Raw genomic sequence first — 52,140 nt, forward strand, 5'->3', positions numbered from 1 at the left:
AATACCGTGTTTGAATATATATTTAGAGGAGACGTATTACGTATTTACAATAATCATAGCGGTTTATACGTTATTTTGTATACAGGCTCTTATTTAGTATTAATTTATGCAACTTCGTTTGCAATAGATCAGATAAGAAGGTTCTGTTGGAGACATATAGTAAACAAACAATAAATGATCTTTATTAAGAAATTTTTGCTGGTATACTATTACAAGCTAAAAGTATATAAGAATGATATGTGCAGGAAGTTCTTGCGTAACATCCGCATTAGGAATTCGTGGGATACTGTTGAATATATCGTAGAAGCAAAATGTTCTATTAGTAGATTTGGTGATGGAGAATTTTATGCAGTTGGCGGCGACGGAAACCCTTTCCAAAAATCGGATGCTAACCTAACGCGAGTATTAAGAGAAATACTCACGAGCCCCATCCCTAACCATATTATTGGATTACCTTATAGTTACGTGGATACGAAACCATACGTATTTAACTCAAAACTATTTACTTATGGCTGGCTTGCGGCAAATTTGGAAAAGTGCGTAATTCCCTATGTGAGTTTAGATACAACATATTATGATTCTCTCTTTACTCGATTTTATATGTCGAAAAAGAATAAAGATTGTGATGCGTACATAAAACATTTAAAAAAAATATGGGAAAAGAGAGAAGTCTGTATAGTTGAAGGTGTTTATACAAGGTTGGGAGTTGGAAATGATTTGTTCGACAATGCTGCGTCAATCATAAGGGTATTGTGTCCAAGTAAGAATGCATTTGATATGTATGATGAAATAGTGTCAGCAGTTTCCAAATATGGACATGGAAAACTTGTTTTGATAGCATTGGGTATGACTGCAACTGTTCTTGCTTATGATTTGGCCAAGAGAGGAGAGCAGGCAATAGATATTGGCCATATAGATATTGAATACGAATGGTACAAGATAGGGGCTAAAACAAAAGTATTGTTGAAAAATAAGAATACAGATGAGGTCCCGGGTGATACTTCACACGATTCTTTTCATGATGATATGTATGAGAGCCAGGTAGTATTTAAAGTTTTGTGAATATGTTTAAGAGGTTTATAAAAAAAATATATAGATGTGCAAAACCTATTGTTGTAAATGGTACTGATAACAAAGTGTCTGTCGGGTGTAAGTATAGCGGTTTTAGACTAACTATCTTGGGAAATCATAATAAGGTGTCGGTAGATAAAAACTGTATACTGAATGATACTATTATTAATATACTGGGAGATGATGCAATAATAGAGATTGATAAAAATGCAAGATTATTGGGGCCATGCAAGATAACTATAGTGAATGGAGGAAAGTTATATATAGGGCAAAATGCTGGAGTAAGAGGTGTTGAGTTTGAATTGGGAGACGGAGCTGATATTTCTGTTGGGGAGTATTGTATGTTTAGCTATAATATAAACCTGCGTAACTTCGATTCACATAAGATTTATCAACAAGGCAGTGATATTGTAACCAATCCCGCCCAAAATATTACTATAGGTAAACATGTTTGGATATGTAAGAACGTCTCATTTTTGAAAGGGTCTTCTGTGGATGATAACTCTGTTGTAGGCTATGGTAGTTTGGTAACAAAGAAGTTCCCTTCCAATTGTGTAATAGCTGGTGTTCCTGCGCAAATTGTTAAAAGAGAAATTAATTGGGGATATTAATATGTTGGCGTTTCTGTTTAAAATCAAAAATGTTCTGTTCGGTACCCAATGGAAGTATTGTTTAACAAACTCAGCAGTTCGTCTTCTTGGTAGTTCTAAATTAAGCGTTGGTAAAAAATGCAGGATACTTCATTCTAAGATTACTTTGAGTAATGGCGCAACACTTATTTTGCATGATAATGTTTTATTAGATCATGTTAATATTTTTGTTGATAGTGGCTTTGTAGAAATTAATGAATTTTCTATTCTATCTCGTGGAAACAATTACATGAATCCTTCTTTCATTGTCAATACGGGCACACTAAAATTGGGGCATCATTCAAGATTGTCACCATATAGAGTTTGGATACGATATGGGGGCAAACTCACCATTGGCGATTACACATGTGTAAATGAGAATTCGGAAATTCGTGTAGACGATCAGGTGTCCATAGGTTCTTACGTTGGGATTTCTTATTATACCTGTGTCTGGGATACTAACACACACATGATATATACCCCAGAAGTGAGAGAAGGCTTGCTAAGAAAATATTTTCCTTATTTTTGGAAAGAAAAAGAAAAACCATCAACAGCACCAGTCGTTATCTGTGATAACTGTTGGATAGGAGAGCACAGCTCTATTTTAAAGGGTACGACATTGGGTAGAAATGTGATAGTTGGTTTTAATACTATGGTTATTAATAAAGAAATCCCTGATAACTCGAAAGTTGTTCAGGATATTAATCTCCGCGTTTTATGAATAATGCCTGCGAAAGAGATGTTAGAAATTCCGAAAGAAATGTGTTAGTTTCTGTCATCATTCCTATATATAATGCCTCTTCACATATAAATAAAGGTATACAATACATATTAAATCAGACTTATCAAAATATCGAGATACTTTTAGTTGATGATGGTTCGACTGATAATAGTGGAGAAATTTGTGATGCTCTAACCAATTTTGACAACCGGATTCGTGTATTCCATCAAACTAATATGGGGTCTGGAGCAGCTCGAAATTTAGGGTTGGCTAAAGCGCAGGGAAAATATGTCTATTTCTTCGATATTGATGATTCAGCTTCTCCTGAACTAGTTTCCTACTGCGTAGAAGAAATGGAGAAAAGAGAAGTTGATTTTCTTCTTTTTGGATTCAAGGCTATAGATGTGACAAATAATAATCGAGAAGAAAATATAGCATATAAAGAACAGGAAATTTTCAGTAATCAGCAGCTAAAAGGAATATATTTGGATACTTTTGTATTTCCTAAACATGGAAATGGATTCCCTTGGAATAAATTTTACCGTTTGTCCTTTTTAAATCAGCATAAATTGAGATTTGAAAATCTCAGGATTCAGCAAGATGAAGTTTTTAATTTAAATATTTACCCCCATTTGGACAAATCCTTTATTTCTTCTCGTGTTCTTTATACTTATTATATACATAGTAACGGTAATTCAAGAAGCCAATTTATCCCTGATAGATTTAATATTTATATTTCTGTGCGAGAGCATTTCGAAGCATTAAAGGATTTTTGGCATATTTCAAACCCTATATTTGATGATTATTTGATTAGGCGTTTTTACAATGGATTAGATGCAAGCATACGCTTTAATCTGTTTCATCAAGATTGCAAGTATGATATTCAAAAGAAAAAGCGACTTATGAAAGAAATCCTTGTTCATCCATTATCAAAGGAGGCTATTAGCTATATGGAAAATGTTAAATTGAATATGGAGAATAAATGCTATCTTCGAGAATATGTGCGGTGCAGCTTTGTTGGTATTAGATTTTGGAATTATTTGTTTAAACTGTTAAGACGAATCAAAAGAGTGTTATGAAAAAACGCATTTTTATTGCTATGCATTATATGGAGATTGGCGGTGCAGAGATTAGTTTAATAGGATTATTGCAGTCTTTAGATTATAGTAGATATGATGTTGATTTGTTTTTGTACAGTCACCGTGGTGAATTGATGAGCTTTATCCCAAAAGAGGTTAATATCCTTGAAGAAGTATCTGAGTACACTCAAATTGAACGTCCTCTCAAGAATGTGTTCTTGGATGGGCATTTACGTATTTTTTTTGCTAGACTAAAAGCTAAATATCATTTTTGGCGTTATGCAAGAAAGAAACACCCTAAAGATGGTTCGGCTATCTTGCAATTTGTTGCCAATTCAATAGTACACGTATTGCCAAACCTTTACCAATTGGGAGAATATGATATGGCAATCAGTTTTCTAACACCTCATAACATAGTGTTTGATAAGGTTAAAGCCAAACATAAAGTATGTTGGATACATACTGATTATTCCCAAATAGATGTAAATGTAAACATGGAATTACCTGTATGGCAATGTTATGAACATATAATATCAATATCGGAATCTGTTACTAAGTCATTTGTAGATAAGTTTCCAATATTAGCTGATAAAATTGTTCTGATAAAAAACATTCTTTCTGCTGAGTTTGTAAGACGAAGGTCTATATTAATTTCTGAAGATGAAATTCGTGTGGAAATACCTCGAATGAAAGAGGGATTTAATCTTCTTTCTGTTGGTAGGTTTTGTGAGGCGAAAAACTATGATAACATTCCTGAGATATGCCAAATACTAAATAATTCGGGATACAGAATAAAGTGGTATATTTTGGGATATGGCAATGATAAAATTATTCGCAAAAAAATAAAAGAGTTTAAAATGGAGAATTCTGTCATTATTTTAGGTAAACGCGCTAATCCGTATCCTTATATCCGAGTTTGCGACATTTATGTGCAGCCTTCAAGGTACGAAGGAAATTCTGTAACGGTGCGGGAAGCTCAGATTTTAGGAAAATTAGTTGTTGTAACCAATTATCCAACCGCGAGAAATCAGATCTTAAACGGAGTTGATGGGATTATCGTACCAATGAGTAACCAGGAATGTGCCAAAGGAATTGCGAATTTCATAAATGATGTTCCATTACAAAATAGAATACGAGAATATCTTGTTAAACATGATTTTGGAAATCAAGAAGAAATCAATAAATTATATTCATTGGGATAATGAAAGAGAGATTATATTCGTTAGATATTATTAGAGGAGTTGCATGTATGATGGTTGTTTTAATGCATGCACCTTTACCAAGCAAAGATGCGACTAGTTTTGTTGTAGCGAGTACTACTTTCTTTTCTGAACCATGTATAGGATTATTCTTTATGCTTAGTGGTTATTTGGTCTTACCTGTTAGAAAAGATGTTTTTATTTTCCTGAGTGAAAGACTACATAGAATTCTATTTCCTACGTTGATTTGGACATTTATATATTTGATAGGTTTTGGTATTATCTTCCATGATGATATAGTAAAAGTTATACTTTCTATACCCTTTCAAAGACAAGGTAGTGGAATCTTGTGGTTTATGTATGTTTTAATGGGCTTATATATTTTGGCGCCTATTATTTCGCCATGGCTGGAAAAGGCAAGAAAGAGAGAAATTCTTTTTGTCCTATCGTTATGGTGTATAACCTTGTGTTTTCCTTTGCTTAGTCCTTTCTTATATTTACCAGAAGGAACCTGGGGCATGTTATATTATTATAGTGGCTATGCAGGCTATTTCCTATTGGGTTATTATATTAAGAAATATGAGCCTAAATTACATGTGTTTACAATTATTTTAATTTATATAGTGCCAGCATTAATTATCTTATTAGCACGAATATATAATGTTAGTTTTATAACACAGTCATATGGATATTTATCATTATTTACATTGATGATGGCCTTAGCTTGGTTTCTTTTGTTACAAAAAATACCCAATAAGGCTATTGTAAATTGTCGAACCAGGAGTATCATAGTAAATTTTTCTAATTATAGTTTTGGTATTTACCTTGCCCACCAACTTGTTAAAAGCCAATTGGTATGGCGTCTATCATTCATCCAAGAACATGGCTGTGTTTTCCAGATTTTAAGCACTTTCCTCCTAACTATAATAATAACATATTTAATAGTGTTGCTGTTGACTAAGATGCCATTTTCAAAATACATAATAGGTTATTCTAATAAACGATGATTCCAAAAATAATTCATTATTGTTGGTTTGGGGACAAGCCATTGCCCCTATCTGCTTTAGAATGTATAGATAGCTGGAAAAGGTATTTTCCAAATTATACAATAAAGGAGTGGAATGAAGAAAACTTCGATGTCTCTATAATCCCATATACACGAGATGCGTATCAAGATAAGAAATATGCGTTCGTTAGTGACTTTGCGCGTTTTTGGATTCTTTATCATAATGGAGGAATTTATTTCGATACTGATGTAGAAGTGATTAAGCCTTTTACAGAAGTGTTGAAAAAAGGACCTTTCATGGGACTTGAGTCCGATGCAACATTACATAAGTCAGTAGCTGTGGCGCCTGGCTTAGGAATTGCAGCAGAAGCTAAAATGGAGGTCTATAGAGAAATCTTAGATAGGTTCCAAGAGTTGAGTTATTTCTCAGAAAGTGGAAACAGGAACGGGTATACTATGATACCAATGATTACAGAGTTGTTCCTGAAGTCTGGTTTGAAAGGGAATTCAACAATAGAACATATACGTGGTATTAACATCTATCCTAAAGAATATTTCAATCCAATGGATTCATCTACAGGGATTATACAAATCACGGATAAAACATTGTCCATTCATAAATATGATAGTTCGTGGATAGATCATCATACATTAAGATTTCAGCTTCATCTCCTAAAAAATAAAATCAATAATCTTCTTGGTTACAAGATAGTATCTTCTCTACACCGTTTATTTCGTTAAAGTAATTATATGATTAGTTTTCCACCTTCAATATATCACCCGGTCTATCTGTTTGTTGTTGGTCTCTTTTCTATTGTCTATTTCTTGCAATCCAACAAGAATATTGGCAGAAGTAAAATGATTACTTTTGGACAGTCATATGATGTTGGAATGTTTCTTCTTGTTGTGTTTTTGGTTTTGTTTCTTGGCTTACGACCTGTGAGCGGCGTGTATTTTGGAGATACTGCTACATATTCTGGAATATTTGAGACTATGCAAGAAAATGATGTCATTCTCAGTACAAGTGATCATCTTTTCGACCTCTTTACATACTATTGTACCAAGATAATGAATGTTAATATATACTTTCTTGTCATGGAGAGCATATATATAGGATTGATATATATAGCATGCCGAAAGTTAACGGGTCGAAATTCTGCGGTTTTAGTATTACTATGCCTAACGTCTCTCTCCTTTTATGCTTATGGAGTTAATGGTCTTCGTAACGGTTTGGCGTGTAGTATTATCATTCTTGCACTGACATTTATAGAAGGCAAACTCGTCGAAAAGGTTTTCTGTGCTCTGTTGTGTGTGATGGCTGCCAACTTTCATCATTCAACTTTATTACCTATAATCTGCATGGTCTTTGCGTATATGTTCAGAAATCCCAAACTTATGTATATTATCTGGTTGTCTTCATTTATATTAAGCCTGGCAATTGGAAATTCCGCTGCAGAGGTTCTGACCGGTTTAGGTTTTGACGACAGGCTTACAACCTATATTAATGAAAATGACAAGGAAACTTTAAGTTATTTTTCCAAAGTTGGGTTCAGATGGGACTTTTTGCTATATAGTATTGTGCCTATTGCCATAGGCTGGTATGCCATTTTTAAGCGAGGCTTTTATGATAAAACCTTTTTGTTATTGTTGGGTACCTATATGTATGCAAATGCTTTTTGGATAATTGTTATCAGAGCCCCGTATTCAAATAGATTTGCTTATCTTTCATGGTTTTTATATCCAATTGTATTAGGCTATCCTCTGGTAAAGTGGCCTATTTGGAGAACTAACAATGTGAAGAAAACTGGTTATGTTATATTGCTGAACTTCCTGTTTACTTTTTTTATGTGGATTATTTCATAATCATCAATAAATCAAATGAAAACATTAACAGTATTCACTCCAGCATATAACAGGGCAAATACGATAGAGAAGACATATCAAAGTCTTTGCCGACAAACTTGCAAAGATTTTGAATGGCTGGTCGTAAATGATGGCTCTACAGATAACACGAAAGACCTAATAGCAGGATGGACTAAAGAAGGGAAGATAAATATCAGATACATTTATCAAGAAAACCAGGGGATGCACGGAGCCCATAATACCGCATACAAAAACATACATACGGAATTGAACATTTGTATAGACTCTGATGATTACATGCCTGACGATGCAGTAGAACAGATAATAACTTTTTGGAAACAGAATGGAAGCCGACAATATGCAGGTATCATAGGGCTTGACATTACCAAGGATGGCCATATCATTGGTAAAGACTTTCCCGAAGGGCTTAAATGTACCACGGTAAGAAACTATTATGAAAAGCTGGGAGGTAGGGGTGACAAGAAAATGGTATATCGTACAGATGTCATAAACAGTTATCCTGAATACCCTATGTTTGAGGGCGAACATTATATAGGCCTTTCTTATAAATATCATCTGATAGACGAAGACTATCAACTGCTTGTTATAAATACCCCTCTCGTTGTAGTTGAATACCAAGATGACGGGTCTAGCAGAGGAATGTGGAAACAATATTGGAATAATCCAAAAGGTTTTTCCTTTTTACGCAAATTCGATATGGTACAGACGACTTCATGGAAGCGCAAGCTGAAAGATAACATTCATTATGTCTCCCATTCCTTAAGAAGTCGTAATAAACAGTTTATTAGGGAATCTCCTATGAAATTTTTAACCATACTATCTATCATCCCTGGAATAAGTCTATATCTGGTTAATAAAAATAAAGTCAAGAAAGGAAAACTGTACAGATAATATGAAGATACTGGAAGTGATAACCTCTATGCGAACTGGAGGTGCTGAAAAGATGATTTTAGATTTTATTCCAAAATTGGTCGAACTTGGCAATCAAGTTGATGTTGCTGTGTTTGACGGAACGGATTGTCCTTTTCTGAGAATTCTGAAATCTCAATCTGATTGTAATCTATACATGTTGGGCTATTCGATGAGGAATCCGCTTCATATCTTGAAGTTAATAAGAATAATGAAGCATTATGATATCGTACAGACACATTTGACATATCCGCAATTTTATGTGGCCATTGCCAATTTGTTTGTACACACGCATATCATAACGACAGAGCACAGCACTAATAACAGAAGAAGGGGAAGTCGTATCTTTTCCCGGATAGATAAATGGATGTATAACCGGTATGAAAAGATAATAACCATATCTGAAAAAGCAGAAGAAAAACTTCGTGAATATTTACATGATAACTCGTCTGACGACATTATTACCATTGATAATGGCATTGATGTGGCATCTTTCTATGAAGCCAAGGAGTCCAGAGAGTTGCGCAAGGGATCTGACAGGTTTGTTATGGTCATGGTAGCAAGCATGCACTGGCAGAAAGACCAGGACACCATTATCCGGGCAATGCAATATCTGCCGCAAGACAGGTTTGAGTTCTGGATTGTAGGAGTAGGCAACAGGAAACCAATTCTGGAAAAACTGGCTAAAGATTTACATGTAGACAGCCAAGTGATGTTTTTGGGAGAACGTACGGATATTGCAACAATCCTGCATACTGCCGATGTTGCTATCATGTCCTCTCATTTTGAAGGACTGTCTCTTTCGAGTGTCGAAGGAATGTCAGTGGGTCATCCTTTTATTGCGAGTGATGTTGATGGCTTACATGATACGGTGGTAGACGCAGGAATCTTGTTTCCACATGAAGATGCAAAGGCTTTGGCTAAGATAGTCATGCGCTTGGATTCTGATAAAGAATTCTATCATGAAGTGGCAGGCAAATGTTTGGAGAGAGCAAAACAGTATGACCTGCAGAAAACTGTAACGGCATATTTCAATGTGTATAATAAGGTGTATGCAACGAGTGCAGCTAAGTCGTAAGTGCTTCAGTAAAATTGGCGAGCAGTTTTTTGCTGTAAGTATCTGCAGCATTCCAAATTTAAAAGCTAAGCTTCAAGCCTCTTGAGCGATAGCTTTAAGAGCCTCGGACGATAGCTTCAAGAGTGCCAAAGCATAACTCTGTTACGCTGTTTGTAAACAGAGGCAAAAGTTTGCAGATATTCAGACTGTTGCCAAAAGAATGACATGAGGACTTGAAAGTATGTGGTCAGACAACAAAAAACTCTCTGCAAAATTCCCCGGATAGCTGTAATCCGCAGGACTTACGGTATCATATGATGTTATAAGAGGTTTACTTCCTGAACAATGATTAGTGTTATCATCCCTGTATACAATATATGTAAAAAGAAGTGCCAATTTCTTTCCGCAGTTCGTTCTATACAACTGCAGAGCACACAAGATTGGGAACTTTTGTTGGTCAATGACGGTTCTACGGATAAGACAGCACAAATACTCCAATCTCTTCAAGAGAAAGATAGCAGAATAAGGATAATCAGCAAGTCAAACGGAGGAGTAGAGTCGGCTCGCCGTGAAGGTTTGCACCAAGCGCAAGGAGAGTATATCCTGCACATGGATCAGGATGATGTCTATAGAGTTGATGCTTTGCAGATAATGACTGAAAAGATGAGTCAATCGCAGGCAGACGTCCTTATAGGAAATTATGCCCGGTTTATTTTTGATTATAGACTTACTTTCGGTGAATATCATTCTGAATCAATGAGTACTGAAAAATTGATTATCCGCGAAGAGTTTATGAATCGCTACTATAAATCCTTTTTCGGAATCAATGATTTGCCTGTGAATATATGGAATAAGTTATATCGTCGATCGTTTATTGAAAGTGTTCCTGAACCTCCGTTAACTGGTCAGATAATAGAAGATTTATCTTATAATATGCACGTTCTGCCTTACGCACAAAAGATTTACATATTGCCAGAGGTTCTCTATTATTATAGGTGGGGAGGTTTTACAAGCAGATATGATACTACTTTGGTGGATACAGCTTTGGTGGGTTATCAATTTAAAATGAACGAAATTAAGAAATATAACCTGCCTGAGCTGATTCGTTCGGTCTCTATAGAGTTCCTTAATTACATAAACAGCTACTTCTTCTCCATCGTATTGTATGAGAATGTGCCGACTGAAACCTTCTGTAGCAGGGCTGAAGCAATAGCTTTGCTTCCAGAGATGAAAGAAGTAGAACTTTATATGAGGGAAAACGAAATCCAGGCTTTAAGATTTGCGCATATCAATTATATGCTATCGCATGATTGGGCAACCCTTTATTCCTACGAAAAGCAACAGATAAAGAACAACCGGTTGAGATATCTGTTGAAGAAAATATTACTGAGAATCTAAGATATGAGAGTGTTAATTGTAGGTTCCCATTCATATATAGCTCGGCATTTCATGAGCTATGTAGGTCAGTATCACCCATCAATAGAATTAGGAACGATTACTGTAAGGGATGCAAATTGGAATAAAACCCGATTTGAAGAGTATGATGTAGTTGTTTATTTCTCTGCAATCGTCCATCATCCCGATATAACAGATGAAGGACTCTATGATGAAGTGAATGCAGAAATTCCCAAGCAAATGGCATCGTTAGCCAGACTGCAGGGAGTGAAACATTTCATTTATCTTTCTACTGTAGGTGTCTGGGGACTGGGACCAAAGTTCAATTATACTATTACCATCAGCAAGGATACGCCTTTAAAGCCCAATTCGTTGTACGGAGTCTCAAAACTCAAGGGGGAACAACAACTGCTGGCTATGGCGACAAACAGTTTTATAGTTACTGTGATACGATTGCCAAATGTATATGGCGAAAATTGTCCTGGTACCTTTTACCAACGTTTGCGTTTTTTATCTCATTTATATGTATTGCCAGTCTGTAAAGAAAAGAGACCTTTTTCGATTATCAGTGTGGGCAATGTGGCAAGGGCTTTGTTGAATACAATAAGCAAGGAACTGTCAGGCATAATATGCCCACAAGACCCCGAGATAATCAGTATTGTAGACAGAATCAGGGAAATGGCTCAAAATTCAGGTCGCCGGCAAGTTCAGTTTCGTGTAAATTCACAACTTTTATCATGGTTCTATAAAATGAACCCAAATAAGTACATGGATAATTTATATGGTGGATATTATATTGATACCAATTCATTCCCCAATATTTTATGAACCGGAGAAATAAAATCTGTTTTGTTGTCTCGTCGCCAATGACAGCCCAGGCTTTTCTGCAAGGACACATCTGCAGCTTAGCTAAAGATTTTGATGTTTATTTAGTTGCTAATTTTAAAAGCCATGATGAAATCTCAGAGTTGTATATCAAAGATGCTTTCCAGTTGGATATCTACAGAGAGATATCTATTAAGCATGATATAGCAGCTGTTGCCAAATTGTACTCATATTTCCGTCGTGAGAGATTTGACGCAGTTCATTCAATTACTCCTAAAGCAGGTTTGATAACGGCTCTCGCGGCGTATTTATCAGGGATTAAACATCGTATTCATATATTTACAGGGCAAGTCTGGGCAACCAAACATGGCTTTGATCGCTTTTTGCTTAAGAGTATTGATAAACTCATAGTCTTGCTGGATACCGATATTCTGATAGACGGAAAGTCTCAACGCCAGTTCCTACTTTCAGAGGGTGTGCTTTCTGCCCGGAAATCTCAAGTCTTTGGGGAAGGCTCTATTAGCGGAGTTAATATAGATAAATTTACACCAGACGATACGATACGGAATAAGGTCCGGAAGGAAATCGGTATACCCAATGACGATATAGTGTATATGTTCTTAGGCCGTCTCAATCGGGATAAAGGTATCTATGAGCTCCTTTCTTCTTTTAATAAATTGGCTGCAAATTATAAGAATGTCTATTTGCTGATAGCAGGTAGTGATGAGGAGGGGTGTTTAAAGCATTTACCGGAGTACCCGTCTATATCTGATAAAGAAAATTTTCATTATTATGGCTTTACAAAGACGCCGGAAATATTACTAAATGCGGGTGATATATTCTGTCTTCCATCTTATCGTGAAGGGTTTGGTTCAAGTGTTATTGAAGCATCAAGTATGGAGTTGGCTGTCATCTGTTCAGATACTTATGGCGTAATGGATGCTATGGTAGACAATGAAACTGGGCTTAGGTGTAAAGTTGCCGATATAGGCTCCTTGTATGATTGCATGGCTGCCTTTGTCAAGAAGCCATCTCTAATAAGAACTTTTGGTATGAAGGGACGGCAGAGGGTAATTGAGAAGTTTAGTGGAGAATTGGTAACTAACCATTGGGTCGACTTTTATCACACTCTTTTAAACGATAAAGTATAATAATGTATCAACATTTTTTTAAGCGCATATTTGATTTTTGTATTGCATTAATTGCCATAGTCTGCTTGTCACCACTATTCATAATAGTCACTGCATGGCTGTATTTTGCGAATAAAGGGGCGGGGGCTTTCTTTTTGCAGCAACGGCCAGGACTTCACGGCAAAGTTTTCAAGGTGATAAAGTTTAAAACTATGACTGATGAAAAGGATGCAGAGGGTAACTTGTTGCCTGATGAGAAGCGGTTCACACCTGTGGGCAGATTAGTTCGTTCTACTTCCATCGACGAGTTACCCCAGTTTTTCAATGTGCTACGAGGTGACATGTCGCTGATAGGTCCTAGGCCTCTTTTAGTACAATACCTGCCACTATATTCCCCCGAGCAGGCTCGCCGTCATGATGTGAGACCCGGAATTTCGGGCTGGGCACAATGTCACGGGCGTAATGCTATATCATGGACACAGAAATTTGAATATGATGTATGGTATGTTGACCACTGCACGCTACTTACAGATCTGAAGATTGTAGCCTTGACAATCAAGTCTGTACTGAAACGGGAAGGAATTTCTGAAGAAGGATATGCAACAATGGAAACTTTTAATGGTCATAACTAATAATGATAAATAACATATTGATAACCTCAGTCGGCCAACGGGTAACACTTACTGAGATCTTTCAAAAGACAGCAAAGGATTTGGGTCTGGATGCCAAAGTTTACACTACCGATATGGATCCTACGATGGCACCGGCCGGATACATTTCAGACAAGTGCTTTCAGGTAAGTAAGTGTACGGATTCTGGATATGTTGATGATTTGATAACAATATGTAAGGATAATGACATCCATCTCATTATTCCTACTATTGATACTGAATTGGCGGTGTTGGCAGAGAATAAATCTCGGTTCACAGAGGATGGAATACATGTGATGGTATCTGATATCGATTTTATTCGTACATGCAGGGACAAACGCAGAATAGCAACATTCTTGGCCAAACTTGGAATTCAGACACCAAAGCCGGCAGATAAGTATCATCCTGTGTTTCCTATGTTTGCCAAGCCTTATGATGGGTCTCTGAGTACAAACTTGCATGTTATCAGGAATGCGGATGAGTTGACACCTGAGATTTTAAATGACCCCAAGTTGATATTCATGGAGTATATCGACAAAAATGAATTCAAGGAATTTACTGTCGATATGTATTATGGCAAGGATCACTATGTGAAGGGTATTGTTCCTCGTGAACGATTAAAAATCAGGGCGGGGGAAATAAATAAGGGAATAACGCGCAAGAATGGTATTGTTGGCTTCCTGAAGCAGCGGATGAGTTACCTTCCAGGGGTGATAGGATGTATTTGTATCCAGTTGTTTTACCGTGAGTCAGATGCTAAAATCTTTGGAATTGAGATAAACCCTCGTTTTGGTGGTGGCTATCCTCTATCGTATTATGCTAAGGCTAACTTTGCGGACTATATGCTCAGGGAGTACGTTCTGCATGAGTCTGTCGGTTACTCTGACGATTGGCTTGACAACACCTTGATGTTACGATATGACAAAGATGTGATTGTATATGACAAATAAGGTTGTTGTCTTTGATTTAGATGATACTTTATATCCGGAGATTGATTTCTTGAAGTCGGCCTACCGGGAGATTGCTCTGCTGGCGAACGATGCCGGAGCTTATTCGTACATGATGGAATGTTATGCAAAAGGACAGAATGTCTTCCGTTGCTTTATTGATAAATATCATATAGGTATGACAGTTGACGATTTGCTTGATATTTACAGAAACCATGTACCACACATTCAGATGTCAGAAGACACTAAGCAAGCGCTTAGAATATTGCATAGAATAGCAGTCCTTGGTATAATTACTGATGGAAGAATTGTAACCCAGACCAATAAGATAAAAGCGCTAGGGCTTGATGAGTTCATTCCTATGGACAATATTGTCATTTCAGAAGCATTTGGCTATGAGAAGCCGTTGTCGGAACCTTATCTGTTTTTTGAGACTCGGTTCCCTGGTTGCCGCTATACTTACATTGGTGATAATATTTCCAAGGATTTCGTTGCTCCTAACCATTTAGGATGGAACACCATTTGCCTATTGGATAAAGGATATAATATACACTCGCAACGTATTGATGTAGAGCAATCTTCCTGCCCTCAGTCTTGTGTAGAAAGCCTTTGCCGAGCAGTGCAGTTGATATAGTATTTTGTAATTAATATTAAAATAAAATGGATAGGAAAAGAATCTTGCTTTGTCTGGCCCACATGAGTGGGAACGAGATGAAGTACATACAAGAGGCTTTTGACACGAATTGGGTTGTACCATTAGGTCCCAACGTGAACGCATTTGAAGAAGAACTGAAACATTTCGCCATATCGAAGCCCGATATTAATGCCGGTCAGGTCAGTGAAACGGATGATTCCGACAGGCTGTGGCCGCAGTCTTGGCCCGAGCTTCAGGACAGAGAGGTGGTGGCTTTGTGCTCCGGAACGGCAGCCGTACATTTGGCGCTGGTCGGCTTGGGTGTCGGTCAAGGTGACGAAGTGCTTTGCCAGAGCTTTACATTTTGTGCCAGCAGCCATCCTGTGACCTATGTGGGAGCCGTTCCTGTTTTTGTTGACAGCGAGAAAGATACGTGGAACATGAATCCTTCACTGTTGGAGGAGGCCATCAAGGACCGTATCCGAAAAACCGGTCGGAAACCGAAAGCCATCATCATCGTATATTTGTACGGAATGCCCGGCAAGATAGCAGAGCTGTTGGCAGTGGCTGATAAGTACGGCATTCCTGTTATTGAGGACGCTGCCGAAGGTTTGGGTTCGCGCTATGACGGTAGGGTAGTGGGCACGTTCGGATGCTATGGGGTGATGAGCTTCAACGGTAACAAGATGATAACGACATCGGGCGGAGGTGCACTGGTTTGTCCCGACAGGGAGTCGAAGAACAGAATTATGTTCTACGCAACGCAGGCTCGCGAGGCTTTCCCGTATTACCAGCATGAGCAGGTGGGTTATAATTACAGATTGAGCAATATCTGTGCCGGCATAGGGCGCGGCCAGATGACGGTTCTCGATGCACACATTGCCCACCATCGTCATATAGCCTCCATGTATGCCGAGGCTTTCGACGGAAGCCGGGGCATCCTCTTCCACGGTAATCCCGACAGTCATTGCAATTCCAACTTCTGGCTGAACACTGTCACACTCTCTCCCGATTTGCGTGTGAAAGGGCAGGAGCGGGCTTACCATGCAGCCATTCAAGGAGCCGTGGGGGGAGCAGCCGGAGTGGTGCATGCCACTGGACAGGTTCACACAGATTGTGAGCCCGGCGCCAACGTAGAAGCCATGCGATTATATCTTGATGAAGCCAATATCGAGAGCAGGCCCTTGTGGAAACCCATGCACAAGCAACCAGTCTACAAAGATTGCCCGGCTTACGTGAATGGCGTGTCGGAAAAATTGTTCAAGTGTGGCCTTTGCCTGCCGAGCGGACCGATGGTAACCGACGATGATGTACGGTACATCATCTCGCAAATTTATTCAGCCTGCGACTGCTGATGGTCAGACTGGGGGAATGGGCATGTGCACATCCTTTTTTTATACACATTCAAGCTCGAATTACTGTTTCCTTTGTATCTGACAAGCATGTTTTTTTTGTCCATAATTTGCAGGATATGATATTTTGCCGTATCTTTGCAAAATAAAATTGGAGAGTTTGAGTTTATATGAAGTTTATTAGGAATTTAGTTGATAAACTGCTCACTTGGTACTTCACCAAAAATGCGTTGCCATATTGGTGTGTGTTGATTGCCGATTGTTTTATCTGCTATTTGGCTGGTTTGTTCACATTTTGGATTTCGTCCAGCGCTTCCGCGGTTTTAGCCAACTTCGTCTATGTCTCTAAGACCATCGTCATTTACATGGTCTTCAATTTGATTGGTTTCCGCGTTTTCCACACTTATGCCGGTATCATCAGGTATTCATCGTTTGTCGACCTGCTGCGCGTGGCCTATGCCATGGCTTTGTCATGCGTAATAGCAGAGATAGCTCACTACGGACTCTACTATTGGAACTACGATTTCATGAAGTTGGACGCACGCCACATCTTGCTTATGTACATCTATGCTACCATTGGCATGTGGCTGTTCCGTATTATTCTGAAAACGGTATTTGACGTTATATTTACCTCCGACAGGGATTTGCGCACCTTCATCTACGGAGTCAAGGCAGGCGGTGTGGCCCTTGCTAAGAACATTCGGAGTGCAAAGCCTTCACGTTTCCAGCTGAAGGGCTTCATTGCCAACGAGAAAGGATACCACGGTCGGGTGCTGATGGGAGTGAGAGTCTACGAGGTAAGAGAAGACTTTGAGCAACTGCTCAAAACCCATCGTGTGCAGGCGGTCTTGGTTTCGCCTTTGCAGAACGAAGCGTTCCGCAGCGATGAGCGCTTGCAGGACATGCTCATAGCAGCGGGCGTCAAGATTTACATGTCGCCCAAAACGCAGGAGTGGAAGCCGGATGATGACATTTCTAAGGTTCAGTTGAAGGAAATCAGTATAGAGGATTTGCTGCCGCGCGACCAGATACAGGTCGACATGAAAGCTATTGGGAACCTGCTGCACGGCAAGAAGATTCTCATAACAGGTTCGGCAGGCAGCATCGGTAGCGAGATACTGCGCCAGATATGCGATTACCATCCGGCAGAACTCATGCTGATAGACTTAGCCGAAACGCCACAACATGACATACGCCTGATGATGTCGAAGCGTTGGCCTGAAATTAAGACCACAACCGTGGTAGGCTCCATTGCCAACCAGGAGCGCATGGAGATGGTGTTCAGCCAGTTCCGCCCCGACTATGTGTTCCATGCAGCAGCCTACAAACATGTGCCCATGATGGAGAACAATCCCTCGGAGGCTGTACAAAACAACATATGGGGCACCAAGATAATTGCTGACCTTAGTGTAAAGTATGGTGTAAAGAAGTTTGTTATGTTGAGCACTGACAAAGCCGTCAATCCAACCAACGTGATGGGGTGCTCCAAGCGCATCTGCGAGATTTATACCCAGTCGCTCAATAAAGCCATTGCCAGTGGTACTCTACAAAAGGTTTCCTCATTTTCTGCCGGCGTACAAACACAGTTCGTTACCACCCGTTTCGGTAATGTGCTGGGCTCCAACGGTTCTGTCATTCCGCTCTTCGAAGAGCAAATCAAGGCCGGAGGCCCCGTTACGGTTACCGACCCCAACATTATTCGCTACTTCATGCTCATACCGGAGGCTTGCAAGCTCGTGCTCGAAGCCGGCACCCACGGCAAAGGCGGCGAGATATTCGTATTTGATATGGGAAAGCCTGTACGCATAGCCGACTTGGCCAAGCGGATGATCATGTTGTCTGGGGCAAAAAACGTGAATATCAAATACACAGGCTTACGTCCCGGCGAGAAGCTCTACGAAGAGGTGCTCTCCACCGACGAGAACACCATTCCCAGCTTTCACGATAAAATTCGCATAGCCAAAGTTCGGGAGTACGATTATGATGAGGTGGAGAAAGAAATCGAAGAGCTCTACGAGATATCGAAAACCTACGACCCGATGGCCATTGTCAGGAAAATGAAGGAAATCGTTCCTGAATACAAATCCAACAATTCTGTATTCTGCACACTTGACAATGAGGCATAGCCAGTGCTTGCTTTGGCTTTATCGAGCCACAGAGATACCACTTTCAGTATAGTCGGCAGTGCTTACAGTAGAATCTTTTGCACTTTCTGCAACATTGACACGACGGAGACAACAGGCCTTCAGTGAATCATTACTCGCTGAGGGCCTGTTTGTTTTTCTATGTATCTCCAAACTTCGGTCTGGGGTAATGAAGGCCGCATAGATATCTGTTGCGGTTATGAGAGCTATGCTTCGGGAACTTTCGACACTTGTCGCATGATTGTTTGACAAGTGTCGTACGATCATGCGACAAGTGTCGAAAGTTCTACAGATAGCGATCGCTGCAAGCCGAAACCGGTAGTTTATAACCCGAATACAGCTGTTCGGAATTATTCATATAGTGGAACTGAATCTACAGTGGCCTGCAGAGTGGCTTGTTCTGCCATTTTTTGGAGCCCGACAGCAGCCTTTTTCATTAACATTCTGCAAGAAGCTTGCCCATTCTTGCGCCCTTTAAGTTAAAAACACTGTATTTAGCATGCAGATTAAAATAAAATTGTTACTTTTGCATCGTGTTTTCAAACATGCGTATTAATTAGGTCTGCAAGCCGCTCACTATCTTTCAACAGTGCTCTTTGCCATTGTGATAATGCTCTGAAACGGTGCGGCTTATTGGCGGAAACATTTAATGCGTAGAATCGTTCTCTACTTCTTCCCGTTTGGAAGGAGGAGGAGAAGTTGGATTTGACCGCTAACAGATAGCTGTCAAACTGATTTCCGGAGCGTTTCGCCGTTTTGTCATCATCATCAGGAAACAATAAGCATATAAATGAACATAGCAATAGTTGGAACCGGTTATGTAGGTTTGGTCTCCGGCACCTGTTTTGCAGAAATGGGCGTTGACGTGACATGCGTCGATGTAGATAAGGAGAAGATTGAGCGCTTGCAGCAAGGTGACATTCCTATCTATGAGCCCGGGCTCGACGAAATGGTGCTCCGTAATCAACGCGAAGGGCGCCTGCATTTCACGACAGAGCTGAAGAGCTGCATCAATGACGTGGAACTTGTGTTCAGTGCAGTGGGTACTCCGCCCGACGAGGACGGCAGTGCCGACCTGAAATATGTGCTCAGCGTGGCCCGTGAGTTTGGGCAGCTCATCAGCAAGTACACCGTTTTGGTAACTAAGTCAACGGTTCCTGTGGGCACTGCACGCAAGGTGAAAGCAGCCATACAGGCAGAACTCGACAGGCGAGGTGTCAACATTCCTTTCGATGTGGCATCTAATCCGGAGTTTCTCAAGGAAGGTGCCGCCATCAAGGACTTCATGAGTCCCGACAGGGTTGTTGTGGGTGTGGAGTCTGAACGTGCCAAGGAGCTCATGACACGCTTGTACAGACCGTTCATGCTCAACAATTTCCGCGTCATCTATACCGACATCCCTTCGGCCGAAATGATTAAATATGCAGCCAACTCAATGCTTGCTACGCGCATCAGCTTCATGAATGACATTGCCAATCTGTGCGAGTTGGTGGGCGCCGATGCCGAAATGGTGCGCAAAGGTATAGGTTCCGATACCCGTATCGGCCGCAAGTTCCTCTATCCCGGCTGTGGTTATGGCGGCAGTTGCTTCCCCAAGGACGTCAAAGCTCTGGTCAAGACGGCCGAGAAGAACGGCTATGACATGCAGGTACTGAAGGCTGTGGAGAGCGTAAACGCCCGCCAGAAGACGGTTCCGTATCGTAAGTTGATAGGCTATTACGCGGCCGACAGACAGAAAACTGTTGCCGATGAAGAGGTACTGAAGGGTAAAACGATTGCCGTTTGGGGACTGGCTTTCAAGCCAGAAACCGACGATATGCGTGAGTCCACATCACTGGTTACACTCGAACTGCTGCTGAAGGCCGGCTGTAAAATTCGCGTCTACGACCCCGTTGCAATGGAGGAGTGCAGGCGCAGAATGGGTAATGAGCCCTTTGCCGGACTGATAGCCCGCCATGGCGACATTTACTATGCCACCGATATGTACGATGCAGTGCTCGATACCGATGCCTTGCTGATGCTCACAGAGTGGAAGCAATTCCGAATGCCCAGCTGGGGCGTGCTCAAGAAAACCATGCGCGAGCCGCTCATCATCGACGGCCGCAACATCTACGACAAACATGAGCTGGCCGAGTATGGGTTTATATATAAAGGTATAGGGCAGTAAATTAAGAATTTGTATGATAAAAGAGATAAAGATAGAAGGATATAAATCCATTCAGTCTATGACTCTGCAGCTTCGCCCCATCAACATCCTGATAGGGTCAAACGGTGTTGGCAAGTCCAATTTTATCTCTTTTTTCAAGCTTGTAAATAACATATATGAGCAGAACCTCCGGAGGTTTTCCATGGAGCAGGGGGCTGACCGTATGCTGTATTATGGCCGTAAGTGTACGGACAAGATACATGGTTTCTTGGATTTTGGCGCAAACCAATATTCATTTAATTTGGGTGCTAGCATCGATGGAGCCTTGTATATACAGGAGGAGAGTTTGTATTCTGGCCGTACTGACAGTTATCCGAAGCGCAATATGGCAGAAAGTTCCATAAAGACTTCCAGCTATACCAGAGATCGCTATCTCAGCAGTCAGTTTGAGAATTATAAGATTTACCATTTTCATGATACCGAGGAGAATTCCAAACTACGTAGCGTAAGTAATGTGGATGATAACGAACGACTGAAGACCAACGGATCCAATCTGGCTGCCTTTTTATATTATCTCCAACAGGTGTCGCCAAAATCACTCCGACGAATAGAACTGAATGTTAAGAGCGTGATGCCCTATTTCGAGAGTTTTGTACTTGTGCCCCGGAAGCTGAATCCCAACGAGATACAGTTGGTATGGAAAGATAATTCAGACATGGAAGGATTCTTCACGGCAGCAGATCTTTCCGATGGCAGTTTGCGTTTCGTAGCCCTGTCGGCATTGCTTATGCAGCCAGAACTTCCGTATACCATTCTCATAGATGAGCCCGAGTTGGGCTTGCATCCTGTGGCGATAGCAAAATTGGCAGGAATGATAAAATCGGCAACAGAGCGAGGATGCCAAATGATAATATCAACTCAGTCAGTTGATTTGATTAACAATTTTACGCCCGAGGATATCATTACGGTAGATAGAAAAAACGGACAATCCGTATTCAATCGATTGACCCAACATGAATTAGAAAAATGGTTGGATGATTATTCTTTGGGAGAATTGTGGAATAAAGGTATCATCGAAGGCCAGCCGCGTCTATGAAAAGACTCATATTTATTGTGGAAGGCGAAACTGAAGAAGCATTCGTAAACAACATTCTGAGGCCATACTTTAAAACGGAATGCAACTTCTACAATATCGTTTGCTTTAAACTAAAACATTCGCGTGGGGGTGTCTCCAAGTATAAATATATTAAGAATGATTTGGTGACAGCTATCAACGAGTCAGATGCAGTAGTGACGACTATGATCGACTTTTATCAAATACCAAAAGATGTGCCTGGTTATGCCGAGTCTTTGCAAATTTTAAAGAATGAGCAGCGTGTAGCAGTGATTGAAGACAAAATAAAAGAAGATTTGGTTTGTCATTACGAAAAGGCTGCTACAACTTTCATTCCTTACATTCAACTACATGAGTTTGAAGCAATTCTGTTTTCTTCTGATAAGGGTTTCACTGAGTTATTTGATGCCAGAGAAGCTGATTTTGAAGAACTGCAGCGAATAATGAAAACTTTCCCCAATCCTGAAGATATAGACAATGGCTCAAATACCGCCCCCTCAAAACGGCTGATGAATTGTATAAAGGGTTATGAAAAGGTTCTTTATGGTTTTGCTCTTGCTGATGAAATTGGTGTCGTTGAAATAATGAGGAAATGTCCACATTTTAAGCAATGGATAGAGAAACTCAAGCGAGTAATTGATACATCTAATATCTAGTTAAGTAATTCTATGCAAAAACAATTTCTTTTTGTAATGCTTTTGGCATTGTTCGTCAATTGTATGCCAATGTTCTCAGAAGAGTATTCGCATAACTTTAGAACCAAAGACTTTCAACAAGGTATGAAGACCGTCGATGGGGTGGTGGAGTGGACTCTTGATACGGACGGCCCCTTGGCTGGTATTGATGATCCTAAACTGCATTGTGGTACTACCGATAAGGCCATCAGCTATCTTACACTTTCAACTTCAAGTATAAAAGGCGAGATTTCGTCAGTAAGCGTTGTAGCCGATTGTGCCCAAAGGCAGACGGCTACCTTGGAGGTAAAAGTGGGTGAGAAGGTTTTCACTTATCTTGATGAGCCTCGAGGCGTTGTAAGAGCAAATGATAAAGCAGATACGCTCTTTGACTTTAGAGGATCATCTTCCGGTGAAATTTCTATCAAACTATCTTACGCAAAGAAGACAAAAAACGCACTATATATAGGTAAAGTTGTGATAACCTACAATGATGGAACAGAAGAAGTTATCCGATTAGATGAAGCAGTAGATAATAGCACTGCAATTACGAAAGCTGTGAGTAATGGAAAACAGGCTGTAGAACTTCATCGAACCTTATCACCAGACTATTGGAATACGTTCTGTGTACCTTTTGCTATTTCTGCCGATGCAATTAACAGCACTTTTGGCGGTGCAGAGATACGTGAATTCTCTGGTAGAGTAGAGGGTGGCGTGATGATATTTACTAAGACTGACTCTATCAAAGCAGGTACACCATATCTCGTCAAGCTGGTCACGAGAGTCGAGAATCCCAAGTTCGTGGATGTACCAATCACGGAAGTTCAGCCAAGTGCTGTACAAGACGAAACTGGACTGTATGCGTTTGTTGGAATTTACAGCCCGTATAAGTTGAAAACCGACGGCACAGAGCAGTTTCTTGGTAACGGTGATTATCTTAAAATTCCAGAGTCCGAAGAACGTGCTACTATGAATGGCATGCGTGCCTATTTCCGTCTACTTGTAAAGCAAGATGGTTCAGGTGCCAAGATTTCTATAATAGATTCCACAACTACGGATATTTCCCAGCTTGCAATTTCACCCGGTAAAACAAGGAAGGGAGTTTACACCATAAACGGCCAGCATGTGGGCCAGTCGCTTCAAGGTTTGCCGCAGGGTATATATATTGTAGATGGGCATAAAATAGCAATCAAATAAGCCATGAAAAAGAAATACACACAACCTCGTTGCTTCACTATAACCGCCAGCACGACTATCTCCATACTGGCTGGCTCGCAAAACAATAAAGTATCTGAAACCGGAGAGGAAGTAACAACTGATAGAGAATCCGGTACAGGAGATGCCGGCTATGCCCATGCAAAATTATGGAGTTGTGAGTGGAACATAGAGAAAGAGACTTTGCCACAGTAGCAGTATCTACTATATAGAAAATATCAACCGAGTTGAATAAAACTCATCTCATGAAATGTTGAAAGGGTATAAGAGATTATAACCAATGGAGAAAAAAATGATAACAGTAACATCGCCATTACTACCTGACCTTGGCGAATTCAATGAGTACTTACAAAAGATATGGGACTCTAAGTGGATTACCAATAACGGACAGTTTCATCGTGAACTCGAACAGGCACTTGCCGACTATCTGAAAGTGCCTTACGTCAGCTTGTTCACAAATGGAACGCTGCCCCTAATAACAGCTTTACAGGCACTTCATATCACGGGCGAAGTCATCACCACACCTTACAGTTTTGTTGCAACGACCCATGCCTTGTGGTGGAATGGTATCAAACCCGTGTTCGTTGATATAGACCAGGCGACCGGCAATCTTGACCCAAACAAGATAGAGGCTGCCATCACCCCACGCACAACAGCCATCATGCCGGTGCACGTATACGGAAAGCCCTGCGACGTTGCTGCTATACAAGAAATAGCTGACCAATACGGACTCAAAGTTATCTACGACGCCGCTCATGCCTTCGGGGTAGAAGTAAACGGCAAAAGTATCCTTGAGGCAGGAGACCTTTCAACCCTCAGCTTTCACGCCACAAAAGTGTACAACACCATTGAAGGCGGAGCCATGATTATGCACGACGAGACGACCAAGAAACGCATAGACTACCTGAAAAATTTCGGTTTTGCCAACGAAACAACAGTCGTAGGCCCAGGCATCAACAGCAAAATGGACGAGATACGTTCAGCCTACGGACTCATCAACTTGCGTCAAGTAGACAAAGCCATTGAAGCACGCCATCAAGTAGCGGTAAAATATCGTGAAGCCCTGCGTAATGTCGACGGTATCACCTTCTTCGACGATATGCCGGGCGTGCGTCATAACTACAGCTATTTCCCCATCTTTGTTGAAGCAAAGAAATATGGCATGACACGTGATGAACTTTATTTCAAGATGAAAGACCAAGGAGTACTTGGTCGCCGCTATTTCTATCCGCTCATCAGCGAATTCTCAACTTATCGAGGACTCGAAAGCGCAGCTCCAAGCAACCTTCCTAATGCACATAAAATGGCCGATAGCGTGATTTGCTTGCCGATGCACCACGCGTTAAGAGAAGAAGATGTAAAGAGTGTTATAAATTGTATAATCAACAAATGAAAAAGAAACTCATGCTACTCGGAGGTATACGCTACCTCCTGCCTGTAATAGAGGCATCTCATCGTCATGGCTATTATGTCATTACTGTAGATTATGTTCCAGATAATATTGCACACAAATATTCTGATGAATTTCATAATGTAAATATTTTAGACAAAAATGCAGTTTTACGTCTTGCTCAGGAACTAAAGATAGATGGTATTCTTTCCTTTGGAGTTGATCCCGGAGTAGTGACAGCCGCTTATGTAGCTGAAAAGCTGAATTTACCATTCCAGTGTTCTTACGAAGTTGCGTCTATATTACAAGATAAATCTAGTTTCCGAAAGTTTCTCAAGGATAATTACTTCAATGTTCCCAATGCCAAAGGCTATGTTTCAAAAGAAGAAGCCTTGAAGGATACCGATTATTTTAATTGGCCTATTATCGTGAAACCGGTGGATTCAGCAGGAAGCAAGGGAGTGAGTCGTGTAGATGCGAAGGAACAACTTGGGACAGCAATTGATTATGCATTGAGTGAAAGTCATAATGGACATTTTATAGTTGAAAACTTCTTGGAAAAGGAAGGTAATTCATCTGATTGTGATAGTTTTACCGTAGATGGAAAACTTGTTTTCTGCTCTTTTAACGACCAATTGTTTGATGCCGACGCAATCAATCCATATACACCTGCAGCTTATACTTGGCCATCGACTATCCCAGAAGCAGCTCAATTGGAGTTACACAGTGAATTGCAGCGTATGATGACATTGCTCAATATAAAGACAGGTGTATTCAATATAGAGACCAGACTTTGCAAGGATGGTAAGCCTTATATAATGGAGGTGTCACCTCGTGGTGGCGGCAATAGGTTATCTGAAATGATGAAATTTATTTCTGGACAAGACTTAATCGATAACTGCGTACGTGCCGCAGTAGGTGATAGTATTGACGATATACACCAACCAGAATATAATGGTTATTGGGCGGAGATTATCTTACATGCAGAAAATGACGGTGTTTTCCAATCTCTTGAGATAGATAAAACCGTAAAAGAAAAATACTTAGTAGAAAAGGATCTTTGGGTTCGTCAGGGCGATAAGGTGCATGGATTTACAGGAGCTAATACTACGATTGGCACATTGGTGCTGAGATTCTCTAATTTGCCAGACTTGAAACAGTATCTTTTAGATCCAAGTTTCTGGATTACGGTCATTACTAAATGATGGTAAATTGAAAAGCTATGTTAAGCAAGATACATATTAGACATTTGACAGCTTTTGTAGAACTAGAATTAGATTTTTCAAGAGGAATTAATGTTTTATAGGTGAGAATGGTACGGGGAAACCCCATGTGATGAAAGGTCTCTATTCTGCTTGTTGTGTTGTCGACACACGTGTTAATACGAGCTTTGATCAAAAACTACAAAATGTTTTTCTTCCAAACACGATAGGACGCCTGGTAAAACGAGGAGTTGGGCGTTCAAAAGGTAGTTTGACGGTAATCGAATAGATGAGGATGAATCCGTACATAGTATAAAATGCGAGATTTCAACATTAAATAGTGTATCTGTAACTAGTAAAAACTGGAAAAAAGATATGCGCAACGCTTCTACTTTCATTCCTGTTAAGGATATGCTTGCAAATGCTCCAGGATTCAGGTCGCTCTATGCAAATAAGAATCTGTATTTTGAAGAGATATATTCAGATATTATAGACAAAGCTTTACTTCCTGCTGCGAAAGGCAAACAGTCCAAGGAAGAAAAACGGCTACTTAAAATCCTAAGCGAGGCAATATCAGGTAAAGTAGTGGAAAAAATGAACGCTTTTATCTTAAAAATTCTTCTGGTAAATTGGAGTTTCCCTTGTTAGCAGAGGGATATAGAAAATTGGGACTATTGTACTCTTTAATTCAGAACGAAACTTTAACTAAAGGATGCATACTTTTTTGGGGACGAGCCTGAGGCTATTCTGAATCCGAAGCTTCAACAAACGGTAGTGAAGATTCTTCTTGAATTGCAGACTATGGGTGTGCAAATATTTGTAACAACTCATAATTATGTATTTCTAAAGGAATTAGAATTAGCAATGACTTCCAAAAATGACATTTGTTTTTATTCCATGTATAAAATAGCTAATGACATTCATTGTCATACAGCAAAAAAGCTCGATGAACTTGAGCCTAATCTCATTGACGAGACCTATAACGATTTACTTGATAGACAAATTGTGAAGGATTTTTAGTGAATTATGACAGTAACAATAGACAATTTTGAATTTGATATACCTCAGGCTATTCAGCTTTATAAATTTGATCAATCTGACAAATTATCTCCGAATTATCATGGAGTTAGTGTGCTAAAGGCTGTTGACGTAATGATAGAGATGCCAGAATTCTACGCCTTTATTGAAATTAAAGAGTATGCTAAACCTGAAATATCGAATATGTTGGAACATAAATGGATGGGAAAATGGTCGTCAACCAACTGGCTAAAGAATAATTTACTTCACAAGTATAGAGATACATTTCTTTATAGGTTTTGTGAAAACAAAATAGATAAGAAAATCAAGTATATCTGTCTGTTGAATTTTGATTCTGCTTTACTTTCCCAATTTAAAAATATTTTGAAAAAAGAAATTCCAGTAGGTAATAAAAACACCCATAGATGGTCAAAGGTGTTATTAGATCAATTAATAGTTACTAATGCTGATGGTTGGAACAGAAAACTGACAACTTTTGGTCTAGGAACTTGTAAACATCTATAATTGTCCTTAAACATAAATAAGAAAAATATAAAATGTTTTCGATAGGTGGTTACTTCTCTTTAGAATTATCAAATGCGCACAAAAAAGAATATCACAATTTTGCTACAAAGCTAAATTCTGGGCGTTATTGTTTGGAATATATTCTAAGAGCAAAGAAATACAAGAAAGTATATTTACCGTATTATGTGTGTGATGCGGTATTACAGCCAATCCTTAAACTTAAGTTGCAATATGAATTTTATCATATTGACGCACAATTTCATATAGCTGAGGAAATTAAACCAGAAATAGATGGAGTCGTTCTGTATTGCAATTACTTTGGCTTGATGAATGATTATGTAAAGGAGGTCGCAAATTTATATAGTCCCAACGTAATTATTGACAATACGCAGGCTTTTTTTGCGCATCCCCTTGCAGGAATTGATACATTTTATACCTGCCGCAAATTCTTTGGTGTAGCTGATGGGGCTTATTTATATACTGATACAAAGATAGAAGAACCTCTTTTACAAGATTATTCTTCTGAGCGGATGATATATCTTCTAAACCGAATAGATAAATCAGCGGAAGAAGCTTTTTCCGAATACCATATTAACGAAAAAAAATTTGAAGATAATGAGATAAAACAGATGTCAGAAATAACACGGCGCATAATGCAGTCTGTCGATTATGCTGATGTAGCCAATCGTCGTATTGCTAATTACCATTTATTGGACAAAGCGTTATCTCAAAGTAACGTTCTTCAAATCAACCTCGGCAGTGATGAAGTTCCGATGGTTTTTCCATATCTATGCAGAGATAATAGATTACGTAAAAAATTAATTCAAAACAAAGTTTATGTGGCAACATTTTGGCCGAATGTAGAAGAATGGGCTGGAAATAAATCTATAGAACATCAATTGGCTTGTAATTTACTGCCTTTACCAATTGATCAAAGATATGGAGAGAAAGAGATGAATATAATATTAAATTTAATTTACGATACTAATGAAAGATAAAATTAATGTACTGATATTTCCTGCTGAAGGGCAAAATGCTTACGAATTGCATGATGCATTATCGACGTGCGTTAATATTCATCTAATGGGAGCGACCTCAGTTGCTCGACATGGTGAATTCATTTTCGAGAATTATATTAAGGATTTACCGTTTATATCAGCTTCTGACTTCTTAGAAAAATTCAATAAAGTAGTGACAGATAATCATATTGATGTGATTTTTCCAACTCATGATTCTGTAGTTCAGTATTTGATCAATAACGCAACTCATATTTGTGCAAAAATTATAGGGGGCAGTAAGTTCACATCCGATGTTTGTAGGAGTAAGATTTTGACTTATGATACTTTTCAAAAATATGGCATATTACCAAAAAGGTTTTGCGATGTAGCTGAGATTGAGTATCCCGCATTTTCAAAACCAGATGAGGGGCAAGGAGCTGTTGATGCCAAAATAATAACCTGCAAAGAGGAGGCTCTAAATATAGATTTTACATCACATCTTGTCACTGAATATCTTCCCGGTAAAGAATTTACGGTAGATTGTTTCACTGATAAAGAAGGGAAACTTCTGTATGTTTCTCCTAGATCTCGCCAAAGAACTATGGCAGGAATATCAGTTAGAGGCGAAAGCGAAGAAGTGACACCAGAGATAGAGCATATTGCAGAAGTGATAAATGCAAGGCTTTCTTTTTTGGGTATATGGTATTTCCAAATTAAACAAGATTCTGATGGAGAATTTAAGTTGATGGAAATTTCCACCAGATGTGCAGGTTCTATGTGTCAGACAAGGGCAAAAGGCATTAATCTTCCTTTGCTTAGCGTATACACCGCTATGGGATATGATATCTCTGCATCAGATAATGGTTATCACGTTGTTATGGATAGGGCTCTAATAGGGCGATATAAATTAAACATTAATTATAATTATGTGTATATTGACTTTGATGATACAATAACAACACGCGAGAAGATTAATCTTAATACTATTCGGTTCTTGTATCAGTGCCGTAATCAAGGAAAGAAAGTAATACTTATAACTAGACATGAAGAGGATCTCAATACCACATTAGGTAAATATGCCATATCAAAGTCCTTGTTTTATAAAATAATTCATATACATTCATTTGAGACTCCAAAGTCTCAGAGCATCCTTTATAAAGATGCAATATTTATCGATAATGCATATAAAGACAGAGAAGATGTTAAAAATACCTGTCACATTCCTGTTTTTGATGTTGATCAAGTTGAATTTCTTTTAGATTGGAGAATATGATAGGCTATGTAGGTCCATTTGGTGACACCAATTTCGGTGATTATGCTATGCTTGTTAATGATGTATACGACATAGATGAAAAAGATATAAAATTGTTTACCTACAATCAAGAGGTAACTGAAGATATTTCTTACCGTTATTTTAAAGATTACAATGTCACTGTTGTCCCGGTTCATATAGCTTGGACGTATGAAAAAATCAAAGAAGGCACAACCGCATCACATAGTCTTTGTAACCATTTATATGTGCCCTCAGAAATTATTGATATAATCCAAAACAAAGAGCATGTAGAGTCAGAGTTGGCCGATTTAGATACGCTTGTCGTTACAGGAGGAGGTTATTTCAATTATTACTGGACAGCTAACACAAGAATGCCAAAACTACTTTCTATATTTGGTGTTTTGTTTATGGCTCAGTCCTTAGGTAAGCGAATTGTATTTCTTGGGAACACATATGGTCCTTTTGAAGTTGCTACTGATTTTTTTAGATTTTGCCTTGGACGATTACAAAACGCGAAAATAATGGCACGGGACAGTCTGTATTCATGTCTTTATATGAAGACTTTGGGAATAAATAATGTTTGTAGTTTGCCGGATGATTTGTATTTTGTTAATTATAGGCTACATTCTTCGGGGGGGGGGATCAAACACCCCTATGCGATTTTTGAAACATGCATTTCAATTAAGGAGATTGAAGAAAATGCAAGCCACATTAGAAGATTCATGGATGATTTAAAGAAGAATCTTAATGTAGATATTTATCTGCTTCCATTAGATAGCCGTTATGGCGGATATATCCAAGCAGAAACTATTAATCGTTTGTGTCCTGATACAAAAATAATAACAGAAGTTAGTAATAAAGGCTTGTTGTCGATAGAGAATGCTTTATACTATGTAAAAAATGCACAATTTATTTTGTGCCAAAAGTATCACTTGTTCACATTTGGTATAGCTAATAATATCCCAACAGTTCAATTAGTTCGTGGTATTTGGGGTGACAAGAGATATACATATATGAAGAGTATAGGTATGTTAGATAATACTTTTCACAATCAACTATATGACGAAACTCAGTTCTTAATTAACGACTTTGGTATACTTCCCAAATTAAATGTCCAAGCAATAATTAATTATCAAAACACTCTTTTTAATAGCAAAAAAAAAGAGCAAGAACAATTGATGTTGGATCAGAGGAAGGCATTTATTGAACAGTTTTGCAAGGGCTCTCCATCTAATTAGTTCCCTTCAATCATGAAATAGATACATACTTAGGTGAGTAATTATATTTGATCATTTGCCTATTTGGCTGAAAACTATGCATTTCAGCTCTTTCTTATCCAGAGTATTTTTGAAAGGTTTTGAAGTGTGTAGGGAGATATAATTAATTATAGATGTTCAAGATGGTAGAATCTCTAAAACATAAGACGAGTAGGGGACTTTTATGGAGCAGCGTAGAGCGGTTTTCCAATCAGGGAGTACAGTTCTTATTCTCTATTATCCTTGCACGCATTCTTACGCCGAGCGATTATGGTATTGTTGCAATGATAGCTATTTTCTTTGCCGTAGCTCAGAGCTTTGTGGATAGTGGATTTTCGAATGCACTGGTTCGCAAAACCGATAGGAAAGAGGAAGACCTCTCTACTTGCTTTTATTTTAATATCGTGGTGGGAATAATCTCATATATCCTCTTGTTTCTGATTGCACCATTGGTAGCTGGCTTCTATAATCTGCCTATTCTTTCCTCTATCATTCGTGTCACCGGGCTCGGTATCATTCTTAATTCGCTATGTGTGGTTCAACAAGCACTTTACACCATTAACATAGATTTCAAGTCGCAGGCCAAGGTCACATTGACAGCAACAATTTTATCAGGAATTGTTGGCATTGTCTTGGCATATCGAGGTTTGGGTGTATGGTCGTTGGTATGGCAGGGTATAGCAGGGTCATTGGCGAGGATGGTCTTGCTATGGCTGATGTCTAAATGGCGACCAAGGACAGGTTTCTCGAGAGAATCGTTCAATTATTTATTTGGTTACGGTTCAAAGCTTTTAGTATCTGGTTTGTTCGACACAGTATACCGTAACATATATCCCATTATCATTGGGAAATTTTATACATCTGCGCAATTGGGTAACTTTTCTCGTGCGTTAGGTTGGGCCCAATTGCCATCGTCAAACATCACAGGAGTTTTGCAAAGAGTTACATTCCCAGTGTTGAGCACGATTCAAGATGATTTACCTCGTCTGCAAAGCGACTACCGACGCTTACTCAGAGCGTCTGCTTTTGTCGTATTCCCCCTTATGGTTGGGCTGGCTGCCATAGCGTCACCGCTCATTCGCGTTGTACTTACGTCGAAATGGGACGGATGCGTTATGTACCTACAAATAGTTTGTTTTGCGCTCATGTGGTATCCCATCCACGCTATCAATCTGAATCTCCTACAAGTGAAAGGCCGCTCTGATTTGTTCTTGAATTTGGAAGTCATCAAGAAGATTATAGGAGTATGCATCATGTGCGTTACTATTCCCTTAGGAGTGGTCGCTATGTGTGTGGGAATGATTTTCTCTTCTATGTTTTCACTCATTATAAACACATATTATACAGGGAAACTTATTGACGTAGGTTATCTGAAACAGTTGAAAGACTTGCTACCCATTTTTCTTAACTCTGTATTAATGGGAGTGGTTGTTTATTTCTGTACTCTGACAATTGATGGAGAAATTTTTAAACTTATCACCGGAATGTTCCTTGGTTTTATCTGTTATCTCGGAGGGTCTTTCCTCTTTTCTCGTGAGGAACTGAGAGAGTGCAAAGGTATGTTCAAAAAATAGTATTAATGGAAGAAAAAGAAAATCCGGTTGTTGTTGCTATCCAGTGCTTAGTTTATAATCACGAACCATATCTTCGGCAGTGTCTTAATGGTTTCGTAATGCAGGAAACAGATTTTAGGTTTGTTGCCATTGTTCACGATGATTGTTCCACAGATGGTTCTGCTGATATTATACGAGAATACGAGCGAAAATATCCAGACATTATCAAACCAATATATGAAAAAGAAAACAAGTATTCCAAGCATGACGGGAGTCTAAGGAGAATTGTTAATGACGCAATAATGGCTACTAAAGCTAAGTATATTGCTTTTTGTGAAGGTGATGATTATTGGACTGATGCTAATAAATTACAAATTCAAGTAAATTTCTTAGAATCTAATCCGCAATATGGATTAGTATATACAAATTTCAATATCTACAATCAAAATTTAGGGATGCAACCATCTCCTTATATTAAAAATAAACCAATACTCTCTTTTGAAGAACATTTACTGAGAGCAGGCTATATCGCTCCAATGTCGTGGTTGTACCGAAGAAATTTATATAAATATATGGAGTATGGATCTAAAAATGGCTACATAGATGTTTCGTTTGCTTTTGCACTTGAAATTTTCAAGAATTCTCGAGTACATTACATGGATAAAATAACTTGTGTTTATAGAATTCTTCAGGAAAGTGCAAGTCATTCAAAATCAGACAAAAAAGTATTTATTTATAAAAAAGATCTGCATAGAGAAAGAATAGATTTTGCATACCGATATAACGTTTCTCAAGAAATTAAAATAGAAATTGATAGACAGTATTATCGCAAATTCTATAAACATATTTTTGCATTTGGAGAGAAAAGAGATATAAAAGAAATGAAACTTTTTTTTCTCTCTTATAAATTCACTGATTGTAAGTCAAATTTATTGAAGATTCTAATAGTAACTCCATTGTTGAATAGTTTATTAGCATTAATCTTTAAAAAAAATCTTAAGTCTTAATCGGAAAAATAGTTCCGTATTAAATATGCTTTGTTAAGAGGCACCCCAGCGAGTAGGTCAATAGTTTCAATTTTCATTGGGTATTATAATGTGACTGTAAAACCTGTTGGAGAAGTCTTGGCAAGAGAGCGAAGAATGTCGTTACTACGGATAGATGAATAACAAGATATATTAAAGATGAAATTTTCTGTTACAATACCAGCATATAAAAAGAAGTATTTTAAGACTGCTATTAGTAGTATTCTTAACCAAACGTATGGAGACTTTGAACTAATTATTGTTGATGATTGCTCACCTGAAGATCTTAAGTCAATAGTAGATTGCTTCATTGACGAGCGAATAAGATATTACCGCAATGAGCGGAATTTCGGTGCTGAGCATGTAGTAGATAACTGGAATAAATGTTTAGAGTATGCTACAGGAGACTATATTATCTGTATGGGCGATGACGATATGTTGAGACCAAATTGCCTTCAAGATTTGGAAGAACTTATAGACAGATTTTCTGGAAAGAATGTTTATTATTCGAGAACGGAACTGATAGATGAAAATGATAATGTCATTGAAGTTACTCCTTTAAGGAAATTAGAAGAATCCGTATATGAGATGATTTTTAATCGTTGGAACGGAGGAAGTATGTTTATAGGTGACTATTGCTATCAGGTGCATGCTCTTCGGCAGCATGGGGGCTTCTACTCACTCCCCTTTGCTTGGGGATCGGATGCAATATCTGCTTATGAAGCAGGAAAAAAGGCAGGTATAGCTAATACTCAAGAAGTGGGGTTCCAGTATAGAGTGAATCGGCAGAGCATCAGTAGCGCAACCAATAATATTGAAGGTAAAATCAAAGCGATTAAAGCTGAGCGTAAATGGTTTGAGGATTTCTTTGTAAAGGAACCAGAGTCATTTGCTGACAAGGAAATCCTCTATAATTTGCGTAATTCTATTGATGAACATTTTGTTCATATGTATAGTGCAGATATTATCAGCGGTATTAAGGCTTGCCCTTTAAACCAAACAAGATACTGGCTTTCTAAGCGTAAGGAAATCGGCATGGGGCGATGGGATATGCTGAAGTGTATAATTCATGGCTTTTGTGGAATATGAAAATAGGTATTATTACTTTCCACGCTTCTTTCAATTACGGTTCCATGTTACAGGCATGGGCCTTACAAACTTATTTGGAAAAAAAAGGCAACCAATTAGAAATTGTAAACTATAGATCCCATATACAGAAAGTTATCTATCATAAACCAATAAGTTTTGCAAGGAAGGATGTCTTTTTTGCTACGCTTAAAAGGTTTGTTTTATATCCAAGTTCTATAAAACCTCTATACAAAAAATGGCATCTCTTCGACACTTTCTTACATGAAAAACTAAATACATCAAAGGAGTATTCCACTATCAAAGATTTGGAAACTGCAGAATTTGATTATGATATGTTGATATGCGGTAGTGACCAGATTTGGAATGCAAGTGCTCCTGATGCTACAGAGGCATATTACGGAAATTGGTTTCACGGGACAAAGATAGCTTATGCAGCCTCAATGGGACAATATCCAGAGAAAAATGCTATTGATTATTATAAAAGACAAATAAATAAATTCGCGGCAATTTCTGTTCGTGAAGAGAAAGCCAGGAACATTCTTTGTAATAAGATAGGAGTAGAAAGCGTTGAGGTCGTTTGCGACCCCACATTATTACTTAATGGAAGAGATTATGGTAGATTGATAACTGATGAGCCTATTATAAAGGAGTCATATATATTTTTCTATACACCTGTGGGATTGCCATTTAAATATTTTAGTATAGTAAGTAAGCTGGGCAAGGAATTGGGGTTAAAGATTGTTACGGAGAAAGCCTATTATTCTAAGGATATAAGGAAATTCGATATTGACGAATATGTTCCTACGGGACCAGAAGAATTTCTAAACCTCATCAAGAATGCTACGGTTGTCTGTGGTGGCTCTTTTCATTTGCAGGTATTTTCTATTCTTTTTCATAAGGATTTCTACTGTATCAATGGTGACAAAGATGCTAGGACTAATAATCTACTCACGAAGGTAGGATTGCAGGATAGGATAATTTCTTTGGAGCATCCAAACGAGCGTTGCCAGCTACATATTAATTATACGGATGTAGATAAGAAATTGGTGGAATACAGAGATTCGTCTGAGAAATGGCTCTTGAGGCAGGTTAACTGTCATTATAGCATACAATAGTTTGCAGTATATTATTGATAACTATGCAGAGAGGATTGTGAGTTTGATGTTTTATAAAAGGTGGTATGCTGCACGTGAGTACAAATGTGTAAGGATGGTAGATAGGGAGAACTGCTAAACTGCTGATAACAGAGTGTTCCTTTTCTAAGGTTTTGCCCCCATCTTTCTAAGTGTCCCTTTATTTCATCGGATTAATGATTCTAACATTCTGGTTTACAGAGATTTCCAATTGATAATATTCTCTTGTGTTTTTGAACTATGCTCCGACATACTTGGAGTTATCACTCAAGGCTCCTGAAGATATCTTTCAAGTGCCTTGAAGTTTAGCTATACAGTGAATGTTAACATACGGTTTTTATGGCTACTTGGATTCGCAGCATATACACATGATTAAAAATAACCAATAGCAACAATAACATTGGATAATAATACTAGTAAAACATGTGCAGTCAGCGTTATTGTACCTATATATAATGCCGAAAGTTCTTTAGCGTTATGTCTGGAATCATTGGTAGGTCAGACTTTTACTGATTTCGAGGTGCTGATGATAGACGATGGCAGTCCCGATAATTGTGGAAAGATAATTGATGAATGTGCATCGAAATATCCTCACTTCAAGGCTTTTCATAAAAAAAATGGAGGTGTTTCGTCTGCCAGACAGTTTGGTATAGACCATGCTCAAGGAGAATACACCATTCATGTCGACCCAGATGACTGGGTTGAACCAACTATGTTGGAAGAACTATATAAAAAGGCCAAGGATACCGATGCAGATATGGTGATTTGCGATTTCTTCGAGAATAGTTATAAGGGTCAGAAAATAAATAAGCAAAAGCCATCGTCATTGGATCATCTTGTCGTGCTTAAAGAGTTGTTTTCAACCATTCACGGATCCACATGCAATAAACTGATAAGATTATCCTGCTATCAGAAACATGATATCCATTTCCCAAATGAATTATCATTTTGTGAGGATCAATATGTTGTAGCTGCATTACTAAAAAGCAACCTCAAGGTCTCTTATCTTAATAAAGCCTTTTATCATTATGTTAGGGTTTTGAATCAGAATTCTCTTTCCAAAAGATATACTAATGCTACCTTAGAAGAAGATTGGAAAGCACGCAATTTGTTCTACGAATTGCTGAAAGGAACAGGCTTTGATGATGATGTGTATAACAAGAAAACTATTGATGTAATTGCAAAAGCATTCTGGTGGGGTAAAGAGTTTTATTCTTCACGGGCTTTTAAGAAGGAATTCTATTGTTACAGGCACAATGTGCTGAATACATACAACCATAAGATGGAACGATGGCTTCTTTATTTATCATGTGTAGGATGGTATCAACCTGTCATACGGGTAATAGGCATGGGTCTGAAAGTGAAGCATCTGTTAAAATAAACCAATGGTAATCGTTTTTGCCTTATTCTATATAATTAGCATTGTCTTAGTATATCAGAAATATACGAAGATAAATCAATTTCTGATAGTATCTCTGTGCGCTTTGACTTTCATGATTGGCATTCGTGATGGATGGCCTGATGAAATTGTCTATCAAATGGCGTTCGACTTTGCTCCTTATCCATGGGAGGCCTGGAATACTGACCCATTTGGATATAGCGAACATGGATATCTTTTTATAGCTTCGGTTATTAAATTTGTCTTTAATAGTTCACGTTTTTATCTGTTCGTAATGGGGGGTATATCCATGTATCTGCTCTACAAAAACCTACAGAGATATTGTCTTATTCCGTTGATTGGGCTATGTGATTATATAGCTCGTTTCTTGTTGAATAGAGATTTTATCCAGATGAGATCATCATTGGTAATTTTGATGATACTTCTGTCGCTTGACCTGATCAGAGAAAAGAAATTATGGTTGTATCTGTTAGTTATTTTTGTTGGCTATCAATGTCACCACATGGCATTGATTGGCCTGCCTTTATACTTCTTAGGGCAAATTAAGATAAAAAGGGTGCATATTATAATAGGAATTATCCTGACTATGGTGTTGTCCCAGACTTTGGCAGGTGCTATTTCAGAGACTGTGGATACTTATAGCGAAGACCTGCAATATGAAACCTACACAGAAGGGGATTATACTGAGGGTCAAGGGTTGGCAAATCCTATGATTTATTTCCAGACTTTTATTTTATTGATATTTACCTTTTATGAATCAGCACTTAAAAAGAAATATAACGACTATTACTTGATGAGGACTGCATATTTCTATTCCACCTTAATATTAATTTTCTTTGGCAATTATACGGCATTGGCGAGCAGAACGTCTACCATGTTCGCAACTGTTGAAATGTTTATCCTCCCTTGGATTGCTGCGGCACTATCCAAACCGAAGCAAATAGTTTACTATGTAGTATTAGGTTTTATTTTTGTATATTTCTTTAATGTTAAATATAACGATGCTCAACAAAGGATGAGTGAAACCCCAGTGTTAATAGAAGTACAGTAATAGTTGATGAAAATTTTTATAGTTCAAGGGCAACTATGTAATGGTGGAGCTGAGCAAGTAGGGGTACAACTTGCTAACGGGTTTTCTAGACGAGGTCATCAAGTATATATTATAACAAATCTCCATGAGAGAGAAGAATTTCAGGTTGACCGAAATATTGAAAAAATGCAGTTAACTGGAGATAATAGTTACAAGCTAATAAAATGGGGAGTAGGAATTAAGTATCTTCGTAAATACATGAAAGAATATAAACCACAAGTTGCTATTTGTATTTTAGGTGTCACTTCGCTGATTGCAAAGATTGCTTCTTTTGGTCTTGATATTGAAATAATATCAACAGATCACAATTCTTTTGAAAGACCTGTTGATGCGCCGTTAACTAAAGTACATTACATTTCTAAGTTTTGGTTGAATAAAATTTACAAGAATGTAACAGTACTAACAAAAGCAGATAAGAAATATATTGGTAAAAGATTGAAGCATGTCACGGTAATGCCCAATCCTCTCTCATTAGATCCTCTTTCAATCGAGGATAGAAATCGTCCATTACCAAATGAAACAAAGATAGTTTTAGATTCAAAAGAGAATATAATATTAGCAGCGGGAAGACTTGATGCTTGGTTTGTAAAAGGATTCGATTTGTTGATTAAAGCGTGGGGTGAATTACAGGAAAGATACAAAAGTGAAAATAAAATATTAGACTGGAAACTTCAAATTGCTGGCAAAGGATCAGAAAAATCTCTAAGATTTTTGAGGGATATTTGCAAGACTTGTGGCGTAATCGATTCTGTAGAATTTCTCGGTTTTCAGACTTGTATGGAAGAAATATTTAAAAAAGCTTCTGTTTTTGTATTGAGTAGCAGATATGAAGGTTTCGGACTTGTTCTTATAGAAGCAATGAGTCAAGGATGTGCATGTATTGCTGCAGATTATAGGGGGAGACAATCTGAAATAATAACTAATTCAGGTGAGGGAATCCTTTATGAACCGAATAATCAACACACTCTCACCAATAGTATAGAAAAACTTATAGAGAATTTAAACTATAGAAAGGAACTCCAGGTTGGGGCTATTTTAAGATCAAAATACTACACATTAGATAAAACCATTGATAGATGGGAAACGTTCCTAAATAACTTTATATGATTTAATTCTTAAAACAAGGCTAGCAGGACATGATAAATATGTATATTAAAATAAAAAGTTATTTCTTTAAACTCTTTTATTCGTTAGATAGGCAAGCAATCCAAGATGGCGTTACGTTAGGTAAAGCAAATTATATTGAATCAAGATTCTGGGGCTCAGAAGGTTATTTGATTACAATAGGTGACCATTGTCAAATTACAACTGGAGTGAAAATGTTTACACATGGAGGTGGTCAAGTACTACGGTATGAATACCCGAATTTTGATAGCTTCGGAAAAGTTGTAGTTGGTTCGTATGTATATATAGGTGCGCGGTCTCTTATTATGCCAGGTGTGACAATTGGCGATCATGTGCTTGTTGCTGCAGGAAGTGTAGTTACCAAATCAATTCCTTCTAATGTCGTAGTAGGAGGAAACCCCGCCAAAATTATCTGTAGCTTGAAGACTTTCGAAGAAAGAAATTTATCATATAACCTCAATTCAAAGGGAATGAGTTACATAGAAAAAAAGAGAATGCTCATGAAACTTTCTGAAGATAAATTCATCAGAAAAGAGATGATAAAGTAAAAAAGTTAAATGAAAATATTTTTTATACTTTCAAGTTTAGGCAGTGGAGGTTCTGAACGAGTAGTGTCCCTCTTAGCAAATAAGTTTGCTAATACGTCCGATTTTGGAAGATCTCATGAAATGGCCTTCCCAGCACAATGCGAGGTAGAGATAGTTTGTTTGCTTTTTAATGATTACTACTATAAGGTAGATAAAAATGTTAAAGTAACATTTTTGCAAAATGTATCTTCTCCAGAGCGGGAAAATGAAGCAATAACTGATAATGAATTACAGAGCTCTAAGGGGCAGATTAATATTGTTAGCGATACTATGTGCACCTTTAAAAAGATGGGATGGCTACGAAAGCATGTAAAAAAGGAGAAGCCGAATGTAGTAATTGCTTTCACAGAGGGTGTATATTGTTTTACTATAGCGGCTTTGGCAGGCATAAATACAAAGATTATTTCATCAGAAAGAAATGATCCGAAGTTTATGAATTGGAAGAGAAATGCGTTAAAGAGAATTTTCTTGCCTTATACAGAGTGGTTAGTTGTACAGACTGAATCTATCCGAAAACAATTTGTGTGGGGAGGGCTTAAGCGTAAGACATCTGTCATTGTTAATCCTGTCAGAGATGAAGTGTTTAATAATGGTATGGCAACTTTTGTGCATACCAAGTCTCCAAGCAATTTACCTCAGCAATTGCCAACAAATAACATAATATCTGTTGCCAGATTATTTCCACAAAAGAATCAAACAATGCTGATCAAAGCTTTTTCAAAAATATCAACTAAATATCCTAATTGGAATCTTGTTATTTATGGAGAAGGACCGGAAAGAAAATCTTTAGAAACATTAATTAATCGTCTCCAATTAAACGAAAAGATAATGCTTCCAGGGACTTCAAAAGGCATTATCCAAGAGATGAGGAAATCTCAGATTTTTGTTTTATCAAGTAATTATGAGGGCATGAGCAATTCCATGATAGAGGCTGTCTGTTCTGGACTACCAGTAGTAACTACAAAAGTATCTGGAACAGAAGAACTTGTGAAAGAAGGTGAAAATGGATATGTGGTACCAGTCGGCGATGTTGACGCATTTGCTAGTGCTTTAGATAAATTAATGAGCAATAATGAACGCTTGCATCAATTTTCCTTGAAAAGTCTTGAATTGGCTGAAAATTTTAGAACGGACAATATAGTGAAAGAATGGGTGAATATTATTTTAAAAATCACTAGAAAATAAGTTTTATTCAAAATCCTTCTTATGCATTTAATAGAAATTTTTTATAGTTGGGGATAGGTAATAATAATAACATCAATTACAAAAAACAAACAAATGAGAATATTAGTAACAGGTGCAGCTGGTTTTATAGGTTCGAAAGTAATGTATGAACTTGCTAGAAGGGGAGACTTTGTTGTGGGAGTTGATAACATTAACGATTATTACGATCCCAAACTAAAATATGCACGATTGCAGCGGTGTGGCATCTTGTCAAACGAAGCTGCTTGGGATTCGAATATTGTTAAAAGTACACTATTTGATAATTGTTTGTTTATTCGCATATCAATAGCTGACAAGCCTGTTTTAGATAAACTATTTGCTCGTTATCATTTCGATAAAGTTATAAATCTTGCAGCGCAAGCCGGGGTTAGATACTCTATCACTCATCCATATTCTTATATGCAGAGTAATCTTTATGGATTCCTTAATATCATGGAAGCATGTAGAAATTATAATATCAAACATCTGATATTTGCTTCTTCAAGTTCTGTATATGGCATGAATTCTAAAACGCCATTTAGTGAAGATGATAAAGTAACCACTCCAGTAAGTCTATATGCTGCAAGTAAAAAAAGCAATGAATTAATGGCTCACTGTTACAGTAAATTATATGGTTTTGCTACAACTGGATTGAGATATTTTACTGTATATGGTCCTTGGGGGCGACCAGACATGAGCCCTATGTTATTTGCCACTGCTATTTCAAAAGGTGAACCTATTAAAGTTTTTAATAATGGAAACATGATGCGTGATTTTACCTATATTGATGATATAGTAGAAGGAACAATTCGTGTAATAGATTCCGCAACAGATAGAGGAATTTATGAAAACTCTGTTCCCTATCGTATTTATAATATAGGATGTTCTCGTCCCGTAAAGCTAATGGACTTTATACATGAGATAGAAGCGGAAATGGGCAAAGAAGCTCAAAAAATATATTTACCAATGCAGCAGGGCGATGTATATATGACATATGCGGATACAACACGATTAGAAAATGAGTTAGAATATAAGCCGCATGTCACACTACATGAGGGTATAAGAAAATTTGTAGAATGGTTTAAAAGCGAAGACAATCCTTTGGACTTATAGTCTACTATAAAATATTCGGAATATTATTAATTTGTTAAGAATATGGAAAAAGATATTAATATTGCTGTAGCCGGAACTGGCTACGTAGGTTTGAGTATTGCTATTTTGCTTAGTCAACACCATCATGTGACAGCTGTGGATGTGGTTACCCAAAGAGTAGAAATGGTAAACAAACGGGTGTCACCAATACAAGATGAATATATAGAGAAATACTTTGCAGAGAAGAAATTAGATCTTACAGCTACAACAAATGGAGAAGAGGCCTATAAAAATGCAGACTTTGTAGTTGTAGCAACACCGACTAATTACGATCCAGAAAAAAATTTCTTCGATACTAGTCATGTTGAAGAAGTGCTAGATTTGGTGGCTAAAGTTAATCCTGCTGCAATCATAGTACTTAAATCTACAATTCCAGTAGGATATACAGAATATGTTCGTGAAAAATATAATTCTGATAATATACTCTTTGCACCAGAATTCCTACGAGAGAGCAAAGCTCTTTACGATAACCTTTATCCCAGTCGCATCATTGTTGGTAGACCCGAAGATAACCAGCGTATGGACGAGATTGCTCATAAGTTCGCAGCATTGCTGCAACAAGGTGCTATAAAAGAAAATATTGAGACTTTATTCATGGGGTTATCTGAAGCAGAGGCCGTGAAACTTTTTGCTAACACCTATTTGGCTTTACGTGTAAGTTATTTTAATGAGTTGGATACATATGCAGAAATAAAAGGGCTAAATTCTATGAATATTATAAAAGGAGTTTGTCTAGATCCACGTATTGGAGGTTTTTACAATAATCCTAGTTTCGGTTATGGAGGATATTGTTTGCCGAAAGATACGAAACAACTATTGGCAAACTATAAGAATATTCCAGAGAATCTAATACAAGCTATTGTAGACAGTAACCGAACTCGCAAGGATTTTATAGCTGGGCAAGTGCTCAAAAAGGCTGGATACTATACAAATAATAGTAGCTACAATCCGGATACTGAACATTTATGTGTAATTGGAGTTTACAGATTAACTATGAAGTCTAATTCGGATAATTTTCGTCAGAGCAGTATTCAAGGTGTGATGAAACGTATCAAAGCAAAAGGTGCCGCTGTTATTATTTATGAACCAACACTCGAAGATGGATCTACATTCTTTGGAAGTTTAGTGGTAAACGACATTAATGATTTTAAAAGAAGAAGTCAAGCTATTATAGCTAATAGATATGATTCATGTTTGGACGATGTAATAGAGAAAGTTTATACTAGGGATATATTTAGTAGAGATTAAAATGCATATTGAACATGAATGAAAAAATACCATTCTCGGTAGCAATGTCTATTTATAAGAATGACGATCTAGAATATCTGGAAGATGCTTTGGACTCCATTGTCATAAATCAATCGTTGAAGCCGGATGAGATCGTAATAGTAGGAGATGGTCCGCTTCCACAATCTCTTATTAGGGTAATTGAGCAAGAAATAAGAAAGACGCACTGTGCCAATATTCCTACGAATATAGTCTTCCTGCCCCAGGAAGTAAACCGCGGCTTGGGCGAGGCTTTGCACATTGCATGTGAAAACTGTCGGTATGATTATATTGCCCGGATGGATTCTGACGATATATCTTTGCCCGACCGCTTCGAGAAGCAGATGCAATGTTTTGAAGAAGACCCGGAATTAAGTATGGTGGGAGGCATGATAACAGAGTTCGTTGGCGAACCGGAGAATATTGTTTCCAAACGATTGCTGCCGCTTGACAATGAAGGTATCTATAAGATGATGCAAACCCGATGTGGTGTGAATCATGTGACGGTTATCATGAAGAAGGCCGATCTAATGAGAGCTGGCAACTATTCGGGTAAATTCCGTCAGGAAGACTTCTACCTGTGGGCCCGCATGATGAAGAGCCATTGCAAGTTCCGCAATATTCCCGATGTGGTGGTTAATGTGCGTTCTGGTGCCGACCAGTTTGCACGGCGTGGCGGTCTTGCCTATTTTAACCAACACATGAAGGTTTTCAAGTTCATGTACCATGAAGGTCTGATTTCATATCCAGTTCTACTGAAGAACTATTGTCTCAGGTTTGCACAGGTAACCTTTCCCACTAAACTGCGGACATGGATATATCAGTATATCTTGAGGAAATAGGCTAATTCAACAATAATGAAAACGACGGAGATAAAGTTCCTGCAAATATACAAGTTGGGCCTCTACCAACCGTCACCGGATTCAGAGATTTTTCGGCAGTTGATAGAGGCACTTCATGGAACAAATGAGGAAGAATGGGCAGAGATAGTAGATATAGCGCTCATACAAACCGTGGTAGGACAGGTTACAGATGGCATGATGTTACTTCCTCACAACATGCAGCCGTCACGGAACATCTATTTTAGCTTGCTGAAAAAAGTCTCTGACGTTGAAACGGAGAATAAGCGGATGAATGCCTTTGTACCAATTTTGATGTATAAATTGATTGGCAAGGGGTGTCATTGTTTGCTTTTAAAGGGACAAGGAGCAGCCGTAAATTATGCAATGCCGCTTCATAGACAGCCGGGAGACATTGATTTGTTTTTTCCTCAAGATGATGATTATCAGCAAGCTAAATTATTGTTGGAACAAGTTTCCGACAGAGTAGGAGGAGAGAAATCTGGTAGAAAACATTCAGATTATGATTGTGCTGGTTTCGTTGTCGAGTTACATGGAGACATACATAGTTCTATATGTAGGCAGTGTGACAAGCATCTAATGGATTGGGCGAAAAGAAGAATAGAACCGATACAGAAACTATCGATAACCGAAGCTGCTATTTCGGGAAAGCCAAGTGAAATTTTAATAGCGTCAGACAATTTTAATGTGCTCTTCATTTTCATTCATCTGCTGAACCACTTTATGAACGGGGGGATTGGTCTTCGACAGATTTCCGACTGGATGATGTATATGGACAAGAATTATACCAAGATAAATACAAAGTTGCTTGAAGAGGACATCAACATGCTCGGTGTCAGAAAATTCTGGTGTCTGTTTGCTGTGTTGGCGGTAGAGTTTTTAGGTTTCCCCAAACATCACATGCCATTTTATGAGACAGGACAAGAGGAAAAAGCTATGCAACTGATGGAAAATGTTCTTAGTACAGGTAACTTTGGAGCCAGACAGAAAAAGAAACAATTGCCAGTTAATGCCAATCCTATCTTAAAGAAGCTGGTTACTTTCGCCGGACAAATACCGGTGTACAGTCGCAATGCAAAATTGTTTCCGGGTGAATCTGCCTATTGTTTCCTGAAATTCATGGGTTCGGCTGTGCGGGACATTTAACCGATTTCTTCATTACGCCAAGTTTGGTTTTGCCGATAGTTATTTCTGATAATTAAGGTGTTTTTTTTATTAGTTTTGAGAGCTTTATATCAAGATGAACGGATTAATTACATGGCGTATTGCCATTTTGGGAATGCTGATGCCCTTTGTGGTTTCAATGATGATGGTATGGGTGATTCACCCGGTGATTGTAAGGGTTGCTTTGATGAAAGATATTGTCGACAAGCCCTGCTACCGAAAGTTGCAGCGAAAGCCAGTACCGGTATTGGGAGGCATGGCTGTCTATTTTGGCATTGTTGTAGGTGCCGGAGTGGTGAGTGTATTCTTTGACTCGTTTGCGCTGTTCACGTGCATTGTTGCCTTAACTATGATGCTCTATGTAGGGCTGATGGATGATATACTCGGCCTGAGTCCGGTGGTGAGGCTTGTTTTGGAGGTTGCCATGATTGCTTTTGTGGTCAAAATGGATCTTACGAACATGAACGATATGCACGGTATTTTTGGTATCGGAAAGTTACCTGTCTACCTTTCGCTCCCACTGAGCGCCATTGCCGGTTGCGGTATCATCAACTCTATTAACTTGATTGACGGCGTTGATGGTCTTTCATCTGGCTTCTGCACGATGGCCTGCATTGTTTTCGGTATCGTATTTGCCTGCTCCTTTGACGGTACAATGGCTATCATGGCTTTCCTGGCAGCAGGAGCTTTGGTGCCGTTTTTCCTGCATAATGTGTTTGGAGTTAAAACCAAAATGTTCATAGGTGATGCCGGTACACTGATGTTGGGCATGCTGATGGTGATATTCTGTCTGCATGCAATAGACAATACCTCGAAGGTGCAGGCACAGTTTACAAACATGAGTGTGGTTGCTTTCTGTCTGAGTGTCTTGAGCATACCGGTATTTGATACCTTGCGGGTAATGACAGCCAGAATGATAAAGGGCGTTTCACCTTTTGAGCCAGACAAGTCACACCTTCACCATCTGTTTATAGAGATGGGGTTCTCACATGCCGGCACAACCTTTATGGAATGTTCGTTGGGTTGTGTCAACATGCTCGTGTGGTTAGTTGCTTACCAACTTGGAGGGAGTGCGACAGTCCAGTTCGTTGTTGTGGTGCTTTTAGGGCTGATGACTACATGTGGCGTTTACTACACCGTACGACGTCTGAACCGCAACCGGCTGCCCTATAGAACACTGAGATGGCTGGCGCGGAAGAGCCATGTAGAACATGGAAAACTTTATTTATGGATAAGAGATTTTCTCGATCGTCATTGAGTTTTGCACAGGTTATTTGATGAAGTTATATTCCTGACCGACTAAAAAGATAGTCCCGGGAAATTTGAAGGATGCTTTCCATGCGCATGGGGAGCATCCTTTTCTATTGGTGTTAGCTTGTTTCTTCAAATATACAATTCGACCTCGAAGCTGTCATGTCTCCTATTTCTCATGTAGGTTGTCATTAACTTGCTTCGAGGTCGAATTCCTTTTTTTTGTTACAAGTCGAAGAAAACGGGAGCTAAAACTGCCACCAGTGTCTCTTCTTTGGTGCTTCGGTAGCCTCTATGCCCTGCTGTCTGGCTTCGTTTAGCAAGTGCCGGTATGACACGTGGTCGTGTATCATGTGATATATTTGCCCCCAGTCGGGCAGACCTCCCAAATTGCGGTCGTCAATAAAGATGTCTGCCTTTATTTTGCGTGAGAAGTGGTTGTTGTATTCTACCATCTCTTCCGGGTAGTCCTTGTTTACGGCGTAGAATTCTACACCGCGTTTCTTGCACCAGTTCACTGCGTCTTCCAACAGCTGACCTTCGCGCACACTCCACAGAATCAGCCGGTGGTGCTCCTTGATGAGCATGCGTAGGGTATCTGTTGCAAAGGGCACTTCTTCGCCAATTTCTGGATATCGGTGTTCAACAATCGTTCCGTCAAAGTCTACGGCAATTATCATAGCGTATCTTCGTTCTTGTTAGTAAGGATAAATAGATGTAGCGCGTTATTTAGGCACACCCGTCAAGCGCATGTTAGCGCTTGATGGATGTGTCGTTCTTGTCGCCATAGTGGCTTTCGGCATAGTTACCGTAGCTGCCATAGGAACCGTAAGAACCATAGCTGCCGTACTTGCCATAGTGACCATAGCGGCCGTAGCGGCCATACTTTCCGTAACGTCCATAGCCATAGTAGTAGCCGTATTTCTTCTTTGACATGTCGATGCCATTGATAACTACCGACATGTTGGGCAGCTTCTTCTCTGCGGCGAGACCGTTAATGAGGTTGAAGCTCTCCTTTGGTGTATAGTCGGCACGGCACATGTAGATGGTCGCATCAGCAACGCGGCCAATCTGCAGGGTATCTGTAACCAGACCAACAGGTGCGGTATCTATCAGCACGTAGTCGTATTTCTCTTTCAGGATGTCAATTACCTTGTCCAGTGAAGTACGTGCAACCAATTCCGATGGGTTAGGTGGAATGGGGCCGGCCATAAGCAATTCGAGGTTGTTGTTGATGCCCGAAGGCAGAATCTGACTTTTGACATCTTCCCACGTAGGGTCATCCTTTATTAAAATAGGTGTAATACCATGTTGGTGGTCGTTAATCTCGAAGAGTTCGGCCAGGCGGGGCTTGCGGATATCAAGTCCCACAAGGATTACTTTCTTGCCTAACAGGGCAAAGCTGACGGCAAGGTTGGCAGCATTGAAAGTTTTGCCTTCGCCCGATGTGCTGGAAGTGAACATGATGACCTTTTCGCCTTCCTTCATCATGAACTGCAGGTTGGTACGCATGCTGCGGAATATTTCTTCCATTTGGTTGTTCTGGTTTTCATGTACAACAATGTCGGCTTTGGTCTTCGCTGTGTCGCTGGCAACGGCAACATCTGCGAGGATGGGCAGCTTTGTGAGCTTGGCAACATCGTCGTGGCCTTCAATCTTGTAGCGGAAGAAGCTGATGAGGAATAGAACCAGTGCAGGGATAATGAGACCTAAGATAAGTGCTGCCAGCATGATGATGGAGGACTTTGGGCTGATTTTGCCTGCAAAGGCAGGGTCATCGAGCAGCTTACCTTTGTCGGCTGTAGCTGCCAGTGAGATGGAGTTCTCTTCACGTTTTTGGAGCAGCATCAGGTACAAGCCCGATTTCACTTCCTGCTGGCGGCCTATCTGCGTCAGCATGCGCTCTTGTTCAGGCGATGCTCCAACCTGTCCGGCGTATCTTCCGTATTGGGCTGCCACGCCGCTGCGCTGAATCTGCAAGCCGCGTCTGGCCTGTGTCATGGCACGGTTGATACTGTTGTTCAGGTCGTCCAACTGCGAAGTAAGCGGAGTTACGGTAGGCGACGACTCTGATGCACTGCGCAACAGGCGGTTGCGTTCGAGGGCTATCTCATTATATTTGTTAATCAGACCATTGACCGTAGGGTCGGAGATACCAACATTGGCGGGTAGTGTCTGGTATTTCTCGCCACTCTTCATGCTCTCCTCAACGCTGTTGATTAAGGCAACCTGTGTGTTGGCTTCCGTCAGTTTCTGACTGTACTCATTCTGTCCGGCCAGCGCCTGCTCGGCATTCATCTGCAACTGAACCATGTTGTTGCGCTTCTTGTAGCTTTCCAACTGGCCCTCAGTGTTACCCAATTCGGCATTGATTTTCTCCAAACGGCCATTAATGAACTCTTCCGTACGGACGGCAATTTCGTTCTTGTCCTCGTTGGCCTGGCGATTGTAGCAAATGGCCAGCTGCTTCAGGTAGTCCATGGCGCGCTGGGGAATCTCATCGGTCAGCGTGAGCTGAGCGATGCTTGTGGTCTTTGAGGTTTGGCTTATAAGGAGTGAGCCTACATATTTATAAGAAGCTCTTTTGGGGGAGGTGATATTTACGTTCAAAACTGAGCCATCGACCATGGGAATGGCACCGTTGCTGTTGAAGCTGATGATGCCGGCACGTGTGCCGATGGTGGCGGGCATGCTCTGGAAGGTCTTGTCAATGTTGTACTCCTTGTTGCCGGCATAGTAGGTGCTGGTGACATGGTAACCGTTGCCCTCGCGTACAATGCGCAGTGCGATGGGATTGTCGAGCTTCTCCAGGTGAGCCGGGTCAATGTCTACATTGATGGGCTGGTTCTGGTAGAGCAGTTTCTTACTGACCCGTCCCTCAGAGCTGTAGGTGATGTACAGCTTCAGGTCGCGCACGGCTTGCTCGGCCAATGAACGCGAGGAGAGGATTTCCATCTCGTTGTCAAGGCCGTTAGAATTCGATATCATGCCCAGCGTGTTGGTGTTCATGATACTGTTGCTTCTCCGGCCGCTGTTGTCGTCGTCCTTAATCAGCAGCTTCACTGTTGCCTGATAGCGAGGCGTCGCGTAGCGAAGGTAAATTGCAGCCAAGCCGAGGCAAATGATGAGAGAAAGCACGAACCACTTCCAGTTGAGGATAACCGTCGTGTAAATGGTTTGGAAGTCAAAAGCCGATTTTTCTTCTTGCTCTTGAATGTTTTCCTGTTCTAAGTTTTTATTTTCTTCCATTATTGCATGTATTATTTATTTCCTTATTTCTTTATTTTTTTGTTTGTTCACTTTCCTTCTGCCAGACGCAACAGGTATTTGCCATAGTCGTTCTTCTCCATAGGCTGTGCAACTGCTTTCAGCTCATCGGTGGTAATCCATCCTTTCTTGTAGGCTATCTCTTCGAGGCATGCCACCTTCAGTCCCTGCCTCTTTTCTATCACTTCTATGAACGTGCTGGCTTCGCTGAGGCTGTCGTGCGTACCGGTGTCCAGCCAAGCAAAACCGCGCTGCAAGGTCTCAACCCTCAGTTGCTTACGCCGGAGATACTCCTGATTAACAGTCGTAATCTCAAGCTCACCCCGGGCACTGGGCTTGATATTCTTGGCTATTTCGACAACGCTGTTCGGATAGAAATACAGTCCTACTACCGCATAATTGCTCTTTGGGCAGGTCGGTTTCTCCTCAATGCTCAGACAGTTGCCCTCTGCATCGAATTCTGCTACGCCGTAACGTTCCGGGTCGTTGACATAGTAACCGAACACAGTGGCCTTGTCCTGCTGTTCAGCGTGGGCTACACTCGACTTCAGGAGGGCCGAGAAGCCGGAACCGTAGAAGATATTGTCGCCCAGAACAAGGCATACACTGTCGGTCCCGATGAATTTCTCGCCGATGATGAATGCCTGGGCGAGACCGTCGGGACTTGGCTGTTCGGCGTATTCAAAATGTACGCCGAGTTCGTGGCCATCGCCCAAGAGGCGGCGAAACCCAGGCAAGTCGAAGGGAGTTGAGATAATCAGAATGTCGCGTATGCCGGCAAGCATCAACACCGATACGGGATAATAAATCATTGGCTTGTCGAAGATGGGTATCAACTGCTTGCTGATGCCTTTGGTAATAGGGTAGAGGCGTGTGCCGGAACCACCTGCTAATACGATTCCTTTCATATCTTTAATTTCTTTGAAGTTTCATAGCTAATTGTGCGTTTCTGTCTTCATGATGTTGACAATTACAAGCTCTTAGCTCTAAATTCCCATAAAGCAGTATGCTAAATTTAACTCCTAATTTTATTATTAAATAACTCCGAACCGCTTTGGCTCTCCTGCGAGCGCGCTTGTGAGCCATTCCGATATCTTTGTTTATTTTAACTTTAATTCGCGCGCAAAGTTAATAAAAAAAGAGGAAAGCCGAAAGAGAAAAAGGAAAATAATGTAAATAAAATGTTGTTTTGTAACTTCAGAGCTTCCGATAGAGGAAAAACAGGGCCTAAAAGCGATGCCGAGAGGCTTGGTCGAAGTCTTCCGGCGATGTTTCTCCCTGCATTTGGAAACACAGAAACATAAGGTTAATAAGTGATTTGTTTTGAGGTGTTGCAAGATCAGGTGTACCTGCTGTATTCAGAAAGAATTTCCTGCCCCTGATTGTGGAGTGAAACGTAGCCGCCCCGAATTTTCTTCTACGCTTTTATAGTTGCTGAGTGACCTGTACTGAATAAGTTGACAGTTTACATCAAGCAAAAAAAGTAAAAAGTCATGAAACAGTACAATGAAATCGAAAAACTGGAGTTATTACG

The 52,140-nt window shown here is 39.3% G+C and carries 48 protein-coding genes and 1 pseudogene (1 of these 49 cut by a window edge); 46 read left to right on the forward strand and 3 right to left on the reverse strand.

The features are described from left to right. From BMW31_RS13690 to BMW31_RS09610, 46 genes and pseudogenes are all read left to right on the forward strand, one after another. Window positions 1–174 carry the final stretch of an acyltransferase family protein gene (locus BMW31_RS13690; protein ID WP_410524443.1) on the forward strand. Its footprint begins 816 nt before the window's first position, so 174 of the gene's 990 nt are visible here — the last part of the coding sequence; its start codon lies beyond the left edge, outside the window; the stop codon is at window positions 172–174. Continuing rightward, a complete protein-coding gene (locus BMW31_RS09395) occupies window positions 175–1,062 on the forward strand; it encodes a GT-D fold domain-containing glycosyltransferase (RefSeq protein WP_091824642.1) in 888 nt (295 codons plus the stop codon). It begins immediately after the preceding gene. A 2-nt stretch (window positions 1,063–1,064) separates the two neighbouring features. Continuing rightward, entirely contained in the window at window positions 1,065–1,682 is a 618-nt protein-coding gene (locus BMW31_RS09400) for an acyltransferase (RefSeq protein WP_091824645.1), read from the forward strand. Then, window positions 1,651–2,421, forward strand: coding sequence for an acyltransferase (locus tag BMW31_RS09405; RefSeq protein WP_143049179.1), 771 nt, complete (start codon window positions 1,651–1,653; stop codon window positions 2,419–2,421). Before BMW31_RS09400 ends, BMW31_RS09405 begins: the two co-directional genes overlap by 32 nt. Continuing rightward, window positions 2,418–3,500: a glycosyltransferase family 2 protein gene (locus tag BMW31_RS09410; protein ID WP_091824653.1), complete on the forward strand. Its 1,083-nt coding sequence runs from the start codon at window positions 2,418–2,420 to the stop codon at window positions 3,498–3,500. Before BMW31_RS09405 ends, BMW31_RS09410 begins: the two co-directional genes overlap by 4 nt. Beyond that, the gene (locus tag BMW31_RS09415) at window positions 3,497–4,702 is read left to right on the forward strand and encodes a glycosyltransferase (protein ID WP_091824656.1); all 1,206 of its coding nucleotides are present in this window, start codon (window positions 3,497–3,499) and stop codon (window positions 4,700–4,702) included. Before BMW31_RS09410 ends, BMW31_RS09415 begins: the two co-directional genes overlap by 4 nt. Beyond that, window positions 4,702–5,706 (forward strand): acyltransferase, encoded by a 1,005-nt coding sequence (locus BMW31_RS09420; protein WP_091824659.1) that lies wholly within the window; start codon window positions 4,702–4,704, stop codon window positions 5,704–5,706. Before BMW31_RS09415 ends, BMW31_RS09420 begins: the two co-directional genes overlap by 1 nt. Then, window positions 5,703–6,446, forward strand: a complete 744-nt coding sequence (locus BMW31_RS09425) for a glycosyltransferase family 32 protein (protein ID WP_091824663.1) — start codon at window positions 5,703–5,705, stop codon at window positions 6,444–6,446. Before BMW31_RS09420 ends, BMW31_RS09425 begins: the two co-directional genes overlap by 4 nt. Window positions 6,447–6,455: 9 nt before the next feature. Next, window positions 6,456–7,568 carry an EpsG family protein gene (locus BMW31_RS09430; RefSeq protein ID WP_091824666.1) on the forward strand — a complete coding sequence of 371 codons (1,113 nt, stop codon included), beginning with the start codon at window positions 6,456–6,458 and terminating at the stop codon, window positions 7,566–7,568. 15 nt (window positions 7,569–7,583) lie between these two features. Then, window positions 7,584–8,480 (forward strand): glycosyltransferase family 2 protein, encoded by an 897-nt coding sequence (locus BMW31_RS09435; RefSeq protein ID WP_091824670.1) that lies wholly within the window; start codon window positions 7,584–7,586, stop codon window positions 8,478–8,480. 1 nt (window position 8,481) lies between these two features. Beyond that, entirely contained in the window at window positions 8,482–9,576 is a 1,095-nt protein-coding gene (locus BMW31_RS09440; RefSeq protein ID WP_091824675.1) for a glycosyltransferase, read from the forward strand. Between the two features lie 324 nt (window positions 9,577–9,900). Continuing rightward, window positions 9,901–10,953, forward strand: a complete 1,053-nt coding sequence (locus tag BMW31_RS09445) for a glycosyltransferase family 2 protein (protein ID WP_091824678.1) — start codon at window positions 9,901–9,903, stop codon at window positions 10,951–10,953. A 3-nt stretch (window positions 10,954–10,956) separates the two neighbouring features. Next, entirely contained in the window at window positions 10,957–11,778 is an 822-nt protein-coding gene (locus BMW31_RS09450) for an NAD-dependent epimerase/dehydratase family protein (protein WP_091824681.1), read from the forward strand. Continuing rightward, a complete protein-coding gene (locus BMW31_RS09455; protein WP_091824684.1) occupies window positions 11,775–12,926 on the forward strand; it encodes a glycosyltransferase in 1,152 nt (383 codons plus the stop codon). Before BMW31_RS09450 ends, BMW31_RS09455 begins: the two co-directional genes overlap by 4 nt. A gap of 2 nt (window positions 12,927–12,928) precedes the next feature. After that, window positions 12,929–13,537, forward strand: a complete 609-nt coding sequence (locus tag BMW31_RS09460) for a sugar transferase (RefSeq protein ID WP_091824687.1) — start codon at window positions 12,929–12,931, stop codon at window positions 13,535–13,537. 2 nt (window positions 13,538–13,539) lie between these two features. Beyond that, a complete protein-coding gene (locus BMW31_RS09465; protein ID WP_091824691.1) occupies window positions 13,540–14,505 on the forward strand; it encodes an ATP-grasp domain-containing protein in 966 nt (321 codons plus the stop codon). Next, window positions 14,495–15,136, forward strand: coding sequence for an HAD family hydrolase (locus tag BMW31_RS09470; protein WP_255404927.1), 642 nt, complete (start codon window positions 14,495–14,497; stop codon window positions 15,134–15,136). The genes BMW31_RS09465 and BMW31_RS09470 overlap by 11 nt, the downstream gene beginning before the upstream one ends. 26 nt (window positions 15,137–15,162) lie before the next feature. Beyond that, the gene (locus tag BMW31_RS09475) at window positions 15,163–16,491 is read left to right on the forward strand and encodes a DegT/DnrJ/EryC1/StrS family aminotransferase (RefSeq protein ID WP_091824697.1); all 1,329 of its coding nucleotides are present in this window, start codon (window positions 15,163–15,165) and stop codon (window positions 16,489–16,491) included. Between the two features lie 167 nt (window positions 16,492–16,658). Beyond that, window positions 16,659–18,614 carry a polysaccharide biosynthesis protein gene (locus BMW31_RS09480; protein WP_091824700.1) on the forward strand — a complete coding sequence of 652 codons (1,956 nt, stop codon included), beginning with the start codon at window positions 16,659–16,661 and terminating at the stop codon, window positions 18,612–18,614. A gap of 808 nt (window positions 18,615–19,422) precedes the next feature. Then, entirely contained in the window at window positions 19,423–20,799 is a 1,377-nt protein-coding gene (locus BMW31_RS09485; protein WP_091824703.1) for a UDP-glucose dehydrogenase family protein, read from the forward strand. 13 nt (window positions 20,800–20,812) lie between these two features. After that, on the forward strand, window positions 20,813–21,874 hold the full coding sequence (locus BMW31_RS09490) for an AAA family ATPase (RefSeq protein ID WP_091824706.1): 1,062 nt from the start codon (window positions 20,813–20,815) through the stop codon (window positions 21,872–21,874). After that, the gene (locus BMW31_RS09495) at window positions 21,871–22,548 is read left to right on the forward strand and encodes a DUF4276 family protein (protein ID WP_091824709.1); all 678 of its coding nucleotides are present in this window, start codon (window positions 21,871–21,873) and stop codon (window positions 22,546–22,548) included. Before BMW31_RS09490 ends, BMW31_RS09495 begins: the two co-directional genes overlap by 4 nt. Window positions 22,549–22,560: 12 nt before the next feature. Further along, window positions 22,561–23,763, forward strand: a complete 1,203-nt coding sequence (locus BMW31_RS09500) for a hypothetical protein (RefSeq protein WP_143049180.1) — start codon at window positions 22,561–22,563, stop codon at window positions 23,761–23,763. 3 nt (window positions 23,764–23,766) lie between these two features. After that, window positions 23,767–23,976, forward strand: a complete 210-nt coding sequence (locus tag BMW31_RS13305) for a hypothetical protein (RefSeq protein WP_143049181.1) — start codon at window positions 23,767–23,769, stop codon at window positions 23,974–23,976. Between the two features lie 85 nt (window positions 23,977–24,061). Continuing rightward, window positions 24,062–25,174 (forward strand): DegT/DnrJ/EryC1/StrS family aminotransferase, encoded by a 1,113-nt coding sequence (locus BMW31_RS09505; RefSeq protein ID WP_091824715.1) that lies wholly within the window; start codon window positions 24,062–24,064, stop codon window positions 25,172–25,174. Beyond that, on the forward strand, window positions 25,171–26,376 hold the full coding sequence (locus tag BMW31_RS09510; protein WP_091824718.1) for an ATP-grasp domain-containing protein: 1,206 nt from the start codon (window positions 25,171–25,173) through the stop codon (window positions 26,374–26,376). The genes BMW31_RS09505 and BMW31_RS09510 overlap by 4 nt, the downstream gene beginning before the upstream one ends. 372 nt (window positions 26,377–26,748) lie before the next feature. Further along, on the forward strand, window positions 26,749–27,021 hold the full coding sequence (locus BMW31_RS09515; RefSeq protein WP_091824722.1) for a hypothetical protein: 273 nt from the start codon (window positions 26,749–26,751) through the stop codon (window positions 27,019–27,021). Window positions 27,022–27,114: 93 nt separating this feature from the next. Beyond that, window positions 27,115–27,393, forward strand: a pseudogene (locus BMW31_RS13695) (hypothetical protein); the annotation flags it as partial. Between the two features lie 6 nt (window positions 27,394–27,399). Next, complete coding sequence (locus BMW31_RS09525; RefSeq protein WP_091824729.1) at window positions 27,400–27,915, forward strand: hypothetical protein; 516 nt, start codon at window positions 27,400–27,402, stop codon at window positions 27,913–27,915. A gap of 32 nt (window positions 27,916–27,947) precedes the next feature. After that, complete coding sequence (locus BMW31_RS09530; protein WP_091824732.1) at window positions 27,948–28,913, forward strand: hypothetical protein; 966 nt, start codon at window positions 27,948–27,950, stop codon at window positions 28,911–28,913. Then, window positions 28,903–30,186 (forward strand): ATP-grasp domain-containing protein, encoded by a 1,284-nt coding sequence (locus tag BMW31_RS09535; protein ID WP_091824736.1) that lies wholly within the window; start codon window positions 28,903–28,905, stop codon window positions 30,184–30,186. Before BMW31_RS09530 ends, BMW31_RS09535 begins: the two co-directional genes overlap by 11 nt. Next, window positions 30,183–31,424: a polysaccharide pyruvyl transferase family protein gene (locus tag BMW31_RS09540; protein WP_091824739.1), complete on the forward strand. Its 1,242-nt coding sequence runs from the start codon at window positions 30,183–30,185 to the stop codon at window positions 31,422–31,424. The genes BMW31_RS09535 and BMW31_RS09540 overlap by 4 nt, the downstream gene beginning before the upstream one ends. Before the next feature lie 161 nt (window positions 31,425–31,585). Continuing rightward, window positions 31,586–33,016 (forward strand): lipopolysaccharide biosynthesis protein, encoded by a 1,431-nt coding sequence (locus BMW31_RS09545; protein ID WP_091824801.1) that lies wholly within the window; start codon window positions 31,586–31,588, stop codon window positions 33,014–33,016. A gap of 5 nt (window positions 33,017–33,021) precedes the next feature. After that, the gene (locus BMW31_RS09550) at window positions 33,022–34,002 is read left to right on the forward strand and encodes a glycosyltransferase (RefSeq protein ID WP_091824743.1); all 981 of its coding nucleotides are present in this window, start codon (window positions 33,022–33,024) and stop codon (window positions 34,000–34,002) included. Between the two features lie 177 nt (window positions 34,003–34,179). Beyond that, window positions 34,180–35,109: a glycosyltransferase family 2 protein gene (locus BMW31_RS09555; RefSeq protein WP_091824746.1), complete on the forward strand. Its 930-nt coding sequence runs from the start codon at window positions 34,180–34,182 to the stop codon at window positions 35,107–35,109. Then, window positions 35,064–36,224 carry a polysaccharide pyruvyl transferase family protein gene (locus BMW31_RS09560; RefSeq protein WP_091824750.1) on the forward strand — a complete coding sequence of 387 codons (1,161 nt, stop codon included), beginning with the start codon at window positions 35,064–35,066 and terminating at the stop codon, window positions 36,222–36,224. Before BMW31_RS09555 ends, BMW31_RS09560 begins: the two co-directional genes overlap by 46 nt. Before the next feature lie 418 nt (window positions 36,225–36,642). Continuing rightward, window positions 36,643–37,623, forward strand: coding sequence for a glycosyltransferase family 2 protein (locus BMW31_RS09565; protein WP_177166306.1), 981 nt, complete (start codon window positions 36,643–36,645; stop codon window positions 37,621–37,623). A gap of 4 nt (window positions 37,624–37,627) precedes the next feature. After that, the gene (locus tag BMW31_RS09570; protein WP_091824756.1) at window positions 37,628–38,692 is read left to right on the forward strand and encodes an EpsG family protein; all 1,065 of its coding nucleotides are present in this window, start codon (window positions 37,628–37,630) and stop codon (window positions 38,690–38,692) included. Window positions 38,693–38,698: 6 nt separating this feature from the next. Further along, entirely contained in the window at window positions 38,699–39,838 is a 1,140-nt protein-coding gene (locus BMW31_RS09575) for a glycosyltransferase (protein ID WP_091824759.1), read from the forward strand. A 29-nt stretch (window positions 39,839–39,867) separates the two neighbouring features. Further along, window positions 39,868–40,404 (forward strand): acyltransferase, encoded by a 537-nt coding sequence (locus BMW31_RS13655; RefSeq protein ID WP_091824762.1) that lies wholly within the window; start codon window positions 39,868–39,870, stop codon window positions 40,402–40,404. A gap of 9 nt (window positions 40,405–40,413) precedes the next feature. Next, window positions 40,414–41,628 carry a glycosyltransferase family 4 protein gene (locus BMW31_RS09585; protein ID WP_091824765.1) on the forward strand — a complete coding sequence of 405 codons (1,215 nt, stop codon included), beginning with the start codon at window positions 40,414–40,416 and terminating at the stop codon, window positions 41,626–41,628. Between the two features lie 93 nt (window positions 41,629–41,721). Continuing rightward, window positions 41,722–42,759: an NAD-dependent epimerase/dehydratase family protein gene (locus BMW31_RS09590; RefSeq protein ID WP_091824769.1), complete on the forward strand. Its 1,038-nt coding sequence runs from the start codon at window positions 41,722–41,724 to the stop codon at window positions 42,757–42,759. A 42-nt stretch (window positions 42,760–42,801) separates the two neighbouring features. After that, window positions 42,802–44,046 (forward strand): nucleotide sugar dehydrogenase, encoded by a 1,245-nt coding sequence (locus BMW31_RS09595; protein WP_091824774.1) that lies wholly within the window; start codon window positions 42,802–42,804, stop codon window positions 44,044–44,046. Window positions 44,047–44,060: 14 nt separating this feature from the next. Beyond that, window positions 44,061–44,906, forward strand: coding sequence for a glycosyltransferase (locus tag BMW31_RS09600; RefSeq protein ID WP_255404928.1), 846 nt, complete (start codon window positions 44,061–44,063; stop codon window positions 44,904–44,906). Window positions 44,907–44,921: 15 nt separating this feature from the next. Then, window positions 44,922–46,070, forward strand: a complete 1,149-nt coding sequence (locus BMW31_RS09605) for a nucleotidyltransferase family protein (protein WP_091824777.1) — start codon at window positions 44,922–44,924, stop codon at window positions 46,068–46,070. 94 nt (window positions 46,071–46,164) lie between these two features. Then, the gene (locus BMW31_RS09610; RefSeq protein WP_255404929.1) at window positions 46,165–47,346 is read left to right on the forward strand and encodes a glycosyltransferase family 4 protein; all 1,182 of its coding nucleotides are present in this window, start codon (window positions 46,165–46,167) and stop codon (window positions 47,344–47,346) included. A 241-nt stretch (window positions 47,347–47,587) separates the two neighbouring features. Here the strand turns inward: BMW31_RS09610 and BMW31_RS09615 are convergent, their stop codons facing one another. The 3 genes from BMW31_RS09615 to rfbA all read right to left on the reverse strand — a co-directional run bounded on the left by BMW31_RS09615 (window position 47,588) and on the right by rfbA (window position 51,514). Next, window positions 47,588–48,019: a BT0820 family HAD-type phosphatase gene (locus tag BMW31_RS09615; protein ID WP_091824781.1), complete on the reverse strand. Its 432-nt coding sequence runs from the start codon at window positions 48,017–48,019 to the stop codon at window positions 47,588–47,590. A 73-nt stretch (window positions 48,020–48,092) separates the two neighbouring features. Then, window positions 48,093–50,588 carry a GumC family protein gene (locus BMW31_RS09620; protein ID WP_091824784.1) on the reverse strand — a complete coding sequence of 832 codons (2,496 nt, stop codon included), beginning with the start codon at window positions 50,586–50,588 and terminating at the stop codon, window positions 48,093–48,095. Window positions 50,589–50,635: 47 nt separating this feature from the next. Continuing rightward, entirely contained in the window at window positions 50,636–51,514 is an 879-nt protein-coding gene (gene rfbA / locus BMW31_RS09625; protein WP_091824789.1) for a glucose-1-phosphate thymidylyltransferase RfbA, read from the reverse strand. Between the last annotated feature and the right edge of the window lie 626 nt (window positions 51,515–52,140).

Origin of the sequence: Prevotella sp. kh1p2 (assembly GCF_900111525.1) — a bacterium.
In the GTDB taxonomy this organism is placed as follows: Bacteria; Bacteroidota; Bacteroidia; order Bacteroidales; family Bacteroidaceae; genus Prevotella.

Coding starts and splice junctions, on each gene's coding strand:
- BMW31_RS09395 (WP_091824642.1), top strand. CDS start 175: ATGATCTTTATTAAGAAATTTTTGCTGGTATACTATTACAAGCTAAAA.
- BMW31_RS09400 (WP_091824645.1), top strand. CDS start 1,065: ATGTTTAAGAGGTTTATAAAAAAAATATATAGATGTGCAAAACCTATT.
- BMW31_RS09410 (WP_091824653.1), top strand. CDS start 2,418: ATGAATAATGCCTGCGAAAGAGATGTTAGAAATTCCGAAAGAAATGTG.
- BMW31_RS09415 (WP_091824656.1), top strand. CDS start 3,497: ATGAAAAAACGCATTTTTATTGCTATGCATTATATGGAGATTGGCGGT.
- BMW31_RS09420 (WP_091824659.1), top strand. CDS start 4,702: ATGAAAGAGAGATTATATTCGTTAGATATTATTAGAGGAGTTGCATGT.
- BMW31_RS09425 (WP_091824663.1), top strand. CDS start 5,703: ATGATTCCAAAAATAATTCATTATTGTTGGTTTGGGGACAAGCCATTG.
- BMW31_RS09430 (WP_091824666.1), top strand. CDS start 6,456: ATGATTAGTTTTCCACCTTCAATATATCACCCGGTCTATCTGTTTGTT.
- BMW31_RS09435 (WP_091824670.1), top strand. CDS start 7,584: ATGAAAACATTAACAGTATTCACTCCAGCATATAACAGGGCAAATACG.
- BMW31_RS09440 (WP_091824675.1), top strand. CDS start 8,482: ATGAAGATACTGGAAGTGATAACCTCTATGCGAACTGGAGGTGCTGAA.
- BMW31_RS09445 (WP_091824678.1), top strand. CDS start 9,901: ATGATTAGTGTTATCATCCCTGTATACAATATATGTAAAAAGAAGTGC.
- BMW31_RS09450 (WP_091824681.1), top strand. CDS start 10,957: ATGAGAGTGTTAATTGTAGGTTCCCATTCATATATAGCTCGGCATTTC.
- BMW31_RS09455 (WP_091824684.1), top strand. CDS start 11,775: ATGAACCGGAGAAATAAAATCTGTTTTGTTGTCTCGTCGCCAATGACA.
- BMW31_RS09460 (WP_091824687.1), top strand. CDS start 12,929: ATGTATCAACATTTTTTTAAGCGCATATTTGATTTTTGTATTGCATTA.
- BMW31_RS09465 (WP_091824691.1), top strand. CDS start 13,540: ATGATAAATAACATATTGATAACCTCAGTCGGCCAACGGGTAACACTT.
- BMW31_RS09470 (WP_255404927.1), top strand. CDS start 14,495: ATGACAAATAAGGTTGTTGTCTTTGATTTAGATGATACTTTATATCCG.
- BMW31_RS09475 (WP_091824697.1), top strand. CDS start 15,163: ATGGATAGGAAAAGAATCTTGCTTTGTCTGGCCCACATGAGTGGGAAC.
- BMW31_RS09480 (WP_091824700.1), top strand. CDS start 16,659: ATGAAGTTTATTAGGAATTTAGTTGATAAACTGCTCACTTGGTACTTC.
- BMW31_RS09485 (WP_091824703.1), top strand. CDS start 19,423: ATGAACATAGCAATAGTTGGAACCGGTTATGTAGGTTTGGTCTCCGGC.
- BMW31_RS09490 (WP_091824706.1), top strand. CDS start 20,813: ATGATAAAAGAGATAAAGATAGAAGGATATAAATCCATTCAGTCTATG.
- BMW31_RS09495 (WP_091824709.1), top strand. CDS start 21,871: ATGAAAAGACTCATATTTATTGTGGAAGGCGAAACTGAAGAAGCATTC.
- BMW31_RS09500 (WP_143049180.1), top strand. CDS start 22,561: ATGCAAAAACAATTTCTTTTTGTAATGCTTTTGGCATTGTTCGTCAAT.
- BMW31_RS13305 (WP_143049181.1), top strand. CDS start 23,767: ATGAAAAAGAAATACACACAACCTCGTTGCTTCACTATAACCGCCAGC.
- BMW31_RS09505 (WP_091824715.1), top strand. CDS start 24,062: ATGGAGAAAAAAATGATAACAGTAACATCGCCATTACTACCTGACCTT.
- BMW31_RS09510 (WP_091824718.1), top strand. CDS start 25,171: ATGAAAAAGAAACTCATGCTACTCGGAGGTATACGCTACCTCCTGCCT.
- BMW31_RS09515 (WP_091824722.1), top strand. CDS start 26,749: ATGCGCAACGCTTCTACTTTCATTCCTGTTAAGGATATGCTTGCAAAT.
- BMW31_RS09525 (WP_091824729.1), top strand. CDS start 27,400: ATGACAGTAACAATAGACAATTTTGAATTTGATATACCTCAGGCTATT.
- BMW31_RS09530 (WP_091824732.1), top strand. CDS start 27,948: ATGTTTTCGATAGGTGGTTACTTCTCTTTAGAATTATCAAATGCGCAC.
- BMW31_RS09535 (WP_091824736.1), top strand. CDS start 28,903: ATGAAAGATAAAATTAATGTACTGATATTTCCTGCTGAAGGGCAAAAT.
- BMW31_RS09540 (WP_091824739.1), top strand. CDS start 30,183: ATGATAGGCTATGTAGGTCCATTTGGTGACACCAATTTCGGTGATTAT.
- BMW31_RS09545 (WP_091824801.1), top strand. CDS start 31,586: ATGGTAGAATCTCTAAAACATAAGACGAGTAGGGGACTTTTATGGAGC.
- BMW31_RS09550 (WP_091824743.1), top strand. CDS start 33,022: ATGGAAGAAAAAGAAAATCCGGTTGTTGTTGCTATCCAGTGCTTAGTT.
- BMW31_RS09555 (WP_091824746.1), top strand. CDS start 34,180: ATGAAATTTTCTGTTACAATACCAGCATATAAAAAGAAGTATTTTAAG.
- BMW31_RS09560 (WP_091824750.1), top strand. CDS start 35,064: ATGGGATATGCTGAAGTGTATAATTCATGGCTTTTGTGGAATATGAAA.
- BMW31_RS09570 (WP_091824756.1), top strand. CDS start 37,628: ATGGTAATCGTTTTTGCCTTATTCTATATAATTAGCATTGTCTTAGTA.
- BMW31_RS09575 (WP_091824759.1), top strand. CDS start 38,699: ATGAAAATTTTTATAGTTCAAGGGCAACTATGTAATGGTGGAGCTGAG.
- BMW31_RS13655 (WP_091824762.1), top strand. CDS start 39,868: ATGATAAATATGTATATTAAAATAAAAAGTTATTTCTTTAAACTCTTT.
- BMW31_RS09585 (WP_091824765.1), top strand. CDS start 40,414: ATGAAAATATTTTTTATACTTTCAAGTTTAGGCAGTGGAGGTTCTGAA.
- BMW31_RS09590 (WP_091824769.1), top strand. CDS start 41,722: ATGAGAATATTAGTAACAGGTGCAGCTGGTTTTATAGGTTCGAAAGTA.
- BMW31_RS09595 (WP_091824774.1), top strand. CDS start 42,802: ATGGAAAAAGATATTAATATTGCTGTAGCCGGAACTGGCTACGTAGGT.
- BMW31_RS09600 (WP_255404928.1), top strand. CDS start 44,061: ATGAATGAAAAAATACCATTCTCGGTAGCAATGTCTATTTATAAGAAT.
- BMW31_RS09605 (WP_091824777.1), top strand. CDS start 44,922: ATGAAAACGACGGAGATAAAGTTCCTGCAAATATACAAGTTGGGCCTC.
- BMW31_RS09610 (WP_255404929.1), top strand. CDS start 46,165: ATGAACGGATTAATTACATGGCGTATTGCCATTTTGGGAATGCTGATG.
- BMW31_RS09615 (WP_091824781.1), bottom strand. CDS start 48,019: ATGATAATTGCCGTAGACTTTGACGGAACGATTGTTGAACACCGATAT.
- BMW31_RS09620 (WP_091824784.1), bottom strand. CDS start 50,588: ATGGAAGAAAATAAAAACTTAGAACAGGAAAACATTCAAGAGCAAGAA.
- rfbA (WP_091824789.1), bottom strand. CDS start 51,514: ATGAAAGGAATCGTATTAGCAGGTGGTTCCGGCACACGCCTCTACCCT.